At 58.6% G+C, this 47854-nt stretch carries 43 protein-coding genes (1 of these 43 running past the window's edge); 21 read left to right on the top strand and 22 right to left on the bottom strand.

Annotated features, from left to right (window positions below; translation table 11 throughout):
* Positions 1–162 precede the first annotated feature (162 nt).
* On the bottom strand, positions 163–1362 hold the full coding sequence (gene tyrS / locus ACZ3HH_RS10465; protein ID WP_008008359.1) for a tyrosine--tRNA ligase: 1200 nt from the start codon (positions 1360–1362) through the stop codon (positions 163–165).
* A gap of 210 nt (positions 1363–1572) precedes the next feature.
* Between tyrS and ACZ3HH_RS10460 the strand changes: the two genes are divergently transcribed.
* Together ACZ3HH_RS10460 and ACZ3HH_RS10455 are read left to right on the top strand one after the other, a co-directional pair.
* On the top strand, positions 1573–3003 hold the full coding sequence (locus ACZ3HH_RS10460) for a peptidoglycan DD-metalloendopeptidase family protein (protein ID WP_465804329.1): 1431 nt from the start codon (positions 1573–1575) through the stop codon (positions 3001–3003).
* A gap of 3 nt (positions 3004–3006) precedes the next feature.
* Positions 3007–4098: an anhydro-N-acetylmuramic acid kinase gene (locus ACZ3HH_RS10455; protein WP_465804327.1), complete on the top strand. Its 1092-nt coding sequence runs from the start codon at positions 3007–3009 to the stop codon at positions 4096–4098.
* A 73-nt stretch (positions 4099–4171) separates the two neighbouring features.
* On the opposite strand, the gene erpA is transcribed toward ACZ3HH_RS10455, so the two are convergent.
* Both erpA and argC read right to left on the bottom strand, forming a co-directional pair.
* The gene (erpA, locus tag ACZ3HH_RS10450; RefSeq protein WP_007906865.1) at positions 4172–4522 is read right to left on the bottom strand and encodes an iron-sulfur cluster insertion protein ErpA; all 351 of its coding nucleotides are present in this window, start codon (positions 4520–4522) and stop codon (positions 4172–4174) included.
* A 168-nt stretch (positions 4523–4690) separates the two neighbouring features.
* A complete protein-coding gene (argC, locus tag ACZ3HH_RS10445) occupies positions 4691–5725 on the bottom strand; it encodes an N-acetyl-gamma-glutamyl-phosphate reductase (RefSeq protein ID WP_007941665.1) in 1035 nt (344 codons plus the stop codon).
* Positions 5726–5860: 135 nt separating this feature from the next.
* On the opposite strand from argC, the gene hemJ reads away from it, so the two are divergent.
* The 6 genes from hemJ (at position 5861) to coq7 (ending at position 10504) form a co-directional block, all read left to right on the top strand.
* Positions 5861–6289, top strand: a complete 429-nt coding sequence (hemJ, locus tag ACZ3HH_RS10440) for a protoporphyrinogen oxidase HemJ (protein WP_046045400.1) — start codon at positions 5861–5863, stop codon at positions 6287–6289.
* Between the two features lie 33 nt (positions 6290–6322).
* Entirely contained in the window at positions 6323–7291 is a 969-nt protein-coding gene (locus ACZ3HH_RS10435; protein WP_465804324.1) for an NAD(P)H-dependent flavin oxidoreductase, read from the top strand.
* A gap of 93 nt (positions 7292–7384) precedes the next feature.
* Positions 7385–8362, top strand: a complete 978-nt coding sequence (locus ACZ3HH_RS10430; RefSeq protein ID WP_465804342.1) for a DUF805 domain-containing protein — start codon at positions 7385–7387, stop codon at positions 8360–8362.
* Between the two features lie 62 nt (positions 8363–8424).
* A complete protein-coding gene (locus ACZ3HH_RS10425; protein ID WP_465804322.1) occupies positions 8425–9213 on the top strand; it encodes an SDR family NAD(P)-dependent oxidoreductase in 789 nt (262 codons plus the stop codon).
* An 81-nt stretch (positions 9214–9294) separates the two neighbouring features.
* Entirely contained in the window at positions 9295–9633 is a 339-nt protein-coding gene (locus tag ACZ3HH_RS10420; protein WP_007906873.1) for a histidine triad nucleotide-binding protein, read from the top strand.
* 223 nt (positions 9634–9856) lie between these two features.
* Complete coding sequence (gene coq7 / locus ACZ3HH_RS10415; RefSeq protein WP_367373163.1) at positions 9857–10504, top strand: 2-polyprenyl-3-methyl-6-methoxy-1,4-benzoquinone monooxygenase; 648 nt, start codon at positions 9857–9859, stop codon at positions 10502–10504.
* A 179-nt stretch (positions 10505–10683) separates the two neighbouring features.
* Here the strand turns inward: coq7 and speD are convergent, their stop codons facing one another.
* Positions 10684–11478, bottom strand: coding sequence for an adenosylmethionine decarboxylase (speD, locus tag ACZ3HH_RS10410; protein ID WP_123355745.1), 795 nt, complete (start codon positions 11476–11478; stop codon positions 10684–10686).
* A gap of 238 nt (positions 11479–11716) precedes the next feature.
* Positions 11717–12139, bottom strand: coding sequence for an OsmC family protein (locus tag ACZ3HH_RS10405; protein WP_007941657.1), 423 nt, complete (start codon positions 12137–12139; stop codon positions 11717–11719).
* 249 nt (positions 12140–12388) lie between these two features.
* Here ACZ3HH_RS10405 and crp point away from each other — a divergent pair, with 249 nt between their 5' ends.
* Entirely contained in the window at positions 12389–13033 is a 645-nt protein-coding gene (crp, locus tag ACZ3HH_RS10400; protein ID WP_465804318.1) for a cAMP-activated global transcriptional regulator CRP, read from the top strand.
* A 10-nt stretch (positions 13034–13043) separates the two neighbouring features.
* Here the strand turns inward: crp and ACZ3HH_RS10395 are convergent, their stop codons facing one another.
* From ACZ3HH_RS10395 to ACZ3HH_RS10380, 4 genes are all read right to left on the bottom strand, one after another.
* Positions 13044–13757, bottom strand: coding sequence for a lipoate--protein ligase family protein (locus ACZ3HH_RS10395; protein ID WP_465804317.1), 714 nt, complete (start codon positions 13755–13757; stop codon positions 13044–13046).
* A gap of 133 nt (positions 13758–13890) precedes the next feature.
* A complete protein-coding gene (trpC, locus tag ACZ3HH_RS10390; protein WP_465804315.1) occupies positions 13891–14727 on the bottom strand; it encodes an indole-3-glycerol phosphate synthase TrpC in 837 nt (278 codons plus the stop codon).
* Positions 14724–15773, bottom strand: coding sequence for an anthranilate phosphoribosyltransferase (gene trpD / locus ACZ3HH_RS10385; RefSeq protein ID WP_007906883.1), 1050 nt, complete (start codon positions 15771–15773; stop codon positions 14724–14726). Before trpD ends, trpC begins: the two co-directional genes overlap by 4 nt.
* A 9-nt stretch (positions 15774–15782) precedes the next feature.
* Positions 15783–16376 (bottom strand): aminodeoxychorismate/anthranilate synthase component II, encoded by a 594-nt coding sequence (locus ACZ3HH_RS10380; protein ID WP_019650349.1) that lies wholly within the window; start codon positions 16374–16376, stop codon positions 15783–15785.
* A 407-nt stretch (positions 16377–16783) separates the two neighbouring features.
* Here ACZ3HH_RS10380 and estP point away from each other — a divergent pair, with 407 nt between their 5' ends.
* Complete coding sequence (gene estP / locus ACZ3HH_RS10375; RefSeq protein WP_465804313.1) at positions 16784–18694, top strand: esterase EstP; 1911 nt, start codon at positions 16784–16786, stop codon at positions 18692–18694.
* Between the two features lie 169 nt (positions 18695–18863).
* On the opposite strand, the gene trpE is transcribed toward estP, so the two are convergent.
* The 10 genes from trpE to ACZ3HH_RS10325 form a co-directional block, all read right to left on the bottom strand.
* Positions 18864–20345, bottom strand: coding sequence for an anthranilate synthase component I (trpE, locus tag ACZ3HH_RS10370; RefSeq protein WP_465804312.1), 1482 nt, complete (start codon positions 20343–20345; stop codon positions 18864–18866).
* Positions 20346–20415: 70 nt separating this feature from the next.
* Positions 20416–21234 carry a phosphoglycolate phosphatase gene (locus tag ACZ3HH_RS10365; protein WP_465804310.1) on the bottom strand — a complete coding sequence of 273 codons (819 nt, stop codon included), beginning with the start codon at positions 21232–21234 and terminating at the stop codon, positions 20416–20418.
* Entirely contained in the window at positions 21231–21905 is a 675-nt protein-coding gene (gene rpe / locus ACZ3HH_RS10360; protein WP_007906892.1) for a ribulose-phosphate 3-epimerase, read from the bottom strand. Before rpe ends, ACZ3HH_RS10365 begins: the two co-directional genes overlap by 4 nt.
* Positions 21906–21991: 86 nt before the next feature.
* Positions 21992–23140 carry an iron-containing alcohol dehydrogenase gene (locus tag ACZ3HH_RS10355; RefSeq protein WP_465804307.1) on the bottom strand — a complete coding sequence of 383 codons (1149 nt, stop codon included), beginning with the start codon at positions 23138–23140 and terminating at the stop codon, positions 21992–21994.
* A 222-nt stretch (positions 23141–23362) separates the two neighbouring features.
* Positions 23363–24187 (bottom strand): ABC transporter permease, encoded by an 825-nt coding sequence (locus tag ACZ3HH_RS10350; RefSeq protein ID WP_258617533.1) that lies wholly within the window; start codon positions 24185–24187, stop codon positions 23363–23365.
* A gap of 12 nt (positions 24188–24199) precedes the next feature.
* Positions 24200–25447 carry an ABC transporter permease gene (locus ACZ3HH_RS10345; protein ID WP_460144373.1) on the bottom strand — a complete coding sequence of 416 codons (1248 nt, stop codon included), beginning with the start codon at positions 25445–25447 and terminating at the stop codon, positions 24200–24202.
* A gap of 169 nt (positions 25448–25616) precedes the next feature.
* Positions 25617–26660, bottom strand: a complete 1044-nt coding sequence (locus ACZ3HH_RS10340; protein ID WP_465804305.1) for an ABC transporter substrate-binding protein — start codon at positions 26658–26660, stop codon at positions 25617–25619.
* A 47-nt stretch (positions 26661–26707) separates the two neighbouring features.
* Positions 26708–27832, bottom strand: a complete 1125-nt coding sequence (locus tag ACZ3HH_RS10335) for an ABC transporter ATP-binding protein (protein ID WP_460144371.1) — start codon at positions 27830–27832, stop codon at positions 26708–26710.
* Between the two features lie 367 nt (positions 27833–28199).
* Positions 28200–28841: a response regulator gene (locus tag ACZ3HH_RS10330; RefSeq protein ID WP_174160275.1), complete on the bottom strand. Its 642-nt coding sequence runs from the start codon at positions 28839–28841 to the stop codon at positions 28200–28202.
* Between the two features lie 159 nt (positions 28842–29000).
* The gene (locus ACZ3HH_RS10325) at positions 29001–31397 is read right to left on the bottom strand and encodes a PAS domain-containing sensor histidine kinase (RefSeq protein WP_465804303.1); all 2397 of its coding nucleotides are present in this window, start codon (positions 31395–31397) and stop codon (positions 29001–29003) included.
* Between the two features lie 73 nt (positions 31398–31470).
* Between ACZ3HH_RS10325 and ACZ3HH_RS10320 the strand changes: the two genes are divergently transcribed.
* Positions 31471–32463: an alpha/beta hydrolase family protein gene (locus ACZ3HH_RS10320; RefSeq protein WP_465804301.1), complete on the top strand. Its 993-nt coding sequence runs from the start codon at positions 31471–31473 to the stop codon at positions 32461–32463.
* Between the two features lie 141 nt (positions 32464–32604).
* Here ACZ3HH_RS10320 and ACZ3HH_RS10315 read toward each other — a convergent pair whose 3' ends face one another.
* From ACZ3HH_RS10315 to ACZ3HH_RS10305, 3 genes are read right to left on the bottom strand one after another with little or no spacing between them, the layout of a single operon-like run.
* A complete protein-coding gene (locus tag ACZ3HH_RS10315) occupies positions 32605–33372 on the bottom strand; it encodes a TerB family tellurite resistance protein (RefSeq protein ID WP_465804300.1) in 768 nt (255 codons plus the stop codon).
* Between the two features lies 1 nt (position 33373).
* Positions 33374–34045: an N-acetylmuramate alpha-1-phosphate uridylyltransferase MurU gene (gene murU, locus ACZ3HH_RS10310; RefSeq protein WP_465804298.1), complete on the bottom strand. Its 672-nt coding sequence runs from the start codon at positions 34043–34045 to the stop codon at positions 33374–33376.
* Positions 34042–35061, bottom strand: coding sequence for an aminoglycoside phosphotransferase family protein (locus ACZ3HH_RS10305; RefSeq protein ID WP_465804296.1), 1020 nt, complete (start codon positions 35059–35061; stop codon positions 34042–34044). The genes murU and ACZ3HH_RS10305 overlap by 4 nt, the downstream gene beginning before the upstream one ends.
* Positions 35062–35191: 130 nt before the next feature.
* On the opposite strand from ACZ3HH_RS10305, the gene ACZ3HH_RS10300 reads away from it, so the two are divergent.
* The 10 genes from ACZ3HH_RS10300 to ACZ3HH_RS10255 form a co-directional block, all read left to right on the top strand.
* On the top strand, positions 35192–37990 hold the full coding sequence (locus tag ACZ3HH_RS10300; RefSeq protein ID WP_465804294.1) for an LPS-assembly protein LptD: 2799 nt from the start codon (positions 35192–35194) through the stop codon (positions 37988–37990).
* Complete coding sequence (gene surA / locus ACZ3HH_RS10295; RefSeq protein WP_465804292.1) at positions 37971–39287, top strand: peptidylprolyl isomerase SurA; 1317 nt, start codon at positions 37971–37973, stop codon at positions 39285–39287. Before ACZ3HH_RS10300 ends, surA begins: the two co-directional genes overlap by 20 nt.
* A complete protein-coding gene (pdxA, locus tag ACZ3HH_RS10290; RefSeq protein WP_465804290.1) occupies positions 39284–40273 on the top strand; it encodes a 4-hydroxythreonine-4-phosphate dehydrogenase PdxA in 990 nt (329 codons plus the stop codon). Before surA ends, pdxA begins: the two co-directional genes overlap by 4 nt.
* Positions 40270–41088, top strand: a complete 819-nt coding sequence (rsmA, locus tag ACZ3HH_RS10285) for a 16S rRNA (adenine(1518)-N(6)/adenine(1519)-N(6))-dimethyltransferase RsmA (RefSeq protein WP_465804289.1) — start codon at positions 40270–40272, stop codon at positions 41086–41088. Before pdxA ends, rsmA begins: the two co-directional genes overlap by 4 nt.
* Before the next feature lie 115 nt (positions 41089–41203).
* Positions 41204–41584 (top strand): Co2+/Mg2+ efflux protein ApaG, encoded by a 381-nt coding sequence (gene apaG / locus ACZ3HH_RS10280; RefSeq protein ID WP_123497395.1) that lies wholly within the window; start codon positions 41204–41206, stop codon positions 41582–41584.
* Positions 41584–42465, top strand: coding sequence for a symmetrical bis(5'-nucleosyl)-tetraphosphatase (locus ACZ3HH_RS10275; RefSeq protein ID WP_465804288.1), 882 nt, complete (start codon positions 41584–41586; stop codon positions 42463–42465). Before apaG ends, ACZ3HH_RS10275 begins: the two co-directional genes overlap by 1 nt.
* Positions 42466–42498: 33 nt before the next feature.
* Positions 42499–42828, top strand: a complete 330-nt coding sequence (gene glpE / locus ACZ3HH_RS10270; protein ID WP_008147200.1) for a thiosulfate sulfurtransferase GlpE — start codon at positions 42499–42501, stop codon at positions 42826–42828.
* Between the two features lie 297 nt (positions 42829–43125).
* Entirely contained in the window at positions 43126–45048 is a 1923-nt protein-coding gene (locus tag ACZ3HH_RS10265; protein ID WP_007904259.1) for a PrkA family serine protein kinase, read from the top strand.
* Positions 45049–45250: 202 nt separating this feature from the next.
* Positions 45251–46522 (top strand): YeaH/YhbH family protein, encoded by a 1272-nt coding sequence (locus tag ACZ3HH_RS10260; RefSeq protein ID WP_367373183.1) that lies wholly within the window; start codon positions 45251–45253, stop codon positions 46520–46522.
* Positions 46519–47854 carry the 5' portion of a SpoVR family protein gene (locus ACZ3HH_RS10255; protein WP_465804287.1) on the top strand. It continues 227 nt past the right edge of the window, so only the first 1336 of its 1563 coding nucleotides appear in the window; the start codon lies at positions 46519–46521; its stop codon lies off the right edge, out of view. Before ACZ3HH_RS10260 ends, ACZ3HH_RS10255 begins: the two co-directional genes overlap by 4 nt.

Genomic DNA, 47854 nt, shown 5'->3' with positions numbered 1-47854 from the left:
ACACTGCCTTACCAACTCCTTCTGGCTTCGATGAACTGAAGCGTAACCGCTGCCGAAAACTGCGTAACTCTTTGTTTACCAAGGAGTTTTCCGTTTCGACTGCGCCGGAAGTGGGGCGAATTATAGACTTCCAGAATCTGCCGTCAACCCCTGATTTCAGCTTTATTCGGATTTGAGCGTAATACGCGCAAATGCCTTCTTCCCGGCCTGGCAAACATGGGTCGCACCCAGTACATATATAAAGGTGCGATCGACAACCTCACCATCTATACGCACACCACCAGAACCCAAAAGGTCGCGCGCCACGGCAGAGTTCTTCACAAGCCCCGCTTTATTAAGGACGGCAGCGATCGGCATATCCTCGGCAGCGGTCAACTCGATCTCTGGCAGATCATCCGGCAACTCACCGTCTTTCATACGGTTGCCCGCCGCACGATGAGCATTGGCCGCGGCCTCTTCACCATGGAAGCGCGCAACAATCTCTTCGGCCAGCTTGATCTTGATGTCACGCGGATTCGCGCCTGCCTCGACGTCAGCCCGGAAAGCATTGATCTCTTCCATGGAGCGGAAACTGAGCAACTCGAAGTAACGCCACATCAGCACATCCGGAATAGAGACCAGCTTGCCGTACATGACACCCGGCGCCTCCTGGATACCGACGTAGTTGCCCAACGACTTGGACATCTTCTTCACACCATCCAGACCTTCGAGCAACGGCATGGTCAGAATGCATTGAGCCTCCTGACCATAACTACGCTGCAGCTCGCGCCCCATCAGCAGGTTGAACTTCTGATCGGTACCACCCAGCTCGACATCCGCGCGCAACGCAACCGAGTCATACCCCTGAACCAGCGGATAGAGGAACTCGTGAATAGCAATTGGCTGATTGGTCGTGTAGCGCTTGTCGAAATCGTCGCGCTCGAGCATGCGAGCCACGGTGTATTGCGAAGTCAGGCGAATGAAGTCGGCCGGCCCCATCTGATCCATCCAGGTGGAGTTGAATGCCACTTCAGTCTTGGCCGGATCAAGAATCTTGAAGACCTGAGTCTTGTAGGTCTCGGCATTCTCGAGAACCTGCTCACGGGTGAGCGGAGGACGTGTCGCGCTCTTGCCGCTTGGATCACCGATCATCCCGGTGAAGTCACCGATAAGGAAGATCACCTGGTGACCCAGTTCCTGGAACTGACGCAGCTTATTAATAAGCACGGTGTGACCCAGGTGCAAATCCGGCGCGGTCGGATCGAAGCCTGCCTTAATACGCAGCGGTTGGCCACGCTTGAGTTTCTCGATCAGCTCGGACTCGACCAACAGTTCTTCTGCACCACGTTTGATCAGCGCTAGCTGCTCTTCAACCGACTTCATAACAGACCCGCAAGGCTCAGATTCAAAGGGGAACAACCATACAAGATCGCGCACCAAATACAAGTTTTGCCCGGCGCACGGACGCCAATCCACGGACAGAGCGTTCGCAGACTTGCTTCATAGATGATTTGGTTATATTTTATACAGTTATTTCGTCTTCATCATGTCATTCATCTTTTCCAATTCATCTTTTCAAAGTCAAAATTACCTATGACCACAGAACCGTCTAAAGCGCCACCGCTTTACCCGAAGACCCACCTGCTCGCAGCAAGTGGGATCGCCGCTCTTCTCAGCCTGGCGCTTCTGGTATTCCCTTCCAGTGATGTTGAAGCCAAAAAGACGACCCTGAGTCTTGAACTGGAAAGCCCTGCTGAACAACTGACACAAGATCAAGACGCTGCCGACGCCATTCAAGCCACAAATGAACCGGCCGCCTCCCCCTTCGCGCAGATCGAAAACAGCGCCGAGGACACTCAGGAAACCGCCCAGGCCACCCCCGCCCCTGCTCCCGCGCCAGTCGTCGAAGAGAAGAAGGCGCCAGGCCATAAGGAAGTGATTGTTAGCAAAGGCGACACTCTCTCGACTTTGTTCGAAAAAGTCGGTCTTCCAGCCACTTCAGTGCATGAAGTATTGGCCAGCGACAAGCAGGCCAAACAATTCAGCCAACTCAAACATGGCCAGAAGCTTGAGTTCGAACTGGGCCCGGATGGCCAGCTGACCAATTTGCACAGCAAAGTCAGCGACATGGAAAGCATCAGCCTGACCAAGAACGACAAGGGTTATACGTTCAACCGCATTACTGCCAAGCCCACTGTTCGCTCCGCCTACGTTCATGGCGTGATCAACAGCTCGCTGTCGCAATCTGCCGCCCGAGCAGGTTTGTCCCACAGCCTGACCATGGATATGGCCAGTGTGTTTGGCTATGACGTCGACTTCGCTCAGGATATTCGCCAGGGTGACGAGTTCGATGTGATCTATGAACAGAAGGTCGTCAACGGCAAAGCTGTCGGCAATGGCCCGATCCTCTCAGCACGCTTCACCAACCGCGGCAAGACTTACACCGCGGTGCGCTACACCAACAAACAAGGTAACAGCAGCTACTACACAGCTGACGGCAACAACATGCGCAAGGCGTTTATCCGTACTCCGGTAGACTTCGCCCGCATCAGCTCGAAATTCTCCATGGGCCGCAAGCACCCGATCCTGAACAAAATCCGCGCCCACAAGGGTGTCGATTACGCAGCACCACGCGGCACACCAATCAAGGCTGCCGGCGACGGCCAAGTATTGTTGGCCGGTCGCCGCGGCGGTTATGGCAACACCGTGATCATCCAGCACGGCAGCACCTACCGCACGTTGTACGGCCACATGCAGGGCTTCGCCAAAGGCATCAAGACTGGCGGCAGCGTCAAGCAAGGTCAGGTGATCGGCTACATCGGCACCACCGGTCTCTCCACCGGTCCGCACTTGCACTACGAGTTCCAGGTCAATGGCGTGCACGTCGACCCGCTGGGTCAGAAGGTGGCGATGGCCGATCCGATCTCCAAAGCTGAACGCTCACGCTTCCTCGCGCAAAGCCAACCGCTGATGGCGCGCATGGATCAAGAGAAAACCACCCAGCTGGCTTCGAGTAAACGCTAAGCCATGGTGCTCTATATAGGTGTGATGTCCGGGACCAGCCTTGATGGCCTGGACATTGCGTTGATCGAGCAAGCCCCGGCAATCAAGCTGATCGCCACCCACTACATCCCTATGCCTGATTCCCTGCGCGCCGAGCTGCTTGGCTTGTGCGCCAGCGGCCCGGACGAGATTGCCCGCTCCGCCATTGCCCAGCAGAATTGGGTGAAACTGGCCGCACAGGGCGTTCATACCCTCCTCGACCAACAAAATCTGAAGCCCGCCGACATTCGCGCAATTGGCAGCCACGGCCAGACCATTCGCCACGAGCCGGCGCGCGGGTTCACGGTGCAAATCGGCAACCCGGCCTTGCTCACCGAGTTGACCGGCATCACCGTCGTCAGCGATTTCCGCAGCCGCGATGTAGCCGCAGGCGGACAAGGCGCGCCACTGGTTCCAGCCTTTCACGAAGCCCTGTTTGAAGAACGGCCTGGCAACCGCGCGGTATTGAACGTCGGCGGATTCAGCAACCTCAGCCTGATCGAACCCGGTAAGCCTGTTGCAGGATTTGACTGCGGCCCCGGGAATGTCCTGCTGGATGCCTGGATTCATCAGCAACGTGGTGACAACTTTGATCGTGACGGCCATTGGGCTGCCAGCGGCAAGGTTGAACCGGCTCTGTTGAACGAGCTGCTCAGTGATCCATTCTTTGTGACTCAGGGCCCGAAGAGCACCGGCCGCGAAGTGTTCAATCTGCCGTGGCTGATGCAGCATCTGTCGCAGCTGCCAACCTTCGCTGCCGAAGACGTTCAGGCCACGCTGCTTGAGCTGACTGCGCTGACCATTGTCGAGTCATTGCAAAGCGCCCAATCGGATACACGGGAGCTGCTGGTTTGTGGTGGCGGCGCGCACAACGCAACATTGATGAAGCGCTTGGCCAGCCTGTTGCCGAATGCGAAAGTCAGTAGCACCGCTGCCTATGGTGTGGACCCGGACTGGGTCGAAGCCATGGCCTTCGCCTGGCTGGCCCATTGCTGCCTGGAAGGTATCGCAGCCAACCGCCCGAGTGTCACCGGTGCCCGCGGCTTACGCATTCTCGGCGCCATCTACCCCGCCTGAGCCTGAACCCCAGACAGCAAAACGCCGCGGAGTCCTGAGACCCTGCGGCGCCTGGTAATGCGGTGAGGTGCGATCAGATCGAGAACGAAGAGCCGCAGCCACACGTGGTGGTAGCGTTCGGGTTCTTGATCACGAAACGCGAACCTTCCAGACCTTCCTGGTAATCCACTTCGGCACCTGCCAGGTACTGGAAGCTCATCGGATCGACCACCAGGCTGACGCCTTCGCGCTCGACGATGGTGTCGTCATCGGCCACTTCTTCATCGAAGGTGAAGCCGTACTGAAACCCTGAACAACCGCCGCCCGTAACGAATACGCGCAGCTTCAAGCGATCATTCCCCTCTTCATCGACCAGGCTCTTCACCTTGTGCGCGGCACCGTGGGTGAATTGCAAAGCCGTGGGGGTGAAGGATTCGACGCTCATGCTGACTATCTCCCGGCGTTACGCCGCCATAATGCGTGATGACGCGCATTATCCGCTTCTCCCAGAAAATCGGTCAACTATTGTTACGGTATATCAATCAACCCAATTGTCAGACCACAATGCAAAAAGGCCCGTTCGACGGGCCTTTTTGCTGATCGGGATAAAGCCTTACGGCAGCATGCCCGCATGGGACAGACCCAGACGCTCATCCAGACCGAACAGGATATTCAGGTTCTGCACCGCCTGACCCGACGCGCCTTTGACCAGATTGTCGATCACCGACAATACCACCACCAGATCACCATCCTGCGGACGATGCACGGCAATACGGCAAACGTTGGCGCCGCGCACGCTACGGGTTTCCGGATGGCTGCCGGCAGGCATTACATCGACGAACGGTTCGTTGGCATAGCGCTTTTCGAACAACGCTTGCAGATCCACCGAGCGATCCACGACAGTCGCGTAGAGTGTCGAGTGAATGCCGCGAATCATTGGCGTCAGGTGCGGAACGAAGGTCAACCCCACGTCCTTGCCCGCTGCACGACGCAGACCCTGGCGGATTTCCGGCAAATGACGGTGCCCTTTGACGGCGTAGGCCTTCATGCTTTCCGACGTCTCGGAGTACAGCGAACCTACAGAAGCGCCACGACCAGCACCGCTGACGCCGGACTTGCAGTCTGCAATCAAACGAGTGGTATCTGCCAGACCGGCCTCAAGCAATGGCAGGAAACCCAGTTGCGTGGCAGTCGGGTAGCAACCCGGCACAGCAATCAGGCGCGCTTGCTTGATTTGCTCGCGATTGACTTCCGGCAAGCCGTAAACCGCCTCCTCCAGCAGTTCTGGCGCGCCGTGCGGCTGACCGTACCATTTGGCCCACTCATCGGCGTCTTGCAGACGGAAGTCTGCCGACAGGTCGATGACCTTGGTCCCGGCCGCCAGCAACTCCCCCGCCAGAGCATGGGCAACACCGTGCGGCGTGGCGAAGAACACCACGTCGCAGGCCCCGAGGGTCTTGATGTCCGGAACACTGAACGCCAGGCCGTCGTAATGGCCTCGCAGGTTCGGGTACATATCGGCCACGGCCAGGCCGGCCTCGGATCGGGAAGTGATCACTACCACTTCAGCTTGCGGATGCTGTGCCAACAGACGCAGCAGTTCGACACCGGTGTAACCCGTGCCGCCGACGATACCGACCTTGACCATAAACCTGCCCTCAACGAACCCACTGGAAAGCCGTCGATAATAGGGGCCGCGCGGCTCTGCGACAACCGTCAAGGTGACGTGTGGCGGCACAAGCCTCTACTATTCGGGCTACCGTGAACCTGGGAATAACTAAAAATGCTTTATCTGTGGCTCAAAGCGCTTCACATCGTCAGCATGGTCTGCTGGTTTGCCGGCCTGTTTTACCTGCCGCGCCTGTTCGTCTATCACGCCCAAAGCGAAGACACCGTCAGCAAGGAACGCTTCAGCATCATGGAGCGCAAGCTGTACCGCGGCATCATGGGGCCGGCGATGATCGCCACCTTGATTTTCGGCATCGCACTGATCGGCCTGAACCCAAGCATATTCAGTCAGGGTGCGTGGATTCACGCCAAGTTGACCCTGGTGGTGATCCTGATCGGTTACCACCACATGTGTGGTGCTCAGGTAAAACGTTTTGCCCGTGGCGAAAACACCCGCAGCCATGTCTTTTATCGCTGGTTCAATGAAGTGCCGGTTCTGATATTGCTGGCTATCGTAATTCTGGTCGTCGTTCGGCCGTTTTAATCCAACAAGCATAATTCACCCGGGGTACTTCCAATGTCGTTGCCCGCTTTGCTCGAACAACGTTTGCGCTTGCCCGTGGTGGCGGCGCCGATGTTCCTGATTTCCAACCCTGAGCTGGTGCTCGCTTGCTGCCGTAATGGCGTGGTTGGCAGTTTCCCCGCGCTGAACCAGCGTGAGAGCAGCGGTTTCAAGGCCTGGCTGGAAGAGATCGAAGCAGGACTGGCGACACTGGAAAACCCCGCGCCTTACGCGGTGAACCTGATCGTCCACAACAGCAACCCGCGATTGCAGGCGGACCTGGCGATCTGCATCGAGCACAAAGTACCGATCGTGATCACCAGCCTCGGTGCCGTGAAGGAATTGGTCGACGCCGTGCACAGCTATGGAGGCCTGGTGTTTCACGACGTGACGACGCGTCGCCACGCAGAGAAAGCCGCCGAGGCCGGCGTGGACGGTTTGATCGCCGTGGCTGCGGGCGCCGGTGGTCACGCCGGGACCTGGAGCCCGTTTTCGCTGATCGCCGAGATTCGCCAGTTTTTCGACAAGACCCTGCTGCTGGCCGGCTGCCTGAACCATGGCCATGAAATTCTTGCCGCGCAATTGCTCGGCGCGGATCTGGCCTACTTCGGTACGCGATTTATCGGTACCACGGAAAGTCATGCGCCTGACGCGTATAAGGAGATGCTCCTGACTTCCAGAGCAGCAGACATCGTCCATACTCCAGCGGTGTCGGGCGTACCGGCAAGCTTCATGCGTCGGAGCCTGGAGGCCGCCGGTTTCGACATGGCAGCCCTGCAAGACAAGGGCGAGGTGAACTTCGGCTCCAAGCTCAAGCCCTTGAGCGATGAAGCCAAAGCCTGGAAAACCGTGTGGTCCGCAGGTCAGGGCGTCGGAGAAATCGAGGACCTGCCGAGTGTCGATCAACTGGTCGCACGTCTCGACTCCGAATACCGCAAGGCGCTGGAACTGGCGGCGGCGCTGCCCAAGCGCTGGCCGCGCTGACAGAAAAACTTGGCCAGCCAAATCCGGCTGGCCCTACACTCCATACTTGCAGCACCGTCTATTACAAACTCTCGCGACAAGGATGCCTCGGCCATGAGCGAAAACCGTTTCAAGATCGTCTTCGATGGCGCTCTGCAGCCAGGTGTTGACGCCACCACCGCGAAGCTCAATCTCGCCGAGCTGTTCAAAAGCGATGTCGCGGCCATCGAACGCCTGTTCAGTGGCCGCAAGGTTGCGCTCAAACGCGACCTGTCACACACCGACGCGCAGACTTACCTTCAGGCGCTGACGAAAACCGGCATCGATGCCCGAATCGAAACAGAACCCTCGATCGAGCTGAACCTGTCCGACGTTCACGAACACGTCCCTGACAACAGCCAACCTGTCACGGCAGATCCCGATTCTCCCTATGCGCCGCCCCGAGCCTCTGTCGGCGAAGCATTGCCGGAGTTTTCTGCACTCAAGGCATTCAGTTTCATTGGCCGCATCGGTCGCTTGCGCTTTCTGGCCTGGACGATGGCGCTTACGCTGGTGACGCTTGGCGTTGGCTCCGTGTTGGCTATTTTCGTCTTCACGCTCATCAGCACGAACGCGACTGCTGGCTTGATTCTCGCGGGTCTGCTGGCCTTTGTCCTGGTCGTGGTGCTCGCATTCATCAGCATCCAGTTCAGTGTGCAGCGCCTGCACGATATCGGCTGGTCCGGCTGGCTCTGGCTGCTGAACCTTGTGCCGGTCGTGGGCAGCATTTTTCCGTTCGTGATCATGATCGTGCCGGGTAACAACACTGCCAACCGATATGGAGCACCACCACCGCCCAACAGCAACGCAGTCAGGGTGTTGGCTTCGCTGTGGCTGGTGTTTATCGCGATCATGTTCGTCGGCGGGCTGACTGGAGGCCTCACCGCGATCCAGGATGAGTACGAAAGCGCCACCGATAGCACCTATCAAAGCAGCTCGGTGATCACCGACGAAGTTGAAGTCGAGCCGGCCGAAGAGGCCGAACAAGCGCCAAATTCATCCGATGATGCAGCCGAAGCAGCCGAGCCCACTGTAGACTCTGCGAAAGAATGAACAGCGCTCCCCGCCCGTGACACCTGCGTCGCCGGCGCGGAGCTGTTGCGATGGAGAACTGCATGACCCGTTACGCTCTGATCACTGGCGCTTCCAGCGGCATCGGCCTGGCAATGGCCGAAGCGCTGGCCCGACGCGGCCGCAGCCTGATTCTGGTGGCCCGACAGCGTGATCAGCTGGAAAGTATTGCGATTGAATTGACCCAACGTTTTGGTGTGGAAGTGTTGTTTCGCGCCTGTGACCTGGGCGAGCCGCTAAGGCTTTCCGGATTTTTGCTGGAGCTGGAGGAAGGCGACCGGCAGATAGATTTGCTGGTCAACTGTGCCGGCATCGGTACCTGCGGTCCGTTCCTGGCTCAGGACTGGATGACCGAGCAGGACTTGATCGAAGTGAACATCCTGGCCCTCACGCGCTTGTGTCATGCCATCGGCAACAGCATGGCCTTGCAGGGCGGCGGACAAATTCTGAACGTCGCCTCGGTCGCAGCGTTTCATCCCGGTCCATGGATGAGCACTTATTACGCCAGCAAGGCTTACGTACTGCATTTTTCCGAAGGCTTGCGCGTCGAACTGAAGAAATGCGCGGTCAAGGTGTCGGTGCTCTGCCCTGGCCCGACCCGTACGGCGTTTTTTCGTAACGCGCAACTGGACACCGACAAACTGGACCAGAGCAAAAGGCTGATGAGCCCCGAGGAAGTCGCGCTTTATACCGTGCGCGCCCTGGAGCGAAATCGCGCCATTATTGTCCCCGGTCGCCTGAATCGCTGGTTCGCATTCCTGCCGCGGCTCGGCTCGCGCTGGCTGACCCGGACAATCGCGGGCATGGTCAACAAAGCCTATTGCCCGCGCTGATCAATCCTCAAGGCAAAAGACTGGGCTCTGACATAACCCATGGTTACACTCAGGCCAGCCCAAACAACGGAGAAAACAGCTGTGGATACTCTGTTCACCAAGATCATCAACCGGGAAATCCCGGCGAAGATCATTTACGAGGACGACCAGGTACTGGCCTTCCACGATATCGCGCCGCAGGCCCCCGTGCATTTCCTGGTAGTCCCGAAGAAGCCGGTTCGCACCCTTAATGACCTCACCGAGGACGACAAGGCTTTGGCCGGGCATATTCTGTTCACGGCCCAGCGTCTGGCTCTGGAGTTGGGCTGTGAAGAAGGTTTCCGGGTGGTCATGAACTGCAATGAATTGGGCGGGCAGACCGTCTATCACATTCATATGCACGTGCTGGGTCAACGCCAGATGCACTGGCCGCCGGGCTGATTGCAAGCAGTAGGTTTATGTGGCGAGGGAGCTTGCTCCCGCTGGGTTGCGAAGCAGCCCAAAATCCACGCATCGAGTTTTTCCAGACAGAACCGATGGGTTGAATTTACGACCGCTTCGCGGCCGAGCGGGAGCAAGCTCCCTCGCCACAGATGACCCAGCGCAAACCCTCCCCCGGCCGATTGGGTTAAACTGGCCGCCGAGATTCTTTCCTGAGGTCAGCATGACTACCCAACGTCACTACTCGCCGATTGACCGTCTTCTGCTGCAAGCCGATGCCGCGATGCGTACTTTGCTGCCCTTCAGTGGTCAGCCCTACCGTCCGTCGCCTGCCATCGTGCAGCCGGATGCGCAAATGAGCGATGAGGACACCCGGCACGTCGCCGGTTTGATGCGCATCAACCATACCGGTGAAGTCTGCGCCCAGGCGCTGTATCAAGGTCAGGCCCTGACCGCCAAGCTGCCAAAAGTGCGCGCTGCCATGGAGAACGCTGCCGAAGAAGAAATCGACCATCTGGTCTGGTGCGAACAACGCATTCATCAGCTGGGCAGCCATACCAGCATCCTCAATCCGCTTTTCTACGGCATGTCGTTCGGGATTGGCGCGGTCGCCGGGTTGATCAGCGACAAAGTCAGCTTGGGTTTCGTTGCTGCCACCGAGCATCAGGTCTGCAAACACCTGAACGAACACCTTGAACAACTGCCCGCCGAGGACGAGAAATCCAGGGCGATCCTGGAGCAAATGCGCATTGATGAAGAACACCACGCCGAAAGCGCGCTGGATGCGGGTGGGTTTCGTTTTCCGGCACCGGTGAAGTTCGGCATGAGTTTGTTGGCCAAGGTGATGACGAAGAGTACTTATCGGATCTGACGGAAGCGTCTTCAGATCAGGCCTCTTCGCGAGCAAGCCCGCTCCCACAGTAGTTCTGTGAACACAGTTCCATGTGGGAGCGGTCTTGCTCGCGAAGGCCATAGCACGGTCTGTCTGACAGGCAGCAATAAAAAAGGCGACTACCGCACGGTAGTCGCCTTTTTTGTATCCGAAAAATCTTAGCTCGGCATGTTGCGCGCGTAGAAGATTTCGAGCATTTCGTGTTTCACACGCTCAGTCACCTGGGCACGTTGCTCAGAGGACAGGTTGCTGGTGGCGTCGCCGAACAGGTAGTTATCCAGTTCGAAGTTCTTCAACAGCATTTTGGTGTGGAACAGGTTTTCCTGGTACACGTTCACGTCGGTCATCTGGTACGCGTCGCGGGTGTCATCGGAGAGGTAGTTCTGGATCGAGTTGATCTCGTGGTCGATGAAGTGCTTCTTGCCTTCAACGTCACGGGTGAAGCCGCGCACGCGGTAATCCACAGTCACGATGTCCGAATCGAACTGGTGAATCAGGAAATTAAGCGCTTTGAGCGGTGAAATGACGCCACAGGTCGACACGTCGATATCCACACGGAACGTCGCGATACCGTCCACCGGATGGATTTCCGGATAGGTATGCACCGTGATGTGGCTCTTGTCGAGGTGGGCCAGGATGATTTCGGGCAATGGGCCCGGAGACTCTTCGATCTGACTGTCAGTCGGGGTCACCGGCTCTTCAGAGATCAGAATCGTGACGCTGGCACCTTGGGGTTCATAGTCCTGACTGGCGATATTCAGGATGTTGGCACCAATGATATCGACAACTTCTGTGAGGATCTGCGTCAGGCGTTTGGCGTTGTACTCTTTATTGATGTACTCGACGTAAGCCTGTTGGTCTTGCGGGGTTTCCGCGTAGCAGATGTCATAGATGTTGAAGCTCAAGGTCTTTGTCAGGTTATTGAACCCGTGGAGCTTGAGTTTGCTTTTCACCGTTAAAAACTCTCTATGTATTGCGGGCTGGCCGCGTGATCAAGCATGCCCGTCAGATGCGAACGACGCACCTGCGTAGGACGGTTAACACCTCTTCGCGATGGCGATTTTGGTTGTCTGTTCAGGCAAGCGACCTGTCGGCTGACCGATCACTGCCCTGAAAAAAGTGGCGCATTATGCAGACGTCAGCTATGGATCGCCAGAGTCTGCACTGCTTTTATGATAGTTGAATGTCGATTCAACCGAGTTCGATGATTTCGTAGTCGTGGGTAATCGCCACGCCGGCCGCGCCGAGCATGATCGAGGCCGAGCAATACTTCTCGGCCGACAGCTCGATGGCGCGCTTGACCTGAGCTTCTTTCAGCCCGCGGCCCTTGACCACGAAGTGCATATGGATCTTGGTGAAAACCTTCGGATCTTCGGTCGCACGCTCGGCTTCGAGGAAGGCTTCGCAGCTTTCCACGGCCTGACGGGACTTCTTGAGGATGCTGACCACATCGAAATTGCTGCAACCGCCAACTCCCAGCAGGAGCATTTCCATTGGCCGGACACCCAGATTACGACCGCCGGCATCGGGCGGTCCGTCCATGACCACGACATGACCGCTGCCAGATTCACCGAGGAACATGGCTTCGCCAGCCCATTGGATGCGTGCCTTCATCGCCAAGACTCCACTGTATAAAAAGGGTCGCCAGCTTAGCACAGGGCCCTTGATTGGCAGCGCTTCGCCTTCCTAGGACATAACCATCTGCGTCGTAGGCAAATTCTCAAATCTTGAAGGAATGCGTCTGTTAAGCTGGCGCCAACTCAGTGGCGCATGGCCAGCTTTGCAGCGAACAAAAAAGGATTGCAGGCTTCGCCAACTCCTACAAAAAACAAACACACCGTGCAGTCTTTTCGGGATACAACCATGGTTGCTATTACCCCCACACCCAAAATCAAAAACCTCGACAAACTGTTGATGCACTGCCAGCGCCGTCGCTATGCCGCCAAGAGCAACATCATTTGTGCAGGTGACCGCTCGGACACGTTGTTTTTCATCATCAAAGGCTCGGTAACCATCCTGATTGAGGATGACGACGGCCGTGAAATGATCATTGCCTACCTCAACTCCGGCGACTTTTTCGGCGAGCTGGGTCTGTTTGAGCAAGCCGGCCTGGAACAGGAACGCAGCGCCTGGGTACGTGCCAAGATCGAATGCGAAGTCGCGGAAATCAGCTACGCGAAATTCCGCGAGCTGTCCCAACAAGATCCAGACATTCTTTACGTGCTCAGCGGACAAATCGCACAGCGCCTGCGCAATACCACGCGCAAGGTCGGCGACCTGGCGTTCTTCGACGTGACCGGTCGCGTTGCGCGCTGCCTGCTGGAGCTGTGCAAGCAACCAGACGCGATGACCCACCCGGACGGCATGCAGATCAAGGTGACCCGTCAGGAAATCGGCCGGATTGTCGGTTGCTCCCGTGAGATGGTCGGCCGCGTGCTCAAGGATCTGGAAGAGCGCAACCTGGTCAACGTCAAAGGCAAGACCATGGTGGTCTTCGGTACGCGCTAAGCTCGAAAACTCAAGCGCCTGATTTAAGTCCCGAGCATTTCTGCCAGCAACGTCGGTATAGCGTGTCGAGCCGTTCCAGCACATCAGGAGCGGCAAACTTTTCATGCAGGGCGATGTGGCTTTCCGCGCGAACCCGCTGTTCCAGGCCACAGGCTTCATTGAAGCGATTAACCGCCGCGACCATCGACTCTCGTTCGTTATCAATCAACATCGCCCCATGCACCAGCCCGACCGGACGCTGACCGCCCTTGCTCTGGCGCCAACGCTGAGCGGTGCCGACCATCTTGCGACCATCAAGGTTGACGTTGAAACGGCCGTCGCAGAACGCGCCCGCGATTTCGCCCAACGACGAAGTGCCGCCCAACTCATCCAGTAACTGACAGATCGGATCGCACAGACGCCGGTAGCCGGTTTCGATGCGGTTCAGATCGCCTTCACTGCGCGGCGGGGCATAGACCAGTGCGATGTTGATCGTCGAGGCCGATTGCGGCACTGGCTCACCGCCGGTTTCACGCAATAGTACCGGCCAGCCGGCGGCAGCGGAGACTTCGCACGCGGCCTCGAACTGTGGCAGGCGATTCAAGCGACGGGGCATGACCAATGCGCGGTCAGTGGGTTGCCAGAACAGCAGACCGAACTCCGATTCACCGGTGCACACATGGGCCAACAGATCCTGTTCGGCGAGCAGGCCGGCTTCGATGGTCAGTGGGGTTGGTGAGGTCATAAGGTATTCCGTTGGACATGAAGTCTGTGGCGCTACTTATGCCGCCATCGCGAGCAGGCTCGCTCCCACATTGGAGTAGATCTCTTGTGGGAGCGAGCCTGCTCGCGATGGGGTCGACTCGGTCTGCGTGTAATCAGTCGAGCGTAGAACCGCTCACTGGAACGCCGCGCTCGGGAAAGAACAAGCGCTGCAATTCGGTACCCGGGCTTTCGGCGCGCATGAACGCTTCGCCGACCAGGAACGCATACACATCGCTGATTTCCATCAGCTCGACATCGGCCCGGTTAAGAATGCCACTTTCAGTAATTACCAGACGATCACGCGGGATACGCGGCAACAGGTCGAGAGTGGTTTCCAGATTGACGTCGAAGGTGTGCAGGTTGCGGTTGTTCACGCCCACCAGCGGCGTGTCGAGGGTTTTCAAGGCCCGCTCCAGCTCGTCGCCATCGTGGACTTCCACCAGCACATCGAGACCGACGCTTTTGGCCACGGCAGCCAGCTCGGCCATTTTCACATCGTCCAGTGCGGAGACGATCAACAGCACGCAGTCAGCGCCCAGAGCACGGGCTTCGATGATCTGGTACGGATCGATCATGAAATCCTTGCGGATCACCGGCAGCTTGCACGCAGCCCGTGCCTGCTGCAGATACGCATCGGCCCCCTGGAAGTAATCGATGTCGGTGAGCACCGACAGGCAAGTGGCCCCGCCCTTTTCGTAACTTCTGGCAATGTCCGCAGGCACGAAGTTCTCGCGAATCACGCCTTTGCTTGGCGAAGCCTTCTTGATTTCAGCAATGACCGCCGGCTGCTTCGTCTTGGCCTGATCGATCAATGCCTTGGCAAAACCACGGGGTGCATCGGCCGCCTTGGCCAGATTTTCCAGCTCCGCGAGACTCACGCGAGCGCTACGCTCGGCGACTTCCTGAACTTTGCGGGCCAGAATATTTTCCAGAACCGTCGGTACACTCATCCCTCATTCTCCACTTTGAATACCGCGGTAAATGCACCCAATTCCTCAAGTTTTTCCCGAGCGAGGCCTGTGTGCAGCGCATCGTGCGCCAGGGCAACGCCTTCTTTCAAACTGCTGGCATGGTCGGCGGCGTACAGCGCGGCACCGGCATTGAGCACGATCATCTCGGCGGCTTTCTGACCGTTCTCGGTCTTGCGCTTGCCCAAGGCATCGCGAATCAGCTCAAGGGAGGCCGCCGGGCTTTCCACCGCCAGACCGTGCAGGCTCTGGCTCTTCATTCCCAGGTCTTCGGGCTCGACCCAATACTCGGTGATCTGGTCATTCTTCAATTCCGCCACAAAGGTCGGTGCCGCCAGACTGAACTCGTCCAGGCCATCCTTCGAGTGCACCACCAGCACGTGTTTGCTGCCCAGACGTTGCAAAACTTCAGCCAATGGCCGGCACAACGCCTGACTGAACACACCCACTACCTGATGTTTCACACCGGCCGGATTCGTAAGCGGGCCGAGCATGTTGAACAGCGTGCGCAAGCCCAGCTCGCGGCGTGGGCCGGCGGCGTGCTTCATGGCGCTATGGTGAGTCTGGGCAAACATGAAACCGATGCCGACGTTGTCGATGCAGCGCGCCACCTGGACCGGCGTCAGGTTCAGGTAGATACCGGCCGCTTCCAGCAAATCGGCGCTGCCGCTTTTGCCCGACACCGCACGGTTACCATGCTTGGCCACGGTGCAACCGGCCGCCGCGACGACAAACGATGACGCGGTGGAGACGTTGAAAATGTTCGCACCGTCGCCGCCGGTGCCGACCACATCGACCACGCCGTCGAGGGTATTGAGTTCAACCTTGTCCGCCAACTCGCGCATCGCCGTCACGGCGCCGACGATCTCGTCGATGCTTTCGCTCTTCATGCGCATGGCCATCATGAACGCGCCGATCTGCGCATCCGTGCATTGTCCGGTCATGATTTCGCGCATGACATCGCGCATCTCATCAGTACTGAGATCGAGGTGGCCGACGATACGGCTCAGGGCTGTCTTGATATCCATGGAAAGTCCTTAGCGCGTGCCGCCGGTTTGTTTGAGGAAGTTGGCGAACAGCTCGTGACCCTGTTCGGTGAGGATAGACTCAGGGTGGAATTGCACACCTTCGATGTTCAGCGTCTTGTGGCGCAGACCCATGATCTCGTCGACCGAGCCGTCTTCGAGCTGGGTCCAGGCGGTCAGTTCCAGGCAATCGGGCAGGGTTTCGCGCTTGACGATCAGCGAGTGATAACGGGTAACCGTCAGCGGGCGATTGAGACCTTCGAAGACGCCCTTGTCCTCGTGGAATACCGGGCTAGTCTTACCGTGCATGACTTGACGGGCACGGACCACATCGCCACCAAAGGCCTGGCCGATGGACTGGTGACCCAGGCAAACGCCGAGAATCGGCAACTTGCCGGCGAAGTGCTTGATTGCCTCAATGGAAATACCGGCTTCGGTCGGGGTGCATGGACCCGGGGACACGACAATGCGCTCAGGTTTGAGGGCTTCGATTTCGGCAATGGTGAGTTCATCGTTGCGCACGACTTTGACCTCGGAGCCTAGCTCGCCGAGGTACTGCACAACGTTGTAAGTAAAAGAGTCGTAGTTATCGATCATCAGCAACATGGCGTTAAGAACCTCTTGAATTCACTGACTTTTAATACGGCCTTCGAATGATTTACCCGCAGTGCGCTGCTTTGTCAGGTGCTGGAGTGGCGCCAGCAAAGCGGCATTTCATACAGGTAAAGAAGGCAAAGCGGTACAGGTCCGGCCAGGCCGGCAGAAAAGATTCAGGCGCGCCAACGCCAACGGGCGTGTGCCTTGATGACTTGATCCAGGAGTTTGCTGACGATCAACACGGGGAAGGTCTCATTCATACGTCTCGGCACAGTAACTTAGCTGGGCAGAGCGTGCAATATGGCCGGGGCGACAGCTTGCGAAACAAACGAAGGGTTCACGACAGATGGCAAAAGGCCGAAAGTTTTTGGTACTGTCGTTTCGTTTACTACAACAATAAATAAACGGACTTGCTCATGATCAAACAGACGTTGTTTGTACCGCTCGCTGGATGTCTGCTCGCTGCTGCCTGTGCCCAGGCGATCGCCGCGCCCAATCCTTATTCGAATTTCGTCGTCTTCGGCGACAGCCTCAGCGATGCCGGGACCTTCACCGATACCGGCGGGCCTGCCGGGGCGACCCAACGTTTCACCAATCGCACCGGCCCGGTCTACCTGGACGGCAGCGGTGAAGTGCGCTCGCTCAATGCCACGCAAATTCTGGGCGGGAGACTGGGGTTCTCACCGGACCAGACGGCGTCTTCTTCCTCGGCGGTACGCGCCAACGAAGGCTTGCCCGATGGCAACAACTGGGCGGTTGGCGGTTATCGCACCGACCAGATTCTCGACTCGATCACCAGCACCTCCGCCACCGGCGAACGTACCCGCGCAGGCTATCTGCCGTCGAACAACTTCCGCGCCGATCCGAACGCACTGTATTACCTCTCGGGCGGTGGTAACGACTTCCTTCAAGGTCGCGTGACCAGTCTGCCCCAGGCCAGCGCCGCCGCCGATCGCCTGGCCAGCAGCGTGCAAACCCTGCAACAGGCCGGTGCCCGCTACATCATGGTCTGGTTGCTGCCGGACATCGGCTTTACCCCGGCTTTCAACGGCACGTCTCTGCAAGCGTTCACGTCCCAGCTCAGCAACCAGTTCAACAGCGAACTGGTGAGCCAGCTGCAAAGCGTTAATGCCAACGTCATTCCGCTGAACATTCCGGTGCTGCTCAAAGAAACGTTCGCCAACCCGGCGCAATTCGGTCTGGCCACCGACCAGAACCTGAGCGCCACCTGCTTCAGCGGCAACAGTTGCACCGAGAACACCCGCTACGGGATCAACAGTGCCACCCCGGACCCGACCAAACTGATCTACAACGACTCGGTGCACCCGACCGAAGCCGGGCAACGCCTGATTGCCGATTACGCCTATTCACTACTGGCCGCGCCATGGGAACTGACGCTGCTGCCAGAAATGGCCCAAGGCACCGTGCGCGCGCACCAGGATGAATTGCGTAACCAGTGGCTGGCCGATTGGGAGAACTGGCAAGGCGTCGGTCAATGGCGCGCCATTGTTGCCGGCGGCGGCCAGCATCAGGATTTCGACAGTCAGCGCAGCGGCGCCAGTGCTGACGGTAATGGCTACAACCTGAACGTCGGTGGCAGCTACCGGCTGAATGAAGCGTGGCGTGTTGGCCTGGCGGCTGGCTTCTACAATCAGAAACTCGAAGCCGGTGATAACGATTCGGACTACAAGCTCAACACGTACATGGGTACGGCTTTCGCCCAGTACCAGCAGAACCGCTGGTGGGGTGACGCGGCACTGACGGCCGGGCATCTGGACTACGACAGCCTCAAACGCAAATTCCAACTGGGGGTCAACGAGCGAGGGGAGAAAGCCGATACCGACGGTTATGTACTGGCCTTCAGCGGCCGGCTGGGTTACGACATCGCACCAGAAGCAACCAGCCCTTGGCACCTGTCGCCGTTCGTCAGCGCTGATTTCGCCAAGGTTGAAGTCGACGGGTACTCGGAAGATGGCGCTGACTCCACCGCGCTGACCTTCGATGACCAGTCGCGCATCTCTCGGCGCCTGGGTCTCGGGATTCAGGGCAAGTACCAGATCACCCCACAGACCCAGGTGTTTGGCGAACTGGCTCACGAACGTGAGTACAACGACGACACCCAGGACGTGACCATGAACCTCAACAGCCTGCCGAACAACCACTACACCCTGGCCGGCTACACTCCGCAGACCAACCTGAACCGTTTGGACCTGGGCGTGAGTCACAACCTCACCAAGGATCTGGCGTTGCGCGCCAGCTACGATATCCGCAAGGATGATGACTTTACCCAGCAAGGCATTAACGTTGGGGTAGCGTTGGACTTCTAAATCCCGGGCAATAAAAAACGCGGCGCCCTCACAGGTGCCGCGTTTTTTTATGGTGGTGAGATCCATGTGGGAGCGAGCCTGCTCGCGATAGCGATGGGTCAGGCAACATCAATGTCGGCTGTGCTGGCCCCATCGCGAGCAGGCTCGCTCCCACAGGTATTGCGTGAACTCAGGTGTCCGGCGTCTGCTCAGCCAGGGCCACGGCGCGGAACATGGCGCGGCGCTTGTTCAGGGTTTCTTCCCATTCCAGCGCCGGCACCGAGTCGGCGACGATGCCGCCACCGGCCTGCACGTGCAGTTCGCCGTTCTTGATCACTGCGGTGCGGATCGCAATCGCCGTGTCCATGTTGCCGTTCCAGGCGAAGTAACCCACCGCGCCACCGTAGACGCCACGCTTGACCGGCTCCAGTTCGTCGATGATTTCCATCGCGCGAATCTTCGGCGCGCCCGACAAGGTACCCGCCGGCAGGATCGCCCGCAGCGCGTCCATCGCTGTCAGCCCGGCCTTCAATTGGCCAGTAACGTTGGACACGATGTGCATCACGTTGGAATAACGCTCGATGACCATCTTCTCGGTGAGCTTCACCGAACCGATCTCCGAAACGCGACCAGTGTCGTTGCGCCCCAGATCGATCAGCATCAAATGCTCGGCGATTTCCTTGTCGTCCGACAGCAGGTCTTTCTCCAGCGCCACGTCAGCCTCTTCGTTGGCGCCTCGCGGACGGGTGCCGGCAATCGGGCGCACGGTGATCAGGTTGTCTTCGACCCGCACCAGTACTTCCGGCGAACTGCCGACGACGTGGAAGTCACCGAAATTGAAGAAGTACATATAAGGCGTCGGGTTGAAACAGCGCAACGCCCGGTACAGGTCGATAGGCGCAGCCTTGAAGTCGATCGACATACGCTGGGACGGCACAACCTGCATGCAGTCACCGGCCAGGATGTATTCCTTGATGGTGTCGACGGCTTTTTCGTAATCGTCCTGGGTGAAACTCGAACGGAATACCGGATCAGCCGATTGCTGCTTGCTGAAGTCCAGGCCACGGCGCGGAGTGATGGGCTGACGGAGTTGTTCCAGCAGCGCTTGCAGACGCGCCTGGCCTTGCTCGAAGGCGTCTTCCTGCGCCGGATCGGCCAGGACGATCGCGTGCATCTTGCCGGCGAGGTTGTCGAACACCACCACCGCATCGGACACCATCAGCAGAATGTCCGGTACGCCCAGTGGATCCGGGTTCGGGCATTTGCCCAGACGCTTCTCCACATAGCGCACGCAGTCATAACCGAAGTAGCCCACCAGGCCGCCATTGAAGCGCGGCAGACCGGAGATGGTCGGCACGTTGTAGCGCGCCTTGAAGGTTTCGACGAAAGCCAGCGGGTCTTCAACATCGTGACTTTCGATCTCGACGCCATCGTGAGTCACGCTGACGTGGTGATCATGTACTCGCAGCACGGTGCGGCACGGCAGGCCGATGATCGAATAACGGCCCCATTTCTCGCCACCCTGCACCGACTCCAGCAGGTAGGAGTTGGGCTCGTCGGCCAGCTTCAGGTAGATCGATAGCGGCGTGTCGAAGTCGGCCAGGGTTTCGCAGGCAAGCGGGATGCGGTTGTAGCCGGCAGCGGCCAAACGCAGGAATTCTTCGCGGATCATGAGGTGCCTCGTGGCTTGAGGGTCTAACGGTCAGGTATGCAAACGCGCCGGTACGCCGGCCAGGAACAAGTCAGGCGCGCCAACGCCAACGGGCCAGGGCCTTGATGACTTTCATCCAGAGTTTGCGAGTGACCACCACGATGGCGTTTCCAGCAGGGGGTTGAACAGCGTCGGGCAACGTTATCTCAGCGGCCGGATCCAGGCAACCGGGAATTAGTTTGCGCAGATCGTCGATCACCAGCGCCGGCGACTCTTCGGCAATCGGCCGACCGTGGTTATAGCCATAACTGAGGGCCACGCATTTGACCCCCGCCGCTTTCGCCGCCAGCACATCGCTGCGCGAGTCGCCGACGAACAACGATTGAGACGCCGGAATGTTGGCCATTTTCATCACGAAAAACAGCGCGGCCGGGTCAGGTTTCTTGTTCGGCAGGGTGTCGCCACCGATGATCCATTTGAAGTAACGGCCGATCTTCATCTGATCCAGCAGCGGCGCGACAAAGCGCTCCGGCTTGTTGGTGATCAGCGCCATTTCGACGCCTTGTTTGTTCAGCCACTTGAGGGTGTCACGCACGCCGGGGTAAACCACCGTCAGTTCGTGACCGTCTTCATAAAAGCCGTTGAACAATTCCAGGGCACGCTCGGCCTCGACCTCATCGACACCCTCGGCGTCGATGTGGTTGGCCAAGGCCCGGCGCACCAGCATGTGCACGCCGTTGCCAACCCACTCGCGCACCGGTTCGATACCAGCAGGTTGACGCCCGAGCTTGAGCAGCATGTTATCCACAGCCGCCGCGAGGTCGGGGACCGAATCGACCAGGGTGCCATCCAGATCGAACATCACCAGCCGCGGCAGACGCCCGGGGAACAGCTGCTCAAAACCACTCATGGGCGAGCCAGCGCCAGTTCGGAGCGCATTTTTTCAATCACTTCCTGATAGTTCGGCGCATTGAAAATCGCCGAACCGGCCACGAAAGTGTCGGCGCCTGCGGCGGCGATTTCACGAATATTGTTCACATTCACGCCGCCGTCGATTTCCAGACGAATGTCACGCCCGGAGGCATCAATCAGTGCCCGCGCTTCACGCAGCTTGTCGAGGGTACCGGGAATGAACTTCTGCCCGCCAAAACCTGGGTTGACGCTCATCAGCAGGATCATGTCGACCTTGTCCATTACGTACTTGAGCACGTCCAGCGGGGTTGCCGGGTTGAACACCAGCCCTGCCTTGCAGCCGCCTTCGCGGATCAATTGCAGGGAACGGTCGACGTGCTGCGTGGCTTCCGGGTGGAAAGTAATGTAGGTCGCACCGGCTTCGATGAAGTCACCGACGATGCGGTCCACCGGGCTGACCATCAAGTGCGCATCGATCGGCGCGGTCACGCCGTACTTGCGCAGCGCGGCGCAGACCATCGGGCCGATGGTCAGGTTGGGCACGTAATGGTTGTCCATGACATCGAAGTGCACGAAGTCGGCGCCGGCGGCCAGGACGTTGTCCACTTCCTCGCCCAAGCGGGCGAAGTCGGCGGAGAGAATCGACGGAGCAATGACGAAGGGCTGCATGACGCACCTTTTTTGAGCAGAATCACGATGGCGCGCATTGTATACCTCATGCTTTGACGCGCGCACCGTGCTGCGATGATTGGGTACTAATAGGCCGCTCGGTAGATCTTCTCGATATCGATGGCACTCAGCTTGCGCGGATTATTGCGCATCAGGCGCTCGATGCCGGCGGCTTCCACGGCCATGGCCGGGATCGCGTCCTCGGGCACCCCGAAACTGCGCAGGCCCAATGGGATTTCCACCGCGGCGCACAGCTCGGTCATCGCCTCCACGGCTTTGTCCGCCGCGTCGTTGGCGCTCAGATGAGCGGTCTTCACCCCCATGGCCTCGGCAATATCCTGCATGCGCTCCACGCAAGCCATCTTGTTCCAGGTCATGACATACGGCAGCAGCAAGGCATTGCTGACGCCATGGGCAATGTTGAAACGCCCACCCAGCGGATACGCCAACGCATGCACCGCGCCGACCCCGGCATTGCCGAACGCCATGCCGGCCATCAGGCTGGCGGTGGCCATGTCTTCGCGGGCTTGTAGATGAGAGGGATTGGCGTAGGCCTTGGGCAGCGCCTTGGTAATCAGTTTGATCGCGCCAATGGCCAGGGCATCGGTGATTGGCGAGGCATTGAGCGACAGGTAGGACTCGATGGCGTGCACCAGCGCATCGACGCCACTGGCAGCGGTGACACTGCGTGGGCAGGTCAGGGTCATTTGCGGGCTGACCAGCGCCACGTCCGGCAACAGGTAATCGCTGATAATGCCCTTCTTCAGCTGCGCGACCTTGTCGGAGAGGATGGCCACGTTGGTCACTTCCGAACCGGTGCCGGCAGTGGTCGGGATGGCAATCAGCGGCGGGCCTTTGCGCGGCACCTGATCGACGCCAAACAAATCCTCCAGGGCGCCGTGGTAACCGGCATAGGCTGCAACACTCTTGGCGATGTCGATGGCACTGCCTCCACCAAGACCGATCAGCCCGTCATGCCCGCCTTCACGGTAAACCCGCATGCAATCTTCGACGATGGCGATCTCCGGGTCCGGCAACACTCGGTCGAAAATCTCGTAACTGCGCTCGCCCAGCTGCGCCAGCGCCAGCTCTACCGTACCGGACTTGACCAGTGCGGCATCGGTGACGATCAACGGGTTGTCGATGTCCAGACGCGTCAATTCGGCCGCGAGTTGCTCGATGGCACCTGCGCCGGTGATCAGTTTGTGAGCGATTTTGAAAGAGGAAAGACTCATATGCGCAGCCTCTTATAGATAGGGGAGCTGGGCACAATAGTAGCTGGGGATTGGGGTTTGTCTGCTATTGAGGCTGTGAATGAATGGAAATCCCGAACATCACACAAAACACCTGTGGGAGCGGGCTTGCCCGCAATGGCGTCATGACATCCAACATCAGTGTTGACTGATACACCGTCTTCGCGAGCAAGCCCGCTCCCACATTTTGAGCTGTGTGTAATTTCAGACCTGTGCGGTGCGCAGTTTTTCGCTGCGCCCGCGCAGCCATTCCAGCGTCAGCAACAGGATCACCGAGAACGCGATCAACAGCGTCGCGGCAGCGGCGATCGTCGGGCTGAGGTTTTCGCGGATGCCGCTGAACATCTGCCGAGGCAAGGTCGCTTGTTCCGGACCGGCAAGGAACAGCGTCACCACCACTTCATCGAATGAGGTGGCAAAGGCAAACAGCGCACCGGAAATCACGCCCGGCGCAATCAACGGCAATGTCACCCGACGAAACGCGGTCAGCGGCGAAGCCCCCAGGCTTGCAGCGGCCCGCACCAGGTTCTGGTTAAACCCCTGCAAGGTCGCCGACACCGTGATGATCACGAACGGCACGCCCAGCACGGCGTGCACGACGATCAGCGAGAGATAGCTGTTGCCGAACCCCAGTGGGGCAAAGGTCAGGTAACTGGCTACACCAATGATCACCACCGGTACCACCATCGGCGAAATCACCAGCGCCATCACCAGCGGTTTGCCCGGGAAATCGCCCCGGGTCAGGCCGATCGCCGCCAGCGTGCCGAAGATCATCGCCAGTACCGTCGCTGCCGGGGCCACGATCATGCTGTTCTTCAACGAACGCATCCATTCGGCCGAAGCAAAGAAGTCCTGGTACCAGTGCAGTGAGAAACCTTGCAGCGGATAAACCAGAAAACTCCCCGAATTGAATGACAGCGGAATGATCACCAGCACCGGCAAAATCAGGAACAACAGAATCAAGCCGCAGAGAATCCGCAAGCTGTAGAACCACACCCGTTCGATGGGCGACATATAAGGACTCAGCATTTCATTCTCCCCTTAGCTCAGGCGCAGGCGACTGGCACCCACCAGCCAGCTGTAAATCAGATAAAGCACCACGGTCGCCAACAACAACAGCCCACCGAGTGCGGTCGCCATGCCCCAGTTGATGCTGGTGTTGGTGTAGAAGGCGACGAAATAACTGACCATCTGATCGTTCGGGCTGCCCAGCAACGCCGGGGTGATGTAGTAGCCGATGGCGAGGATGAACACCAACAGGCAACCGGCGCCGACACCGGCATAGGTCTGCGGGAAATACACCCGCCAGAAACTGGCGAACGGGTGGCAGCCGAGGGAAATCGCTGCCCGCATGTAGGTCGGCGAGATGCCTTTCATCACGCTGTAGATCGGCAGAATCATGAACGGCAGCAGGATGTGCACCATCGAGATGTAGACCCCGGTGCGGTTGAACACCAGCTCCAACGGCTTATCGATGACGCCCATGGCCATCAGACCGCTATTGATCAAGCCGCCCGATTGCAGCAACACAATCCACGCGGCGACCCGCACCAGAATCGAGGTCCAGAACGGCAACAGCACCAGAATCATCAACAGGTTGCTTTGCCGCGACGGCAGGTTCGCCAGCAGGTAAGCCAACGGATAGGCCAGCACCAGACAAATCACGGTGATGATCAAGCCCATCCAGAAAGTCCGGGCGAAGATGTCGAGGTAGATCGCCTGATCCGGGGTGGCCGGAGCGATTTCGCCGAGGTCGTCAATGCGGTGATCGACGGCGGCCAGCAGGTAATAAGGCGTCACGCCACTGGTGTTGCGGCGCACGACCTGCCAATAGGCCGGATCGCCCCAGCGCTCGTCGAGGCCTTCCAGCGCTTCTTTATAAGAAGCCGGCTCAGTGGCGAACGGCAAGGCGCGTGCGGTTTTGGTCAACAGGCTGCGGTAGCCGGCCAATTCCATGTTCAAGCGTTTGGACAAGTCGCCCAAGGTCTGATTCTTGCGGGCTTCGGCGAGGTCTTCGCTGGCGGCCTTGTACACAGGCTCCGCCGGCAGGCCTCGGCCGTCCCAACTGGCGATGGCCGCCACGGTGCGCGGCATGACGCCGACCACTTCCGGGTTACCAACGCTTTTGTAGAGCAGCGCCACGATTGGCACCAGGAACACCAGCAACAGAAACAGCACCAACGGCGCGATCAAGGCTTGTGCTTTCCAGCGGTTGATCCGCTCGGCGTGCTTGAGCCGCTGCTTCAAGGTGGGGTCAGTGCCCGCGTTCACGGGAACGGCGATAGCCATGGCGTACTCCGGAAATCTTTGATTATTGCTGAGGCATACAAACAACCTGTGGGAGCGAGCTTGCTCGCGATGGGGGCATTACATTCAACATCAATGTTGACTGACCCACTGCTATCGCGAGCAAGCTCGCTCCCACAAGGATTGCGGTGTTCAAACCACAGGGTATTGCTTACTTCGCAGCCCAGGAATTGAAGCGCTGCTCCAGTTGCTCGCCGTTGTCAGCCCAGAAGCTGACGTCGATCTGCACCTGGTTGGCGATGTTTTCCGGGGTAGTCGGCATGTCCTTCAGAACATCCTTGGACAGCAATGGAACGGCTTGGGTATTGGCCGGGCCGTAGGCAATGTTTTCCGAGTAGGTCTTCTGTTGCTGCGGAGCCACCGAGAACGCGATGAATTTCTTCGCCGCTTCGGCACGGGTCTTATCCAGGCCTTTTGGAATCGCCCATGCGTCGAAGTCGTAGATACCGCCGTTCCACACCACTTTCAGGTTGCTTTCTTTCTGTACCGCCGCGATCCGGCCGTTGTAGGCCGAGCTCATGACCACGTCACCGGAGGCGAGGTATTGCGGCGGTTGCGCGCCGGCTTCCCACCACTGAATGCTTGGCTTGAGCTCATCAAGTTTTTTGAACGCGCGGTCCTGACCATCCTTGCCGGCCAGTACTTTGTAGACGTCCTTCGGCGCAACGCCATCGGCCATCAAGGCGAATTCCAGGGTGTACTTGGCGCCTTTACGCAGGCCGCGTTTGCCCGGGAATTTCTTGGTGTCCCAGAAATCCACCCAGCTGGTCGGTGCGGATGCCAGCTTGTCGGCGTTGTAAGCCAACACGGTCGACCACACGAAGAAGCCCACGCCGCAAGGCTGAATAGCACCTTTGACGTAGTCTTCAGACTTGCCGAACAGCTTCGGATCGAGCTGCTCGAACATGTCTTCGTCGCAACCACGGGACAGTTCCGGCGATTCAACTTCCACCAGGTCCCAGGACACGCTCTTGGTGTCGACCATGGCTTTGACCTTGGCCATCTCGCCGTTGTACTCGCCAGCGACGATTTTGCCGTTGCCCGCTGCTTCCCACGGTGCGTAGAAGGCTTTGACCTGCGCCGCCTTGTTCGCCCCGCCAAAGGACACCACGGTCAGGTCCGGGCCCGCCGCCATCGCGTGCGCCGCACCGATCATGCCTACGACCAGGGCGGTGAATTTCAGGGATCTCAACATTTATTGTTCTCCAACTGCAGGGTTAGTGTTGGTGAAGCAGGGGGCGATCAATGCGCCTCTAGAAGTGGGTCGAGCGCGCGAACGTGTTCGACCTCCCAGCCAAGCGGTACCACATCGCCGACAGCCAGCGCGGGATCGAGCTCGGCAATCGGTTGTTTCACGAAGAAGTCGGTCTTGCCGCAGACTTCCAGGCGAACCCGGACGTGGTCGCCCAGATAGATGAATTCCGCCACCCTCCCTGAGAAGCGGTTGACGCAGGACTCGCTCGAACCATTGAGGCTCACGCGTTCCGGGCGAATCGACAGCGTGACGGGTTCGCCGGTCTTGCCGACATTGACTGCGAGCGCTTCGACCTTTTCGCCGCGACCGAGCTCGACCACACAACGATCGCCGGTGTGACTGTGCAAGCGACCGTTGAGGCGGTTGTTCTCGCCGATGAAGTTGGCGACGAAGGTATTTTTCGGCTCTTCGTAGAGTGTGCGCGGTGGCGCGATCTGCTGGATTTCGCCCTGGTGGAACACTGCAACGCGATCGGACATGGTCAGGGCTTCGCCCTGGTCGTGGGTCACATAGACCACAGTCACGCCGAGGCGCTGGTGCAGGTGTTTGATTTCCATCTGCATGTGTTCGCGCAGTTGTTTGTCCAGTGCACCGAGGGGTTCGTCCATCAGCACCAGTTGCGGCTCGAACACCAGAGCGCGAGCCAGGGCCACACGCTGCTGCTGACCGCCGGACAGTTGCGCCGGATAACGCTGGGCGAAGGTGTCGAGCTGGACCATGCTCAAAACACGCTTGACCCGGTCACTGACATCGCTCTTGTTCAAGCCGCGCACGGTCAGCGGGAACGCCAGGTTCTCGGCAACCGTCATGTGCGGAAACAACGCGTAGTTCTGGAACACCATGCCAATGTCGCGCTTATGCGGCGGCACGTTGTTGATGGAACGCCCGGCCAGTTGAATCTCCCCGGCGGTCGGCGTTTCGAAACCGGCGAGCATCATCAGACTGGTGGTCTTGCCGGAGCCGGACGGCCCGAGCAAGGTGAGGAATTCGCCTTTGCGAATCTCTAGGTTGAGGTCTTTGACGATCAGGTTCTCGCCGTCGTAGCTCTTTTGCACTCCACGAAAGCTGACCAGAATATCGCTGGCCCCTGCGCTTGAATCAACCTGGCTCATACCCACACCTTTGTTATTGATGACTGCTGTGGACTAAGCCTAGTGGACGCTGGGAGCGGCGCAAATCGGGGCGCAGGAGAGAATCGCCTCAGCCGGATGGAAGATTGGGGGTAGGGATTGCCCTACAAGGATGGCGGGGATGGATATGTCGATTCGGGATCGCGACAGGCGGTGGGCTGCAAGCCACAAAAACAGGCAAAAGCGGCTTTGTGTGCATGTCGCAAATGGACATGCCACCGCGGCCCTGTGGGAGCGGGCTCGCCCGCCATGACGGTGGAACATTCAAAAATCCTATCGACGGACAAACCGCAATCGCGGGCAAGCCCGCTCCCACAGGGATTTGCAGTGAACCCGTGGATGGGGTGTATCAGAGGAGTTTGTGTTCCATCGCGTACTTCACCAGTTCGGCCAGGGAGGTGATGTTGAGTTTCTGCATCAGCCGCGCCTTGTGGGTGCTGATGGTTTTGCTGCTCAGGGCCAGTTGCTGGGCGATGTCGTTGACGTTGGCGCCTTGGGCCAGGCGTTCGAATACCGAGAACTCACGCTCCGACAGCAACGAGTGTAACGGCCGCGAATCAGTCAGGCCGACTTCGAAGACCATCCGGTCGGCCAGGTCCGGGTCGATGTATCGCCCGCCCGCCGCGACTTTGCGGATTGCCGTCAGCAGCAATGCCGGATCGCTGTCCTTGGTCGCATAGCCTGCGGCGCCAACCTTCAACGCCCGAGCGGCCATTTGCGCTTCGTCGTGCATCGACAACACCAGAATCGCCGGGGGATTGTTCAGCGCGCGAATCCGCGGAATCGCTTCCAGGCCGTTGACCCCGGGCATGGAGATATCCAGCAATACCACTTCGCAGGGAACATGACGCAAGGTCTCGAGCAACTGCTCGCCATTGCTCGCCTCCCCTACCACCAGCAAGTCCTTGGCCAGGCCGATCAGTTGCTTGATGCCTTCGCGAACGATGGTGTGGTCTTCGGCTACCAGTACACGGATCACGTTCTTCTCCATTCTTCTTATGTCAGAGCCAAGATCATTCGCGAGCAAGCCCGCTCCCACATTGGATTTCGGTGTGTCAAAGATCTGTGTAATTACCCCAATCCCTGTGGGAGCGGCGGTGCGGCGATCCGACTTGCCCGCGAAGGCGCCAGTCCAAGCGACTTAAGACCATCAGGCTTCATCCAGCGGCACCCGCACACTCAAGGTCGTGCCCTCCCCCGGCTCACTCTCAAGCGACAACTGCCCGCCCATGATCAACACCCGCTCACGCATGCCAACCACACCAAAGGATGTCGGCCTGCCAGTGCCGGCGACAAATCCTACGCCATCATCGCTGACGGTCAGACAAAGTTCATCGCCCTCAAGGATCAGTGTCAGTTCAACAGTATGCGCCTGGGCATGGCGCATGACATTGGTCAGCGCTTCCTGAAGGATCCGGAACAGCCCGATGGCCTTGGCATCGCTGAGCACCGGCAGGTTATCCGGCACCTGCACCAGGCACGGGATCTGCGTGCGCGCCTCGAACCGTCGCGCCTGCCACTCGATGGCCGAGGCAATCCCGGCATCGAGAATCGGCGGCCGTAGCGCCGTGGCCACATCACGTACCAGTTGAAACAGCTGGGCGATCAAGCGCTTCATGCTGTTCAAGCGCTCGTGCAGGCCCGGATCGAGCTGGGCGTAGGCCAGTTCGCACATGGACGTTTCCAGCTTCAATACGGTCAACATCTGACCCAACTCGTCGTGAACTTCCCGGGCGATGCGGGCCTTTTCCTCTTCCCGCACGCTCTCCAGATGGGCGGACAACTCACGCAATTGCTCGCGGGAGCTGGCCAGTTCCAGTTCGATGCGCTTGCTCTCGGTGATGTCCCAGACGATCCCGTCCCAGACGTAGGCGCCATCTTCAAGCCGGCGGGTGATGGCCTTGATCTCGGCCCAGCGCTGCTCGCCCTGACGGGTCAGAATCCGTCCCTGCCACGACCAGTCGCTGTCGGTATCCAGCGCATGATCCTGAGTCTGGTGATAACTGGCCCTGTCATCCGGATGCACCAGGCTGCGCAGGCCTTTGTCCCGATGGGCCAACGTAGCCGGTGAGTACCCCACCAGGCTCTCACTGCCTTCACTGATGTAGGCAAAGTCGATTTGCCCTGTCACCGGAGCGCGCTCCAGACGAAAGACCAGGCCGGGGACATTGGCGGCGATCCCTTGCAGCCGCGCTTCGCTTTCCTGCAATGCGGCCAGGGCGCGACGACGTTCGGTGACATCATTGATGTACACCACCAGGTATTCGCCATCGCGAAAACGCAAGAAGCTCAACGAAACATCCGCCGGCAAAATACTGCCATCCGCTCGCACGCAATTGGTTTCGAAACTTTGCGGCCCTTCGTCACTGGCCCTGGCGCGTTTCCACAAGTTCAGCCAGCGGTCCATGTGCAAACCGGGCTCGAAGTCGATCAAGGGCCGATCAATGATCCCGCCCGACGGGTAGCCGAGCATGGTTTCGGCCGCTCGGTTGGCGTAGCGCACATGGCTGTCCCAGTTGACCCAAAGGATGCCGACGGTGCTTTGATCGATGGAAAACTGCGTGAGGCGCAAGGCCTCTTCACTGGCCTCGCGCAGGGCAATGTCTTCGCGCGCCGCCAGCAGTCGCTGCTCCAGACTGTGTTGCTGACGACGCTGCCAGAACACAATGGCCATGCTGCTCAGCAATAACATCACCAAAAGCAGACTGAGGTTTTGCCAAAAACCCGGCGACTCGGACAGTCGCGGATATTTGGGTTGCAGCCATTGATCGTGCAGTTGTTCGAAGTCCTTGGCCGGGATCGCCCGAAGTGCACTTTCGACGATGCCGGACAATTCCGGCCAGTCCCGACGCGTGGCCACTCGCAGCAGTTGCGGGAAGCCTATATCGCCCACCACGGCCAGCCCAGAGAACTCAGGCTCGACAGACAGGCGTCCGAACTGCGCTTCATCGACCACGGCATAACCGGCCTGCTGACTCAGCAACAGTTGCAGCGCCTGGCGCTCCAGAGGTACGCCTTGCAGGTTCAGATGGGGATAATTGCTGCGCAGATAATCGGCCGTGACGCTAGGCATACGAACGGCGACGCGGGTCTGGCTGTCGAGCTTTTCCAGCTCTACCGCACCGGTGCTCTTCTGGTCGCTGACTACCAGTTGCGGCACCCGCATGTAAGGGTCGGAAAATTGCCAGAACCGCAAACCCGCAGGAGTTTGCGTCAGCCCCGGTGCTATATCGATGTCGCCTTCACGGGCGGCGGCTTCCAGTTGCGCAAGATCAGGATAATTGCGCCAGCTCAGTTCGATCTTGAGCGCCTTGGCCAGCCACTTCATCAGCTCGATGTTAACCCCGGACAGGCGCTGCAAGCGGCGATCGTATTGAGCATAGGGCGTTTGCAACACCACTCCGACCCGCAACTCGCCATGCTGCACCAGCCATTGCTGTTGCGCCGGCGACAGGTGCACGACGTGTGCCGGTGGCGCGGGCGCCGCCCAGCCCATCAAGGGAAACCATAAACAGCCGATAACCCACAGGCAGCGAAAATGCATCATCAAAGTCTCACACACTGACAAATACTGACCAACCCATTAGGCTGCCGGATTAACTTCTGGCCTGGAATATCCGATGCCCCCTGTCTACCGCCTGGCACTGCCAGCATTGTGCCTGTCGTTGATCCTGCCTTGCGCGTTTTCCGTCGAGGCGGCCGATCCGGCACCTGCCGCTGCGGAAAAACCCGCCGAAGAAAAACCGGTCGAACGTCAGCCGTTGCTTGAGCGTAGTCAGGAAGAAGCGACCGCACTTGAGCGAAAAATCCCTGCGCAGGAACAGCAACAACTGCAAGCCGGCACCGACAGTTTTCTCGCCTTGTGGAAACCGGCCAATGCCGCCGAACCCAAAGGCGCGGTGATTATCATCCCGGGCGCCGGCGAAACCGTTGACTGGCCGCAAGCGATCAGTCCATTGCGGCGCAAGTTGCCGGACGCCGAGTGGAGCAGCCTGAGTATCACCTTGCCGGACCTGCAAAGCGAAGCCATTGCGCCACGCATCGTTGAAGTGGCGCCAGCACCCAAAACGCCTGATGCCGGCAGCAAAGACTCCACGACTGCGGCGCCCATCGAACAGGTGGCCGGCGGCGAAGCGGATGTGGCCGACAAGGCCATCGTCGAAACCAGCGAAGAGCAGGCCAAAGCCGACGCGGAGCGAATCTTCGCCCGCATCGATGCCGCCATCGCCTACGCCGAACAGCAAAGCGCTCGCAGTATCGTCGTGTTGGGCCATGGTACCGGCGCTTACTGGGCCGCGCGTTATCTGAGCGAGAAGCAGCCATCGCAAATCGAGAAGCTCGTGATGGTCGCCGCCCAGACGCCCGTTACGGCGAAGCCCGAGCTGGCTGAGCTCACACCCACCTTGAAGCTGCCTACCGCAGATATCTTCTATATGGATAAGCCGGTGGATCGTAACGCGGCGCTGGAACGCTTGCAGGCCAGCAAGCGCTTGAAGACTTCGGGGTTCAGCCAGGTATCGCTCAAGGCGCTGCCGGGGAATGCCAAGGCCGAGCAGGAGCAATTGGTCCGTCGGGTGCGGGGTTGGTTGAATCCTCAACCAGCGGCGGACTGATAGACCGAGTCGCCCTCATCGCGGGCAAGCCTCGCTCCCACAGGATTTGTGTCGTACGCAATTTTTTGCTATCGACATAAAACCTGTGGGAGCGAGGCTTGCCCGCGATGGCGGCATCACTAGCGACACAAACCTTACTTGCTAACGAAAATCCCGCCGCTCACGAATCAACGTATAGGCATTGTGCAATTCACGTGTCTTGTCCGTGGCCTCGCGAACCTGCAACGCTGTCGCACCGCTGCCGGCAATCTTATCGGGGTGATGACGACTGAGCAGACGTCGATAGGCGCGTTTGATTTGCGCCGGCTCACTGGTCGCCGACACGCCCAATAGCCGCAAGGCGTCTTGATAAGTTACAGCGCTGTTGATCGATGGGCGCTTCTGCGGCTCATAGTCAGTCGCCAAGGCCTGCACCTGTTGCCGCGTCCACCCCAGCCATTTGCCCCACTGGGCAATCAGCTCGCGCTCACGGATACCGGCGCGGCCATCGGCCCAGACCATCCGCCAACAGGCACGCAACACACCTTCCGCCGCATAGGGTTGAGTACTCAGGCGTCGCAGATAACCGCGCAACCGGTCATGTCCCGACTTACCGCGATTGAACGCCGCAATCGCTCGACGTTGCGCCGATTCGGTCATCTCCAGCGAGCGCATTTCCTGCCGCGCCTGCTGGATGTGCCCATCCACTACCCGCCCATCGCTCTTGGCCAATCGGCCCAGCAACACGAACAGCAGTTCATCGTTGCGCAGCACCGAACGACCGCCGAATTTTTCCCATAAATGCGCCCAGCTCTGCAGGTGCAAGCGCCGGTCCAGCGCCTGTCCTAACAACGCGCCGAGCATGGCCCCCGGAATGCTGGCTATGGCAAAGCCCGCTCCGGCTCCAATCAGAGTCCCTGGCCACAACATGTCAGCGTCTCGCTTCTATCAGAGTTTCTGCTTCAGCCAGACGCTCGTGAGTGCCGACATCCACCCAATGCCCATTCAGGCGTTCGCCGGTCACTTGCCCGTCAGCCATGGCTTTGCGCAGCAACGGCGCAAGTTTGAAGGCACCGGCCGAGCAACCGTAAAACAGCTGCGGGTGCAGCACGGCGATGCCGCTGTAGGTCAGGGTCGATGTATCCGGCCGACCGTCCTGCACAAGACCATCGACCAAAGTGAAATCTCCACTCGGGTGATGCGCCGGGTTGTCCGCCAATACCAGATGAGCGAGCCCGGCGATAGGCTGATGCAACACGCTGAAATCGTAATCGGTCCAGATATCACCATTGACCACCACAAAGGCCTCGTCACCCAACAACGGCAATGCACGGAAAATACCGCCACCGGTTTCCAGCGGCTCACCTTCCGCCGAGTACTGAATGCTCACGCCATACCGCGAGCCATCGCCCAGGTAATCCTCGATCTGCTGACCGAGCCAGGCATGGTTGATCACGATCTCGGTAAACCCAGCAACCGCCAATGCGCGCAGGTGATATTCGATCAGGGGCACTCCGCCGGCGCGAACCAGCGGTTTTGGCGTGGTCAGGGTCAGCGGACGCATGCGCTCGCCTTTACCCGCGGCCAGAATCATTGCCTTCATGCCCTCGCTCCAGCACGCAGACTGGCCAGTAATTCACCCAGCTCCACCAGTTCAGGACGACGGGCGATGACCGCGTCTATATATGCGAAGAAGCGCGGCACATCGCCGAGGTAGCGCGGCTTGCCGTCGCGATGGCAGATACGGGCGAAAATGCCGATGACTTTCAGGTGCCGTTGCACGCCCATCAGGTCGCTGGCGCGCAGGAAGTCTTCGAAGTCCGGCTGCACCGGGATGTCGAGCGCGCCGGCTTGCTGCCAGTAATCTTCCAGCCAGCCACGCACGCGCTCTTCAGGCCAGCTGAGGAAGGCGTCCTTGAACAGGCAAGTCACGTCGTAGGTCACGGGGCCATAAACCGCGTCCTGGAAATCCAGCACGCCGGGATTCGGCTCGCTGAGCATCAGGTTGCGCGGCATGTAGTCGCGATGCACCAGGACTTTGGGCTGGGCCAGAGCGCTGTCGATCAGCAAGTCGCTGACCTGTTGCCAAAGCGTTTGCTGCGCCGAATCGAGTTCGATGCCCAGTTCGCGCTTTACGTACCACTCGGGGAACAGTTCCAGTTCACGACGCAGCAGTGCCACGTCATAACTTGGCAGCGGCGCCACCATCGGCAACTGTTGGAAAGCCAGCAGTGCTTGCAGGGCATCCTTGAACAAATCGTCAGCGTTTTCGCTGTCGATCACGTCCAGGTAAGTCTTGTTGCCCAGGTCATTGAGCAAAAGAAAACCACGCTCAAGGTCTTCGGCATAGATTTTCGGCACGTTTATTCCGGATTTCGCCAGCAGAAAAGCGATATCCACGAAGGGTTTGCAGTTTTCCTGGGGCGGCGGCGCGTCCATCACGACGAAACTTCTGCCTGCGCCTTCCCAGCGGAAATAGCGCCGAAAACTCGCGTCGCTACTGGCCGCAGTCAACGTAGCCGGGGGCACGGAGCCCCAACCTTGTTCTGCGAAGAGGATAGCCAACTGTTCATCGAGCCAAACTTTCAGGTGTTGCAAGCGTACATCTTGATCAGGCATTGCAAGGGTCTCCGACGGCGCTAGCCGTCAAGCGGGTCATGCTTTATTATCCAGCATCTTTTTCAGACCATCGAGAGGCGTGCGGCCCACACCGCGGGCAGATGGCACGCAGGAAGCCCGGACTAATAAGATGGCATTGAAATCCCCCGCGTTTCGTAAAAAATTTCCGTTGTTGGTCACCGGCAGTCTGCTGGCCCTGCAACCACTAGCCACTTCGTTCGTGGTCGCCGCGGAACAGTATGACTGCTCAGTCTCTGCTTCGGGTGCCTGGGACTGTGCGCCAAAAGCGCCGGCCGCTGCATTGCCGCCACGCCCCGTCCATGATGGCAGCGCAGTTTCCGCCACTGGCGAAGCCCCGGCAGACACCGGCTCCAGCGCAGACACCGGCGCCAAACCTGTGCTGGTTACCGAGTCCAAGGGGCTCGGCCTGAAGTCGCGTAGTGAAGACTACAGCCACCTCGACTGGGTTCCGCGCGAGAAGCTCACTGCAGCGCAATTGGCCGAAACCGGTCCTTACTGCTCTGGTTCTTATATCGAACCGATTCGTCCTGGCATGAATGACAAGACGAATAAAAGTGACGCTCCGACCTTTCTCGGTGCAAAAGCCTCTCGCTATAAGCAGGATGAACAGGTCGCTACCCTGGCCGGTGACGTGGTCATGCGTCAGGGCAGCATGCAGGTCGAAGCCGACGAAGCGAACCTCTACCAGGCCGAGAGCCGTGGCGAACTGAGCGGCAACGTCCGTGTTCGCGACAACGGCGCACTGATCGTGGGCGACCACGCCGACGTGCAGCTCGACACCGGTGAAGCCAAGGTCGACAACGCCGAATACGTGATGCACAAATCGCGTATCCGCGGTAACGCGCTGTACGCCAAACGTGCCGAGAACGCGATCATCCGACTCAAGGATGGTACGTACACCACGTGCGAACCGAACAGCAACGCCTGGCAGCTCAAGGGCAATAACATCACCTTGAACCCGGCGACCGGTTTCGGTACTGCGACCAACGTGACGCTGCGGGTCAAGGACATTCCGGTTCTGTACACGCCATACATCTATTTCCCGATCGACGACCGTCGCCAATCCGGCTTCCTGCCACCAACCATTGGCACCGGCAGCGATACTGGCTTCCTGCTGGTCACCCCGTATTACTTCAACCTGGCACCGAACTACGATGCCACGTTGTACCCGCGCTATATGACCAAGCGCGGCCTGTTGATGGAAGGCGAATTCCGCTACCTGACCAAGTCCAGCGAAGGTCAGTTCGGCGCCGCGTACCTCAACGACGAGAACGACGATCGCAAGCTGCAGACTGACTACGAAAAAACCCGCTACATGTATAACTGGCAGCACAAGGGTGGTCTGGACTCGCGCGTCTTTACGCAAGTCGATTACACCAAGATCAGCGATCCGTATTACTTCCAGGATCTGCAGACTGACCAGATTGGTGTGAAAAGCTCCGATTACGTGAACCAGCAGGGTTCTGTCACCTATCGTGGCGACAGCTATACCGCTCGTTTGAATGCCCAGGCTTATCAGCTGGCGACCGTTTCGAACATTACGCCTTACGATCGTTTGCCGCAGATCACCTTCACTGGACAACTGCCTTATCACCCGGAAGGGCTGAACTTCGATTACGAGACAGAGGTCGTGCGGTTTGATCGTGATCTGAAGAATGGCAACTTTACAAACGAAAATGGCACTGTCGAACCGCGACTTGATAACAACGTGACCGGCCTGGCTCGCGCTAACGGCGACCGTTTGAATCTCAAACCGGGTGTCAGTCTGCCGTTGAACTGGACCTATGGGTTCTTGAAGCCGTCTCTTAAGTATCAGTACACCCAGTACCAGCTGGATCTGGACGGCAAAGGTAAAAGCGACATCGCCTTGCAGGATTCAGAAGCAGACCGTACCAATGGCACGTTCAGCAGCAACCAAAATCGCGGCGTACCGATCGCGAGCATCGACAGCGGCCTGTACTTCGATCGCAACACCCAATGGTTCGGCAAGAACTATCGCCAGACCCTGGAACCGCGCCTGTTCTACCTTTATGTACCTGAGGAAGACCAGAAGGATATTCCGGTTTTCGACACCAGCGAATACACCTTCAACTACGCCTCGCTGTTCCGCGACAACCGCTTCTCCGGCTCCGACCGTGTCGGTGACGAGAACAAGCTGTCGCTGGGCGTGACCAACCGTTGGATAGAAGACAACGGCTTCGAACGTCAACGCATCAGCGTCGGCCAGGCCTTGTATTTCAAGGACCGCGAAGTCCAGTTGCCAGGTATCGATGCGAAAACCCGCGACGATGCAAAATCCAGTGTTTCGCCTTATGCGCTGGAATACGAATACCGCTGGAACCGCGATTGGCGCACCACCGCCGATTACAACTGGGACCCGGACAGCCGCAGCCCTCGCTCGGGCAGCGCGATGTTCCACTACCAGCCTGAAGACAACCCGAACAAGGTCATCAACGCCGGTTATCGCTATCGCAATGACCAGGTTCGTTATGACCAGAACACCGGCAAATGGTCGGTGGGTGGCGGTGACTATGGCACCCCGGGTACTCCTGGCTACGTGAAGGACTACTACAAGATCAAACAGCACGACTTCTCGGTGATCTGGCCGATCGTGCCGCAGTGGAACGCTATCAGCCGCTGGCAGTATGACTACAACCGCAACCGTACTCTGGAAGCCTTCGGTGGTTTCGAATACGACAACTGCTGCTGGAAATTGCGCCTGATCAACCGTTACTGGGTCAGCTATGACGAGTTCAGTCAGAACGCCCCGGAAAACGAAAAAGGCGACCACGGCGTCTTCCTCCAAATTGTTCTGAAGGGACTCGGCGGCCTCACCGGCGCCAAAGTAGAGAGCTTCCTCGACAAAGGCATCCAAGGTTATCGTGAACGTGAAGACCAAGCTTTCTGATTGTCTGCGCCCGCTGATGCTGGGCGCGCTGTTCCTGGGTACCGCGGCCAACGCCGCGGTACAGTCCATCGATAAAGTGGTGGCCATCGTCGACAACGACGTGGTCATGCAGAGCCAACTGGACCAACGCGTTCACGAAGTTCAGCAAACCATCGCCAAACGCGGTGCTGCCGTACCGCCTGCCGGCGTACTGGATCAGCAGGTACTCGAGCGTCTGATCGTCGAAAACCTGCAACTGCAGATCGGCGAGCGTTCCGGCATCCGCATTACCGATGAAGAGCTGAACCAGGCAGTCGGCACCATTGCCCAGCGCAACAATATGTCGATTGAACAATTTCGCTCCGCTTTGGCTCGCGACGGCCTGTCTTATGACGACGCTCGTGACCAGATCCGCCGTGAAATGATCATCAGCCGTGTGCGTCAACGCCGTGTCGCTGAACGCATTCAGGTGTCCGAGCAGGAAGTGAAGAATTTCCTGGCGTCCGACCTGGGCAAGATGCAGCTGTCCGAAGAATTTCGTCTGGCCAACATCCTGATTCCTACGCCGGAAAGCGCCAACTCTGACGCCATTCAGAATGCCGCCAAACAAGCCGACGCGGTTTACCAGCAACTCAAGCAAGGCGCTGACTTCGGTCAGTTGGCAATTGCCAAATCCGCCAGCGAAACCGCGCTGGAAGGCGGCGACATGGGCTGGCGTAAAGCTGCTCAACTGCCGCCTCCGTTCGATCGTATGCTGAGCACCATGGCGGTGGGTGACGTGACCCAGCCAATGCGCACCCCGGGCGGCTTCATCATCCTGAAGATCCTCGACAAGCGTGGCGGCGAAGCCCAGGTGCGTGACGAAGTGCATGTGCGTCACATCCTGGTCAAACCAAGCCCGATCCGCGACGAAGAAAAAACCAAAGCCCTGGCTCAATCGCTCTACTCCCGTATCGAAGCGGGTGAAGATTTCGGTGAACTGGCGAAAAGCTTCTCGGAAGACCCGGGCTCGGCCCTCAACGGCGGTGACCTGAACTGGATCGATCCAAATGCTCTGGTACCTGAATTCCGCGAAGTGATGGCCAAGACCCCACAAGGTCAGCTGTCCAAGCCGTTCCAGACCCAATATGGCTGGCACGTTCTGGAAGTCCTTGGCCGCCGCGCCACTGACAGCACCACCCAGGCCCGTGAGCAGCAAGCAATGACCGTACTGCGTAACCGCAAATACGACGAAGAGTTGCAAACCTGGCTGCGTCAGATCCGTGACGAAGCGTATGTAGAAATCAAGCTCCCTGGTGCAGACCAGGCAACGCAGTGAAACCCAAGCGTTTCGCGTTGACCCCCGGCGAACCGGCCGGCATAGGTCCTGACCTGTGCCTGCTGCTCGCCTCGCAAGCCCAGCCACACCCTCTGATTGCCATTACCAGCCGCGACCTGCTCATCGAGCGGGCCGCGCAGCTGGGCGTGGTTGTCGATCTGCTGCCGGTAACGCCGGGCAACTGGCCAGATATTCCGGCCCCGGCCAACAGCCTGTATGTGTGGGATACGCCACTTAACGCCAAGGTCACCGCCGGGCAACTGGACAAAGCCAATGCGGCTTTCGTCCTGGAAACCCTGACGCGTGCTGGCCAAGGCTGCCTGGACGGGCATTTCGCCGGCATGATCACCGCCCCTGTGCACAAGGGTGTGATCAATGAATCCGGAATCGCCTTTTCCGGGCACACAGAATTTCTTGCTGACCTGACTCACACCGCGCAAGTGGTGATGATGCTCGCCACTCGCGGCTTGCGCGTGGCGCTGGTCACCACTCACCTGCCCCTTCGCGAGATTGCCGATGCGATCACGCCGGAGCGGCTGGAGCGGGTCACACGGATTTTGCACGCCGACCTGCAAGAAAAATTCGGCATCGCTCAGCCACGCATCCTGGTTTGCGGGCTTAACCCGCACGCCGGTGAAGGCGGTCATCTGGGCCATGAAGAAATCGACATCATCGAACCTACATTAGAGCGCCTGCGCGGCGAGGGCATGGACCTTCGCGGTCCCCTGCCCGCCGACACTCTGTTTACCCCCAAATATCTGGAGCACTGCGACGCGGTGCTGGCGATGTACCATGACCAGGGCCTGCCCGTGCTGAAATACAAAGGCTTCGGCGCGGCAGTCAACGTGACCCTCGGCTTGCCGATCATCCGCACATCGGTCGACCACGGCACCGCCCTGGACCTGGCCGGTAGCGGAAAAATCGATACCGGCAGCCTGCAAGTCGCCCTGGAAACCGCCTACCAGATGGCCGAGACCCGTTTATGACCGAGCATTACCAACACCGGGCGCGCAAGCGCTTCGGCCAGAATTTCCTGCACGATGCCGGCGTTATCGACCGCATCCTGCGCTCCATCCATGCCAAACCTGAAGACCGTCTGCTGGAAATCGGCCCGGGCCAGGGTGCGCTGACCCAAGGCCTGCTTAACAGCGGCGCCCAGCTGGACGTGGTGGAGCTGGACAAGGACCTGGTTCCGATCCTCAATCAGCAGTTCGCCGGCAGGAGCAATTTCAACCTGCATCAGGGCGATGCGCTGAAGTTCGACTTCACCAGCCTGAACGCAGCGCCGGGCAGTCTTCGGGTAGTCGGCAACCTGCCGTACAACATCTCTACGCCGCTTATTTTCCACCTGCTGCATAACGCCAGCCTGATCCGCGACATGCACTTCATGCTGCAAAAGGAAGTGGTCGAGCGTATGGCGGCCGGTCCTGGTGGTGGTGACTGGGGTCGCCTGTCGATCATGGTTCAGTATCACTGCCGGGTCGAGCATCTGTTCAATGTCGGCCCGGGGGCATTCAATCCGCCGCCGAAAGTCGATTCGGCCATTGTGCGTCTGGTGCCTCACGCGGTACTCCCGCATCCAGCCAAAGATCACAAACTGCTGGAGCGCGTCGTGCGCGAAGCCTTCAACCAGCGCCGTAAAACCCTGCGCAACACGCTGAAACTGTTGCTGAGCAATGCTGAAATCGAAGCCGCCGGCGTCGATGGCAGCCTGCGTCCTGAGCAGCTCGATCTGGCAGCCTTCGTGCGCCTGGCCGACAAGCTCAGCGAACAAGTCCTACAAAAGCCTGCCACCGACTGACAGGCGATGAGCGCTATCGGGTAGGACGCCACTCTGGTCTACTACCCGATACTTGGCCTAGACTGAGACCCATCAGTTACGCCCCGCGTCCCGCTTCGTTCTTAAGGCCTTTTGCATGTCCGATCCTCGTTATCAGGTCGACGTCAGCGTCGTCACCCGCTATCTGGCAGAACAATCGCAACCCGAGCAAAACCGCTTTGCCTTTGCTTACACCATCACCGTGCAAAACAATGGCGAGTTACCGGCCAAGCTGCTGTCGCGGCACTGGGTAATCACCGACGGTGACGGGCATGTCGAGGAGGTTCGCGGCGCAGGCGTCGTCGGCCAGCAGCCGTTGATCGACGTGGGCAAGAGCCACACTTATAGCAGCGGCACGGTCATGACCTCCAAGGTCGGTACGATGCAGGGCACGTATGAAATGGTCGCCGACGACGGTAAACACTTCGATGCTGTCATCGCTCCGTTTCGTCTGGCGGTACCCGGAGCCCTGCACTGATGGCAACGTATGCCGTCGGCGATTTGCAAGGTTGCCTTGAGCCGCTGCAATGCCTGCTCAGGCAAGTTGCCTTCGACCCTGCGCGGGACCGTCTGTGGCTGGTGGGTGATCTCATCAACCGTGGCCCACAGTCGCTGGAGACCTTGCGCTTCCTCTATAGCATCCGCGAATCGCTGATCTGCGTACTCGGAAACCATGACCTGCACTTGCTGGCCGTCGGGCAAAACATCGAACGCCTGAAGAAGGCCGACACCCTGCGCGAGATCCTTGAAGCACCCGATAGCGCGGAGCTACTGGAGTGGGTCCGACAGCAAAAGCTCATGCATTACGACGAACAGCGCGATATCGCCTTGGTCCATGCCGGCATCCCGCCTCAATGGTCGCTACGCAAAGCCTTGAAGTGCGCCGCCGAAGTCGAAGAAGCCCTGCGCGATGACAACCGCTTCGCGCCTTACCTCGATGGTATGTACGGCAACGAGCCAGTGAAATGGGATAACGACCTCAAGGGCGCGCCGCGCTTGCGAGTCATCACCAACTATTTCACCCGGATGCGTTTCTGCACCAGCGACGGCAAGCTTGATCTCAAGGGCAAGGAAGGCATCGACACCGCACCGCCGGGTTATGCGCCGTGGTTCACCCACAAGGAACGCAAGACCAAAGGCCTGAAGATCATCTTCGGTCACTGGGCGGCGCTCGAAGGGCAGTGCAACGAGCCAGGTCTGTTTGCGCTCGACACCGGTTGCGTCTGGGGTGGCGCCATGACCCTGATGAACGTTGACACCGGCGAGCGCCTGCAATGTAAATGCGACGCCCATGGCCACACTCGGCCGGCTGTCGCCGCCTCTATTCCCGAACAAACGTCAGCCAGCGCCCCGCGCTAGACTGCGCTTTCAGCCGAGCCACAGGAGCCCGCCATGAGCGAATTCAAACGTATCCCCCCAGAACAGGCCCAGGCCCTGCGCGAACAAGGCGCGGTGGTGGTCGATGTCCGCGACCCGGCAACTTTTGCCGCGCTGCACATCGCCGGTTCGAAGCATCTGGATAACCACTCCATCTCGGATTTCATCCGCGCTGCCGACCTCGACGCACCGACCGTGGTCGTCTGCTACCACGGCAATTCCAGTCAGAGCGCCGCTGCGTACCTCATTAGTCAGGGCTTCTCCGACGTCTACAGCATGGATGGCGGTTTTGAGCTGTGGCGTACGACTTATCCTTCGGAAACGGCGCAAGGCACTTCCGAATAATTTTTTTCAAGGTGCGCAAGCCCCGGCCCCCGTGGGTTCGGGCACTGGCAGACGAACGGTCTGCCACAACTAATTACTTATTGCGCCTTTACCTTCAAGATTCCGAACTATCCTTAAGCGCAGGCCATCCAAAACAGGGGAGAGCCGGTACACCGGCGCGCGGGTCATCGGGAGTAGCTTTCGGGGTTGATACCCTGAAGGTGTTCTGGGGGGTAAACAGCAACTGCATATTCAGTTGCTTGCCAGCATCGACTGACTGATCCGGCGTCGGCTCCACGTATCGAGCGAGGTGACGTCATGAGTATCTTTAGCCACTTCCAACAACGCTTCGAGTCCACGCGCCAGGAAGAACTCTCGCTGCAGGAGTACCTGGAGCTGTGCAAAAAGGACCGCAGCGCCTACGTTTCCGCAGCTGAGCGTCTTTTGCTGGCCATCGGTGAACCGGAGCTGCTCGACACCTCGACCAACTCGAGGCTGTCGCGAATCTTTTCCAACAAGGTGATCCGCCGCTATCCGGCCTTTGAAGACTTCCACGGGATGGAAGAATGCATCGACCAGATCGTGTCGTATTTCCGCCATGCCGCCCAGGGTCTGGAAGAAAAGAAACAGATCCTCTACCTGCTCGGCCCTGTCGGCGGCGGTAAATCGTCCCTGGCCGAAAAGCTCAAACAACTGATCGAGAAAGTGCCCTTCTACGCAATCAAGGGCTCGCCGGTTTTCGAGTCGCCTCTGGGTCTGTTCAACGCCACTGAAGATGGCGCGATCCTTGAGGAAGACTTCGGCATTCCCCGGCGCTATCTCAATACCATCATGTCGCCATGGGCCACCAAGCGCCTGGCCGAATTCGGCGGCGACATCAGCCAGTTCCGCGTGGTGAAACTCTATCCGTCGATCCTCAACCAGATTGCGGTCGCGAAAACCGAGCCGGGAGATGAAAACAACCAGGACATCTCGGCGCTGGTGGGCAAGGTCGATATTCGCAAACTGGAAGAGTTCCCGCAGAACGACGCCGATGCCTACAGCTACTCGGGAGCCCTGTGCCGGGCTAACCAGGGCCTGATGGAGTTCGTCGAAATGTTCAAGGCACCGATCAAGGTGCTGCACCCATTGCTGACGGCCACCCAGGAAGGCAACTACAACAGTACCGAAGGCTTGGGCGCGATTCCGTTTACCGGGATCCTGCTGGCCCACTCCAACGAATCGGAATGGCACACCTTCCGTAACAACAAGAACAACGAAGCATTCATCGACCGGATCTATATCGTCAAAGTGCCATACTGCCTGCGCGTCAGCGACGAGGTGAAGATCTACGACAAGCTCCTCTTCAACAGCTCGCTGGCCAAGGCCCATTGCGCGCCCGACACCCTGAAAATGCTCGCTCAGTTCACCGTGCTCTCGCGCCTCAAGGAGCCGGAAAACTCCAATATCTACTCCAAAATGCGCGTGTACGACGGTGAAAACCTCAAGGACACCGATCCGAAGGCCAAATCGATCCAGGAATACCGCGACGCAGCGGGTGTCGATGAAGGCATGAACGGTCTGTCGACCCGCTTCGCCTTCAAAATACTGTCGAAGGTCTTCAACTTCGATCCGCACGAAATCGCCGCCAACCCGGTGCATCTGCTCTACGTGCTGGAACAACAGATCGAACAGGAACAGTTCCAGGCGGAGACCCGCGAACGCTATCTGCGCTTCCTGAAAGAGTACCTGGCGCCGCGTTATATCGAATTCATCGGCAAGGAGATCCAGACTGCCTATCTCGAGTCTTATAGCGAGTACGGTCAGAACATCTTCGATCGCTACGTGCTGTACGCCGACTTCTGGATTCAGGATCAGGAATATCGCGATCCGGAAACCGGTGAGATCCTCAACCGCGTAGCCCTGAACGAGGAACTGGAGAAAATCGAAAAACCGGCCGGCATCAGTAATCCGAAGGATTTCCGCAACGAAATCGTCAACTTCGTACTGCGCGCCCGAGCCAATAATAACGGCAAGAACCCAACCTGGCTCAGCTACGAAAAACTGCGGGTGGTCATCGAGAAGAAAATGTTCTCCAACACCGAGGACTTGCTGCCGGTCATCAGTTTCAACGCCAAGGCCAGCAAAGAGGACCAGCAGAAGCACAACGACTTCGTCACACGGATGGTCGAGCGGGGCTACACCGACAAACAGGTACGACTGCTGTCCGAGTGGTACTTGCGGGTCAGAAAATCACAGTAACCCGCTGCCGGTCAGACCGGTTGTCGTTAGCCCGAGGCCTGTTTACGCTTTTTCTGTTACACAGGCCTCTGGAGGTGTCCGAAATGCGGTAGCGAGGTTCAGGCAGCATCAAAGCGCTTGGGGGGAGCGTGTACACCCTCCGGCACTGGCCTTATGCTGCGTTAACGCTCGCCCATTTCAGGACAGCTTCTAAGGAGCAGTCATGAGCTATGTGATCGACCGACGTCTCAATGGCAAGAACAAAAGCACGGTAAACCGCCAGCGGTTTCTGCGGCGCTACCGTGATCACATCAAAAAGGCTGTCGAAGAGGCAGTCAGCCGGCGGTCCATTACCGATATGGAACACGGCGAGCAGATCAGCATTCCCGGCCGTGACATCGACGAGCCGGTGCTTCACCACGGTCGTGGCGGCAAGCAAACCATCGTGCACCCCGGCAACAAGGAATTCACCAGCGGCGAGCACATTGCCCGTCCGCCTGGAGGTGGAGGCGGCAGAGGCCCCGGCAAGGCCGGTAACACGGGTGAAGGGATGGACGAATTCGTCTTCCAGATTACCCAGGAGGAATTCCTCGAATTCATGTTCGAGGACCTTGAGCTGCCAAATCTGGTCAAACGCCATCTGACCGGCACCGACACCTTCAAGACCGTACGCGCAGGCATCAGCAACGAGGGTAACCCGTCACGGATCAACATCATCCGCACGTTGCGCTCGGCTCATGCCCGACGCATTGCGTTGTCCGGCAGCAGCCGGGCGAAATTGCGCGAAGCAAAAGAGGAACTGCTGCGACTTAAACGCGAGGAACCGGATAACTTCGGCGATATCCAGGACCTCGAAGCAGAAATCGAGAAACTCAGCGCGCGCATTCACCGAGTGCCGTTTCTCGACACCTTCGACCTCAAGTACAACCTGCTGATCAAGCAGCCGAACCCCAGCTCCAAAGCAGTGATGTTCTGCCTGATGGACGTGTCCGGCTCCATGACCCAAGCGACCAAGGACATCGCCAAGCGCTTCTTTATCCTGTTGTACCTGTTCCTTAAGCGGAACTACGACAAAATCGATGTCGTATTCATCCGTCACCACACCAGCGCCCGTGAAGTGGATGAGGAGGAATTTTTCTATTCCCGGGAAACCGGCGGCACCATCGTCTCCAGCGCCCTGAAACTGATGCAGGAGATCATGGCCGAGCGTTATCCGAGCAATGAATGGAACATCTATGCTGCCCAGGCGTCCGACGGCGACAACTGGAACGACGATTCGCCGATCTGCCGCGACATCCTGATCAATCAGATCATGCCGTTCGTGCAGTACTACACTTATGTTGAGATTACCCCGCGCGAACACCAGGCCTTGTGGTTCGAGTACGAACGCATCGCCGAAGCCTTCTCTGACACTTTTGCCCAGCAGCAGCTGGTCTCGGCCGGGGATATCTATCCGGTCTTCCGTGAACTCTTCCAGCGCAGGTTAGTGACATGACCGCCAAAGAGCAGAAGCGCCAACCCATTTCCACCGGCTCCGAATGGACATTCGAGCTGATCCAGGCCTACGACCGCGAAATCAGTCGTCTCGCGGCCCGCTACGCGCTGGATACGTACCCCAACCAGATCGAGGTGATCACCGCCGAACAGATGATGGACGCCTACGCCTCTGTCGGCATGCCCTTGGGTTATCACCACTGGTCCTATGGCAAACACTTCCTCAGCACCGAAAAATCCTACAGCCGCGGCCAGATGGGCCTGGCCTACGAGATTGTGATCAACTCGGACCCTTGCATCGCTTATCTGATGGAAGAAAACACCATCTGCATGCAGGCGCTGGTGGTGGCCCACGCCTGCTATGGCCATAACAGCTTTTTCAAAGGCAACTACCTGTTCCGCACCTGGACCGACGCCAGCTCGATCATCGATTACCTGGTGTTCGCCAAGCAGTACATCATGCAGTGCGAAGAACGCCACGGCATCGACGCGGTAGAGGACTTGCTCGATTCCTGCCATGCGCTGATGAATTACGGTGTCGACCGTTACAAACGCCCTTATCCGATTTCCGCCGAAGAAGAACGCCGTCGGCAGAAGGATCGGGAAGAGCATCTGCAGAAGCAAATCAACGATTTGTGGCGGACCATTCCAAAAGGCGCGGACAAGTACAGCGATAAGGACAACGCACGCTTCCCCGTCGAACCTCAGGAAAACATCCTGTACTTCATCGAAAAACACGCTCCGCTGCTGGAGCCTTGGCAGCGCGAAATCGTGCGGATTGTGCGCAAGATCGCCCAGTATTTTTATCCACAACGCCAGACCCAGGTGATGAACGAAGGCTGGGCCACGTTCTGGCACTACACATTGATGAACGACTTGTATGACGAAGGCCTCGTCACCGATGGCTTCATGATGGAGTTCCTGACTTCCCATACCAGCGTGGTCTTTCAACCCGGCTTCGACAGTCCCTACTACAACGGCATAAACCCCTACACCCTGGGTTTTGCCATGTATCGCGATATCCGCCGGATATGTGAAGCGCCCACCGAAGAGGACTATCGCTGGTTCCCGGAAATCGCTGGTACCGACTGGCTGTCCAGCATCAAATTCGCCATGAGCAGCTTCAAGGATGAGAGTTTCATCCTGCAGTACCTGTCACCGAAGGTGATCCGCGACCTCAAGCTGTTCAGCATCCTCGATGACGATCAGAAGGACGATCTGCTGGTTCCGGCGATACACGACGAGGACGGCTATCGAACCATTCGTGAAACCCTGGCGGCGCAATACAACCTGGGCAATCGCGAACCCAACATACAGATCTACAGCATTGACC

Source organism: Pseudomonas sp. PME37.24/025, from assembly GCF_055556615.1.
The sequence above is the reverse complement of the archived record's forward strand: the minus strand, read 5'-3'. Positions and strand labels throughout refer to the sequence as shown.

Bases quoted from the DNA above. Each gene is read 5' to 3' on its own strand.
- ACZ3HH_RS10275 (WP_465804288.1), top strand. From the start codon at position 41,584: ATGGCAACGTATGCCGTCGGCGATTTGCAAGGTTGCCTTGAGCCGCTG.
- murU (WP_465804298.1), bottom strand. From the start codon at position 34,045: ATGAAGGCAATGATTCTGGCCGCGGGTAAAGGCGAGCGCATGCGTCCG.
- ACZ3HH_RS10340 (WP_465804305.1), bottom strand. From the start codon at position 26,660: ATGTTGAGATCCCTGAAATTCACCGCCCTGGTCGTAGGCATGATCGGT.
- ACZ3HH_RS10355 (WP_465804307.1), bottom strand. From the start codon at position 23,140: ATGAGTCTTTCCTCTTTCAAAATCGCTCACAAACTGATCACCGGCGCA.
- ACZ3HH_RS10350 (WP_258617533.1), bottom strand. From the start codon at position 24,187: ATGCTGAGTCCTTATATGTCGCCCATCGAACGGGTGTGGTTCTACAGC.
- argC (WP_007941665.1), bottom strand. From the start codon at position 5,725: ATGGTCAAGGTCGGTATCGTCGGCGGCACGGGTTACACCGGTGTCGAA.
- erpA (WP_007906865.1), bottom strand. From the start codon at position 4,522: ATGAGCGTCGAATCCTTCACCCCCACGGCTTTGCAATTCACCCACGGT.
- estP (WP_465804313.1), top strand. From the start codon at position 16,784: ATGATCAAACAGACGTTGTTTGTACCGCTCGCTGGATGTCTGCTCGCT.
- rsmA (WP_465804289.1), top strand. From the start codon at position 40,270: ATGACCGAGCATTACCAACACCGGGCGCGCAAGCGCTTCGGCCAGAAT.
- ACZ3HH_RS10260 (WP_367373183.1), top strand. From the start codon at position 45,251: ATGAGCTATGTGATCGACCGACGTCTCAATGGCAAGAACAAAAGCACG.
- ACZ3HH_RS10330 (WP_174160275.1), bottom strand. From the start codon at position 28,841: ATGGAGAAGAACGTGATCCGTGTACTGGTAGCCGAAGACCACACCATC.
- trpD (WP_007906883.1), bottom strand. From the start codon at position 15,773: ATGGATATCAAGACAGCCCTGAGCCGTATCGTCGGCCACCTCGATCTC.
- ACZ3HH_RS10345 (WP_460144373.1), bottom strand. From the start codon at position 25,447: ATGGCTATCGCCGTTCCCGTGAACGCGGGCACTGACCCCACCTTGAAG.
- ACZ3HH_RS10300 (WP_465804294.1), top strand. From the start codon at position 35,192: ATGGCATTGAAATCCCCCGCGTTTCGTAAAAAATTTCCGTTGTTGGTC.
- glpE (WP_008147200.1), top strand. From the start codon at position 42,499: ATGAGCGAATTCAAACGTATCCCCCCAGAACAGGCCCAGGCCCTGCGC.
- ACZ3HH_RS10435 (WP_465804324.1), top strand. From the start codon at position 6,323: ATGTCGTTGCCCGCTTTGCTCGAACAACGTTTGCGCTTGCCCGTGGTG.
- ACZ3HH_RS10395 (WP_465804317.1), bottom strand. From the start codon at position 13,757: ATGACCTCACCAACCCCACTGACCATCGAAGCCGGCCTGCTCGCCGAA.
- ACZ3HH_RS10315 (WP_465804300.1), bottom strand. From the start codon at position 33,372: ATGTTGTGGCCAGGGACTCTGATTGGAGCCGGAGCGGGCTTTGCCATA.
- tyrS (WP_008008359.1), bottom strand. From the start codon at position 1,362: ATGAAGTCGGTTGAAGAGCAGCTAGCGCTGATCAAACGTGGTGCAGAA.
- ACZ3HH_RS10325 (WP_465804303.1), bottom strand. From the start codon at position 31,397: ATGATGCATTTTCGCTGCCTGTGGGTTATCGGCTGTTTATGGTTTCCC.
- ACZ3HH_RS10380 (WP_019650349.1), bottom strand. From the start codon at position 16,376: ATGTTGCTGATGATCGATAACTACGACTCTTTTACTTACAACGTTGTG.
- ACZ3HH_RS10430 (WP_465804342.1), top strand. From the start codon at position 7,385: ATGAGCGAAAACCGTTTCAAGATCGTCTTCGATGGCGCTCTGCAGCCA.
- ACZ3HH_RS10305 (WP_465804296.1), bottom strand. From the start codon at position 35,061: ATGCCTGATCAAGATGTACGCTTGCAACACCTGAAAGTTTGGCTCGAT.
- ACZ3HH_RS10320 (WP_465804301.1), top strand. From the start codon at position 31,471: ATGCCCCCTGTCTACCGCCTGGCACTGCCAGCATTGTGCCTGTCGTTG.
- hemJ (WP_046045400.1), top strand. From the start codon at position 5,861: ATGCTTTATCTGTGGCTCAAAGCGCTTCACATCGTCAGCATGGTCTGC.
- ACZ3HH_RS10460 (WP_465804329.1), top strand. From the start codon at position 1,573: ATGACCACAGAACCGTCTAAAGCGCCACCGCTTTACCCGAAGACCCAC.
- crp (WP_465804318.1), top strand. From the start codon at position 12,389: ATGGTTGCTATTACCCCCACACCCAAAATCAAAAACCTCGACAAACTG.
- apaG (WP_123497395.1), top strand. From the start codon at position 41,204: ATGTCCGATCCTCGTTATCAGGTCGACGTCAGCGTCGTCACCCGCTAT.
- trpC (WP_465804315.1), bottom strand. From the start codon at position 14,727: ATGAGTGTACCGACGGTTCTGGAAAATATTCTGGCCCGCAAAGTTCAG.
- rpe (WP_007906892.1), bottom strand. From the start codon at position 21,905: ATGCAGCCCTTCGTCATTGCTCCGTCGATTCTCTCCGCCGACTTCGCC.
- ACZ3HH_RS10455 (WP_465804327.1), top strand. From the start codon at position 3,007: ATGGTGCTCTATATAGGTGTGATGTCCGGGACCAGCCTTGATGGCCTG.
- ACZ3HH_RS10405 (WP_007941657.1), bottom strand. From the start codon at position 12,139: ATGAAGGCACGCATCCAATGGGCTGGCGAAGCCATGTTCCTCGGTGAA.
- ACZ3HH_RS10365 (WP_465804310.1), bottom strand. From the start codon at position 21,234: ATGAGTGGTTTTGAGCAGCTGTTCCCCGGGCGTCTGCCGCGGCTGGTG.
- ACZ3HH_RS10425 (WP_465804322.1), top strand. From the start codon at position 8,425: ATGACCCGTTACGCTCTGATCACTGGCGCTTCCAGCGGCATCGGCCTG.
- ACZ3HH_RS10265 (WP_007904259.1), top strand. From the start codon at position 43,126: ATGAGTATCTTTAGCCACTTCCAACAACGCTTCGAGTCCACGCGCCAG.
- trpE (WP_465804312.1), bottom strand. From the start codon at position 20,345: ATGATCCGCGAAGAATTCCTGCGTTTGGCCGCTGCCGGCTACAACCGC.
- ACZ3HH_RS10335 (WP_460144371.1), bottom strand. From the start codon at position 27,832: ATGAGCCAGGTTGATTCAAGCGCAGGGGCCAGCGATATTCTGGTCAGC.
- coq7 (WP_367373163.1), top strand. From the start codon at position 9,857: ATGACTACCCAACGTCACTACTCGCCGATTGACCGTCTTCTGCTGCAA.